This window comes from Psychrobium sp. MM17-31, from assembly GCF_022347785.1.
Classification (GTDB): Bacteria; Pseudomonadota; Gammaproteobacteria; order Enterobacterales; family Psychrobiaceae; genus Psychrobium.
Genome location: NZ_JAKRGA010000007.1, coordinates 57,672 through 115,342, shown reverse-complemented (window position 1 = coordinate 115,342; position 57,671 = coordinate 57,672). Strand labels below are relative to the sequence as shown.

Annotated in this window: 52 protein-coding genes (2 of these 52 cut by a window edge); 30 read left to right on the top strand and 22 right to left on the bottom strand. The window is 44.0% G+C overall.

Annotated features, from left to right (window positions below; all coding sequences use genetic code 11):
• Both MHM98_RS17900 and MHM98_RS17895 read left to right on the top strand, forming a co-directional pair.
• Nucleotides 1-1,249 carry the 3' portion of a TonB-dependent receptor gene (locus tag MHM98_RS17900; RefSeq protein WP_239440781.1) on the top strand. The gene continues 1,130 nt to the left of window position 1, outside the view, so the window shows 1,249 of its 2,379 coding nt (coding positions 1,131-2,379); its start codon lies beyond the left edge, outside the window; its stop codon occupies nt 1,247-1,249.
• Between the two features lie 35 nt (nt 1,250-1,284).
• The gene (locus MHM98_RS17895; RefSeq protein ID WP_239440768.1) at nt 1,285-2,655 is read left to right on the top strand and encodes a 5-methyltetrahydrofolate--homocysteine methyltransferase; all 1,371 of its coding nucleotides are present in this window, start codon (nt 1,285-1,287) and stop codon (nt 2,653-2,655) included.
• A gap of 24 nt (nt 2,656-2,679) precedes the next feature.
• On the opposite strand, the gene MHM98_RS17890 is transcribed toward MHM98_RS17895, so the two are convergent.
• The gene (locus MHM98_RS17890) at nt 2,680-5,187 is read right to left on the bottom strand and encodes an EAL domain-containing protein (protein WP_239440767.1); all 2,508 of its coding nucleotides are present in this window, start codon (nt 5,185-5,187) and stop codon (nt 2,680-2,682) included.
• Nucleotides 5,188-5,352: 165 nt separating this feature from the next.
• Complete coding sequence (locus tag MHM98_RS17885) at nt 5,353-6,201, bottom strand: LytTR family DNA-binding domain-containing protein (protein WP_239440766.1); 849 nt, start codon at nt 6,199-6,201, stop codon at nt 5,353-5,355.
• Nucleotides 6,202-6,367: 166 nt separating this feature from the next.
• Between MHM98_RS17885 and MHM98_RS17880 the strand changes: the two genes are divergently transcribed.
• Both MHM98_RS17880 and arsH read left to right on the top strand, forming a co-directional pair.
• Nucleotides 6,368-7,639 (top strand): acyltransferase family protein, encoded by a 1,272-nt coding sequence (locus MHM98_RS17880; protein ID WP_239440765.1) that lies wholly within the window; start codon nt 6,368-6,370, stop codon nt 7,637-7,639.
• Nucleotides 7,640-7,713: 74 nt separating this feature from the next.
• Nucleotides 7,714-8,421 (top strand): arsenical resistance protein ArsH, encoded by a 708-nt coding sequence (gene arsH / locus MHM98_RS17875; RefSeq protein ID WP_239440764.1) that lies wholly within the window; start codon nt 7,714-7,716, stop codon nt 8,419-8,421.
• A gap of 23 nt (nt 8,422-8,444) precedes the next feature.
• On the opposite strand, the gene MHM98_RS17870 is transcribed toward arsH, so the two are convergent.
• Complete coding sequence (locus MHM98_RS17870; RefSeq protein ID WP_343229222.1) at nt 8,445-9,347, bottom strand: LysR family transcriptional regulator; 903 nt, start codon at nt 9,345-9,347, stop codon at nt 8,445-8,447.
• A 123-nt stretch (nt 9,348-9,470) separates the two neighbouring features.
• On the opposite strand from MHM98_RS17870, the gene MHM98_RS17865 reads away from it, so the two are divergent.
• Together MHM98_RS17865 and MHM98_RS17860 are read left to right on the top strand one after the other, a co-directional pair.
• Entirely contained in the window at nt 9,471-10,520 is a 1,050-nt protein-coding gene (locus tag MHM98_RS17865) for an alpha/beta hydrolase (RefSeq protein WP_239440763.1), read from the top strand.
• A gap of 149 nt (nt 10,521-10,669) precedes the next feature.
• Nucleotides 10,670-11,629 carry a kelch repeat-containing protein gene (locus tag MHM98_RS17860; protein ID WP_239440762.1) on the top strand — a complete coding sequence of 320 codons (960 nt, stop codon included), beginning with the start codon at nt 10,670-10,672 and terminating at the stop codon, nt 11,627-11,629.
• Between the two features lie 58 nt (nt 11,630-11,687).
• On the opposite strand, the gene MHM98_RS17855 is transcribed toward MHM98_RS17860, so the two are convergent.
• Together MHM98_RS17855 and MHM98_RS17850 are read right to left on the bottom strand one after the other, a co-directional pair.
• Nucleotides 11,688-12,710 (bottom strand): cupin domain-containing protein, encoded by a 1,023-nt coding sequence (locus MHM98_RS17855; protein WP_239440761.1) that lies wholly within the window; start codon nt 12,708-12,710, stop codon nt 11,688-11,690.
• 39 nt (nt 12,711-12,749) lie between these two features.
• Entirely contained in the window at nt 12,750-13,469 is a 720-nt protein-coding gene (locus tag MHM98_RS17850; protein WP_239440760.1) for an SDR family NAD(P)-dependent oxidoreductase, read from the bottom strand.
• A 136-nt stretch (nt 13,470-13,605) separates the two neighbouring features.
• On the opposite strand from MHM98_RS17850, the gene hisD reads away from it, so the two are divergent.
• From hisD to MHM98_RS17830, 4 genes are read left to right on the top strand one after another with little or no spacing between them, the layout of a single operon-like run.
• On the top strand, nt 13,606-14,880 hold the full coding sequence (gene hisD, locus MHM98_RS17845; protein ID WP_239440759.1) for a histidinol dehydrogenase: 1,275 nt from the start codon (nt 13,606-13,608) through the stop codon (nt 14,878-14,880).
• 11 nt (nt 14,881-14,891) lie between these two features.
• Complete coding sequence (locus tag MHM98_RS17840; protein WP_239440758.1) at nt 14,892-15,911, top strand: LacI family DNA-binding transcriptional regulator; 1,020 nt, start codon at nt 14,892-14,894, stop codon at nt 15,909-15,911.
• Nucleotides 15,886-16,608 carry an alpha/beta hydrolase gene (locus MHM98_RS17835; RefSeq protein WP_239440757.1) on the top strand — a complete coding sequence of 241 codons (723 nt, stop codon included), beginning with the start codon at nt 15,886-15,888 and terminating at the stop codon, nt 16,606-16,608. Before MHM98_RS17840 ends, MHM98_RS17835 begins: the two co-directional genes overlap by 26 nt.
• A complete protein-coding gene (locus tag MHM98_RS17830; protein WP_239440756.1) occupies nt 16,595-17,359 on the top strand; it encodes an aldolase/citrate lyase family protein in 765 nt (254 codons plus the stop codon). Before MHM98_RS17835 ends, MHM98_RS17830 begins: the two co-directional genes overlap by 14 nt.
• A gap of 401 nt (nt 17,360-17,760) precedes the next feature.
• On the opposite strand, the gene MHM98_RS17825 is transcribed toward MHM98_RS17830, so the two are convergent.
• The 4 genes from MHM98_RS17825 to MHM98_RS17810 all read right to left on the bottom strand — a co-directional run bounded on the left by MHM98_RS17825 (nt 17,761) and on the right by MHM98_RS17810 (nt 23,804).
• Nucleotides 17,761-18,885: a cobalamin-independent methionine synthase II family protein gene (locus MHM98_RS17825; protein WP_239440755.1), complete on the bottom strand. Its 1,125-nt coding sequence runs from the start codon at nt 18,883-18,885 to the stop codon at nt 17,761-17,763.
• An 87-nt stretch (nt 18,886-18,972) separates the two neighbouring features.
• The gene (locus MHM98_RS17820; RefSeq protein ID WP_239440754.1) at nt 18,973-21,372 is read right to left on the bottom strand and encodes a TonB-dependent receptor; all 2,400 of its coding nucleotides are present in this window, start codon (nt 21,370-21,372) and stop codon (nt 18,973-18,975) included.
• 395 nt (nt 21,373-21,767) lie between these two features.
• On the bottom strand, nt 21,768-22,775 hold the full coding sequence (locus tag MHM98_RS17815) for an ester cyclase (RefSeq protein WP_239440753.1): 1,008 nt from the start codon (nt 22,773-22,775) through the stop codon (nt 21,768-21,770).
• Nucleotides 22,776-22,790: 15 nt separating this feature from the next.
• The gene (locus MHM98_RS17810) at nt 22,791-23,804 is read right to left on the bottom strand and encodes a nuclear transport factor 2 family protein (protein WP_239440752.1); all 1,014 of its coding nucleotides are present in this window, start codon (nt 23,802-23,804) and stop codon (nt 22,791-22,793) included.
• A gap of 124 nt (nt 23,805-23,928) precedes the next feature.
• Between MHM98_RS17810 and MHM98_RS17805 the strand changes: the two genes are divergently transcribed.
• Genes MHM98_RS17805 through MHM98_RS17785 form a run of 5 tightly spaced genes read left to right on the top strand, consistent with a single transcriptional unit; the run spans nt 23,929 to nt 29,376 of the window.
• Entirely contained in the window at nt 23,929-25,539 is a 1,611-nt protein-coding gene (locus MHM98_RS17805) for a sodium/solute symporter (protein WP_239440751.1), read from the top strand.
• A gap of 11 nt (nt 25,540-25,550) precedes the next feature.
• Nucleotides 25,551-26,507 carry an ester cyclase gene (locus tag MHM98_RS17800; protein WP_239440750.1) on the top strand — a complete coding sequence of 319 codons (957 nt, stop codon included), beginning with the start codon at nt 25,551-25,553 and terminating at the stop codon, nt 26,505-26,507.
• Nucleotides 26,508-26,566: 59 nt separating this feature from the next.
• Complete coding sequence (locus MHM98_RS17795) at nt 26,567-27,664, top strand: ester cyclase (protein ID WP_239440749.1); 1,098 nt, start codon at nt 26,567-26,569, stop codon at nt 27,662-27,664.
• The gene (locus tag MHM98_RS17790; RefSeq protein ID WP_239440748.1) at nt 27,658-28,506 is read left to right on the top strand and encodes a nuclear transport factor 2 family protein; all 849 of its coding nucleotides are present in this window, start codon (nt 27,658-27,660) and stop codon (nt 28,504-28,506) included. The genes MHM98_RS17795 and MHM98_RS17790 overlap by 7 nt, the downstream gene beginning before the upstream one ends.
• Nucleotides 28,507-28,509: 3 nt before the next feature.
• Entirely contained in the window at nt 28,510-29,376 is an 867-nt protein-coding gene (locus MHM98_RS17785) for an amidohydrolase family protein (protein WP_239440747.1), read from the top strand.
• A 50-nt stretch (nt 29,377-29,426) separates the two neighbouring features.
• Here MHM98_RS17785 and MHM98_RS17780 read toward each other — a convergent pair whose 3' ends face one another.
• The gene (locus MHM98_RS17780) at nt 29,427-29,855 is read right to left on the bottom strand and encodes an organic hydroperoxide resistance protein (protein WP_239440746.1); all 429 of its coding nucleotides are present in this window, start codon (nt 29,853-29,855) and stop codon (nt 29,427-29,429) included.
• Between the two features lie 156 nt (nt 29,856-30,011).
• Here MHM98_RS17780 and MHM98_RS17775 point away from each other — a divergent pair, with 156 nt between their 5' ends.
• Nucleotides 30,012-30,449, top strand: coding sequence for a MarR family transcriptional regulator (locus tag MHM98_RS17775; protein ID WP_239440745.1), 438 nt, complete (start codon nt 30,012-30,014; stop codon nt 30,447-30,449).
• Between the two features lie 65 nt (nt 30,450-30,514).
• Entirely contained in the window at nt 30,515-30,724 is a 210-nt protein-coding gene (locus tag MHM98_RS17770; protein ID WP_239440744.1) for an NF038104 family lipoprotein, read from the top strand.
• A gap of 38 nt (nt 30,725-30,762) precedes the next feature.
• On the opposite strand, the gene bla is transcribed toward MHM98_RS17770, so the two are convergent.
• From bla to MHM98_RS17745, 5 genes are all read right to left on the bottom strand, one after another.
• On the bottom strand, nt 30,763-31,503 hold the full coding sequence (gene bla / locus MHM98_RS17765) for a subclass B1 metallo-beta-lactamase (protein WP_239440743.1): 741 nt from the start codon (nt 31,501-31,503) through the stop codon (nt 30,763-30,765).
• Nucleotides 31,504-31,697: 194 nt separating this feature from the next.
• A complete protein-coding gene (locus MHM98_RS17760) occupies nt 31,698-32,738 on the bottom strand; it encodes a DUF6602 domain-containing protein (RefSeq protein WP_239440742.1) in 1,041 nt (346 codons plus the stop codon).
• Nucleotides 32,739-32,985: 247 nt separating this feature from the next.
• On the bottom strand, nt 32,986-33,636 hold the full coding sequence (locus MHM98_RS17755) for a single-stranded DNA-binding protein (RefSeq protein WP_239440741.1): 651 nt from the start codon (nt 33,634-33,636) through the stop codon (nt 32,986-32,988).
• A 74-nt stretch (nt 33,637-33,710) separates the two neighbouring features.
• Nucleotides 33,711-35,069, bottom strand: coding sequence for an MFS transporter (locus MHM98_RS17750; protein ID WP_239440740.1), 1,359 nt, complete (start codon nt 35,067-35,069; stop codon nt 33,711-33,713).
• Between the two features lie 81 nt (nt 35,070-35,150).
• On the bottom strand, nt 35,151-37,037 hold the full coding sequence (locus MHM98_RS17745) for a sulfite reductase flavoprotein subunit alpha (protein WP_239440739.1): 1,887 nt from the start codon (nt 37,035-37,037) through the stop codon (nt 35,151-35,153).
• Nucleotides 37,038-37,176: 139 nt separating this feature from the next.
• On the opposite strand from MHM98_RS17745, the gene MHM98_RS17740 reads away from it, so the two are divergent.
• Together MHM98_RS17740 and MHM98_RS17735 are read left to right on the top strand one after the other, a co-directional pair.
• Nucleotides 37,177-37,791, top strand: a complete 615-nt coding sequence (locus tag MHM98_RS17740; protein ID WP_239440738.1) for a PepSY-associated TM helix domain-containing protein — start codon at nt 37,177-37,179, stop codon at nt 37,789-37,791.
• Nucleotides 37,792-37,819: 28 nt separating this feature from the next.
• Nucleotides 37,820-38,308 (top strand): DUF2271 domain-containing protein, encoded by a 489-nt coding sequence (locus tag MHM98_RS17735; RefSeq protein ID WP_239440737.1) that lies wholly within the window; start codon nt 37,820-37,822, stop codon nt 38,306-38,308.
• Nucleotides 38,309-38,354: 46 nt separating this feature from the next.
• Here the strand turns inward: MHM98_RS17735 and MHM98_RS17730 are convergent, their stop codons facing one another.
• Nucleotides 38,355-38,897, bottom strand: coding sequence for a manganese efflux pump MntP family protein (locus MHM98_RS17730; protein ID WP_239440736.1), 543 nt, complete (start codon nt 38,895-38,897; stop codon nt 38,355-38,357).
• The gene (locus MHM98_RS17725; protein ID WP_239440735.1) at nt 38,894-39,289 is read right to left on the bottom strand and encodes a GNAT family N-acetyltransferase; all 396 of its coding nucleotides are present in this window, start codon (nt 39,287-39,289) and stop codon (nt 38,894-38,896) included. Before MHM98_RS17725 ends, MHM98_RS17730 begins: the two co-directional genes overlap by 4 nt.
• A gap of 72 nt (nt 39,290-39,361) precedes the next feature.
• On the opposite strand from MHM98_RS17725, the gene MHM98_RS17720 reads away from it, so the two are divergent.
• Nucleotides 39,362-40,813, top strand: coding sequence for an NAD-dependent succinate-semialdehyde dehydrogenase (locus tag MHM98_RS17720; RefSeq protein ID WP_239440734.1), 1,452 nt, complete (start codon nt 39,362-39,364; stop codon nt 40,811-40,813).
• Between the two features lie 41 nt (nt 40,814-40,854).
• On the opposite strand, the gene MHM98_RS17715 is transcribed toward MHM98_RS17720, so the two are convergent.
• Both MHM98_RS17715 and MHM98_RS17710 read right to left on the bottom strand, forming a co-directional pair.
• Nucleotides 40,855-42,438, bottom strand: coding sequence for a BCCT family transporter (locus MHM98_RS17715; protein WP_239440733.1), 1,584 nt, complete (start codon nt 42,436-42,438; stop codon nt 40,855-40,857).
• Between the two features lie 3 nt (nt 42,439-42,441).
• Nucleotides 42,442-43,551, bottom strand: coding sequence for a hypothetical protein (locus tag MHM98_RS17710; protein WP_239440732.1), 1,110 nt, complete (start codon nt 43,549-43,551; stop codon nt 42,442-42,444).
• A gap of 145 nt (nt 43,552-43,696) precedes the next feature.
• Between MHM98_RS17710 and MHM98_RS17705 the strand changes: the two genes are divergently transcribed.
• The 8 genes from MHM98_RS17705 (at nt 43,697) to MHM98_RS17670 (ending at nt 51,137) form a co-directional block, all read left to right on the top strand.
• The gene (locus MHM98_RS17705; protein ID WP_239440731.1) at nt 43,697-44,497 is read left to right on the top strand and encodes a DUF3450 family protein; all 801 of its coding nucleotides are present in this window, start codon (nt 43,697-43,699) and stop codon (nt 44,495-44,497) included.
• Between the two features lies 1 nt (nt 44,498).
• A complete protein-coding gene (locus MHM98_RS17700; protein WP_239440730.1) occupies nt 44,499-45,818 on the top strand; it encodes a MotA/TolQ/ExbB proton channel family protein in 1,320 nt (439 codons plus the stop codon).
• A complete protein-coding gene (locus MHM98_RS17695; RefSeq protein ID WP_239440729.1) occupies nt 45,819-46,202 on the top strand; it encodes a MotA/TolQ/ExbB proton channel family protein in 384 nt (127 codons plus the stop codon).
• On the top strand, nt 46,192-46,593 hold the full coding sequence (locus MHM98_RS17690) for a biopolymer transporter ExbD (protein WP_239440728.1): 402 nt from the start codon (nt 46,192-46,194) through the stop codon (nt 46,591-46,593). Before MHM98_RS17695 ends, MHM98_RS17690 begins: the two co-directional genes overlap by 11 nt.
• A gap of 21 nt (nt 46,594-46,614) precedes the next feature.
• Nucleotides 46,615-47,247: an energy transducer TonB gene (locus tag MHM98_RS17685; RefSeq protein WP_239440727.1), complete on the top strand. Its 633-nt coding sequence runs from the start codon at nt 46,615-46,617 to the stop codon at nt 47,245-47,247.
• Nucleotides 47,247-48,596 carry a tetratricopeptide repeat protein gene (locus tag MHM98_RS17680; RefSeq protein ID WP_239440726.1) on the top strand — a complete coding sequence of 450 codons (1,350 nt, stop codon included), beginning with the start codon at nt 47,247-47,249 and terminating at the stop codon, nt 48,594-48,596. Before MHM98_RS17685 ends, MHM98_RS17680 begins: the two co-directional genes overlap by 1 nt.
• Nucleotides 48,597-48,841: 245 nt before the next feature.
• Nucleotides 48,842-50,239 carry a tryptophanase gene (locus tag MHM98_RS17675; RefSeq protein ID WP_239440725.1) on the top strand — a complete coding sequence of 466 codons (1,398 nt, stop codon included), beginning with the start codon at nt 48,842-48,844 and terminating at the stop codon, nt 50,237-50,239.
• A 400-nt stretch (nt 50,240-50,639) separates the two neighbouring features.
• Nucleotides 50,640-51,137, top strand: a complete 498-nt coding sequence (locus MHM98_RS17670; RefSeq protein ID WP_239440724.1) for an energy transducer TonB — start codon at nt 50,640-50,642, stop codon at nt 51,135-51,137.
• Between the two features lie 125 nt (nt 51,138-51,262).
• Here the strand turns inward: MHM98_RS17670 and MHM98_RS17665 are convergent, their stop codons facing one another.
• Together MHM98_RS17665 and MHM98_RS17660 are read right to left on the bottom strand one after the other, a co-directional pair.
• Complete coding sequence (locus MHM98_RS17665; RefSeq protein ID WP_239440723.1) at nt 51,263-52,126, bottom strand: hypothetical protein; 864 nt, start codon at nt 52,124-52,126, stop codon at nt 51,263-51,265.
• Nucleotides 52,127-52,136: 10 nt separating this feature from the next.
• Nucleotides 52,137-52,508 (bottom strand): GntR family transcriptional regulator, encoded by a 372-nt coding sequence (locus MHM98_RS17660; RefSeq protein WP_239440722.1) that lies wholly within the window; start codon nt 52,506-52,508, stop codon nt 52,137-52,139.
• Between the two features lie 347 nt (nt 52,509-52,855).
• Between MHM98_RS17660 and uvrA the strand changes: the two genes are divergently transcribed.
• Complete coding sequence (gene uvrA, locus MHM98_RS17655; RefSeq protein ID WP_239440721.1) at nt 52,856-55,678, top strand: excinuclease ABC subunit UvrA; 2,823 nt, start codon at nt 52,856-52,858, stop codon at nt 55,676-55,678.
• A gap of 324 nt (nt 55,679-56,002) precedes the next feature.
• Here uvrA and MHM98_RS17650 read toward each other — a convergent pair whose 3' ends face one another.
• A complete protein-coding gene (locus MHM98_RS17650; RefSeq protein ID WP_239440720.1) occupies nt 56,003-56,680 on the bottom strand; it encodes a class I SAM-dependent methyltransferase in 678 nt (225 codons plus the stop codon).
• Nucleotides 56,681-56,871: 191 nt separating this feature from the next.
• Between MHM98_RS17650 and MHM98_RS17645 the strand changes: the two genes are divergently transcribed.
• On the top strand, nt 56,872-57,671 hold the 5' portion of the coding sequence (locus tag MHM98_RS17645) for a cysteine desulfurase (protein ID WP_239440719.1). It continues 409 nt past the right edge of the window; only the first 800 of its 1,209 coding nucleotides appear in the window; its start codon is at nt 56,872-56,874; its stop codon lies off the right edge, out of view.

The following is a 57,671-nucleotide window of genomic DNA, read 5'->3' as shown; positions in this document are numbered from 1 at the left end:
CAAACACGCTGAAATTGAAGCTGGCATGGTCGGTACAACTTTTGCTAATGAAACCAGCGAACTTAAAGTCGATTTACTCCATGCTCCATACAATGGCTGGCGCGGCGGTATTAGCGTTCATGCCAAAGATACCGATATTGAAGCCGTAGGTAGTGAAGCATTCACGCCGCCATCAAATCAAAAAATGATTGCAATTGCTGCTATGGAAGAACGCCATTTCGGTGACTTCTTAGTTCAGCTTGGCGCACGTGCAGAGCGCGTAACGCTAGATGCCAATAACGTGCGCTTGCCACATCTTGACGCTCACGGACATGACGAAGACGGTCACGCAGAAGATGAGCACGAGCATGACCACGGTCATGAGGAAGAATCTGAACTAACGCGCGTTTTTGCAGTAGAACAAACATTCACTCCAGTAACCTTGTCTGCTGGTGTAGTTTGGGATTTCACCGAAGGATATAACCTAGGTTTATCAGTTTCACGCTCACAACGCGCACCTTCAGCATCTGAGCTACTATCATTTGGCCCGCACATCGGCACGCGCAGCTACGAAGTTGGCGCATTATTCGCTTTAGATGACCACAATGAAATTGGCTTAAGCCAACAATCTATTGATTTAGAAACAGCTAACAATATCGACATCAGCTTCCGTAAAACTCACGGCGATGTCGCCATCATAGTCAACGCGTTTTACAACCAAGTCGACAATTACTACTACCAAGCGGCCACAGGGCTATTTGGCAGCGATGGTCACAACCACGGCCACGCTCACGGCGATGAACACGATCACAGCGGCGAGCTTCCTGTTTATATCTTCAAATCACAAGATGCCACCCTTCACGGCTTCGAGACGCAAATCAATTGGAATATCAACGAAGAGTTCTCTTCGCAATTCTTTGCCGATTACGTGCGTGCGCGCCTTAAAGACGGTGGCGATTTACCACGTACACCACCAATGCGCTTTGGTACTAAGTTGAAATACCAACTAGAAAACTTCAGTGCTCATTTAGATGTTGTTCGTTACCAAGAACAAGACAAAGTTGCAACGCTAGAAACAGCAACTGACGGCTACACCCTAGTGGACTTGGGCGTTAGTTATCAGTTACCTCTCGCCGATTACGATATCAGCGTCTATGCCAATGCCAAGAACCTCACCGACGAATATGCCCAAGTGCACAGCTCTTTTGTTAAAGATATAGCACCGCGTCAAGGTCGCAGTTTCGCACTAGGTTTGCGCGCCTATTTTTAGGATCGAATAAAAGAATTTATTAACAAGGAACTATCATGAAAAAAACAATGAAACTAAGCTTAATTGCAACTCTGTGCAGTAGCTTATTGTTAACTGGTTGTGGCGATGCTGAAACCAACATCGTCGAGAAAGAGCCTGAGAAACCTGCAGCTGATGATGATCACGGACACGGCGGTCACGGCGACATTACGATCGATAGCTTAGGTCGCTTAGCGATCAGCTCACCAGATAGCGATAACATTGCCATCTTCGATTTAGACGACAGCGAATTATTAGGCCAATTTGCAACAACCCACAGCGGCAGTCGTATCACTGCATCAGTCGGGTATCGCTACCTTGTTGTTACTAACCGCGACAACGGCCACACCGGATTTATCGATGGTGGCTTATGGCGTGAAGATCATGTAGCGCATTTACATGATTATGAGCAAGCACCAGCAGCAATCGATTTTCATATCGACAGCAGCCGTCCAACGCACGTGGTAAAACACGACGGCGCTATGGCGATTTTCAATGACGGCGCAGAAGACGGTAGCATTGCGGCGTCGGTAAATTTACTGACCGATGAAAACATTACCGCAGCTAAAACAGATAGCGAAGTCATTAGCTTTGATATGAACATGCACGGTGTTGCCGAGCCACGTGGTGATTTCATCTTAACAACGGTACGTCGCGACGATGCAAGCAGTACATCAACGGCGAAAATCTTGCCAGACCAAGTTGCGGTTTATCACAAGCACGGTGACGAATATGAGCAAGACGTTATCTTTGAACTCACTTGTCCTAATCTACACGGTGCAGCGCAATCTAAAGGCTATGTTGCCTTTGGTTGTGGTGACGGCGTGTTCTTAGCCAAAGATGACGGCCATGATTTTGATGTTAGCAAAATCGCTAATCTAGATAACTTTGACACTCGCCGCGTTGGCACCCTATATGGTCACCACGAGCACGACTCGCTAATCGGTGTGGCGTCAGCCCGTGGTACAACACCAATTTTAGTGACTGTTAATGCAGCGGGCGGTGAAATGGAAGCTATTGATTGGCAACCACAAACCGATGCAGCGCCAGTGTCTTACGGTTTCTCAGCCGAAGGTGATGTTTTCGTTATCCTAGATAACCAAGGTTACTTAACGCTACTAGAGCAACACGTACACGACGGTGCAATCGAATGGGAATTTAGCTCTCGCGTTGATTTCACCGAGCAAGATGTATCGACAATGCCTGATGGTCAAAACTTTAGCTTAGTGATTTCACAGCACACGCACCTTGCTTACATTAGCGATCCACTAGCTAAGTCTATCGTTGCGGTTGATTTAGAAGATGGCGATGTAACTACGGCGCTAAGTCTAGACTTCACGCCTGCTAACATCAGCTGGTTGGGAATAAAAGAAGAGCACGCTCACTAAGGTGCTCTGATATTGTCATTGCTCCTAATCGAGGTTAGGAGCAATGCCATGTGTGGCTAAATCGACGATATCCTTCGCATCAACGGGTTTGCTAAAGTAATAACCCTGAATATATTCACACGCCAAATCTTGTAAAAACTGTAGCTGTTCTAGCGTTTCTACCCCTTCTGCAACCACGCGTAAATTCAGGTTATGCGCCATAACAACGATTGTAGAAATTAACTCTTCGTTGCCGATATTGCCGGGAATGCCATCCATAAAGCTGCGATCGATTTTCAAGAAATCCAATGGCATTTTAGTCAGCATACTCAAACTTGAATAACCGGTACCAAAATCATCCATCGACACCGTCGCCCCCATATCGCGAATCGCAGTCAGACAACTGATCATAGTATCGATGCCGTTTAACGCACTGGTTTCTGTAACTTCAATATCCAGCAGATAAGGCTGAAATCCCGTTTCAGCAATACCATTCTTGATTTGGCTAACCAAGGATTCACTAATCAATTGCCGCGCTGAGACATTGACAGAAACACGCATCGAAATACCGTGTTCATCTTGCCATGCTTTGCCTTGGCGCATTGCTTCAACGAGCACCCAATGACCAATTTCTTCAATGAGCCCGAGTTCTTCAGCCAATGGAATGAATAAACTCGGTGGTACATCGCCATTGACGGGATCGCGCCAACGAATTAGCGCCTCAACCGATTCAATGTCGTAAGTTTGTGCATTAACTTTTGGTTGATAGACCAAGCTAAATTCATTGTTTTTCAATGCTTGACGCAAACGCGATTCCATTGCTAATTGACGTTGCGATTGTTCATTCATTTGTGCCGAGAATAAACAAAAGCGATTGCGCCCTTCAGCTTTAGCGCGATACATCGCACTATCAGCGTGTTTAAGCAGCTCTTCGCGAGTGTCGCCATCTTGCGGATAAATGGCACAGCCAACACTGGTAGTCATCATCAGCTCACGACCGACAATAGACAACGGCTTATTCAAACTATCGACGATACGCTGTGCAGAACGATAAACATCTGCTTGTTCTTCGATATCGTTGAGCATCACCACAAGCTCATCACCACCAATACGAGCGATGGTATCGACCTCAGACAAGCAATCGGCAAAACGATCTGCCACTTCGCACAACACCTGATCACCTACCGAATGACCTAACGAATCATTAATGCGTTTAAAGTGATCTAAATCGACAAATAACACCGCCAATTGATTCTTGTGGGCGTTAGCTTGCAATAATGCGGCATCTAAGCGATCGTAAAATAACTGACGATTGGGCAACTTTGTTAGCGGATCGTAATACGCTAAATGTTCGATCATCGTCTCGGAATTTTTACGCTCGGTAATATCGTTAAAAATTCCAGCGTACAAAACGGTTTGTTTAATCGGCTCTTTGATGCGCGTGATGGTTAACCATTCAGGGTAAACCTCGCCGTTTTTACGACGATTCCAAATCTCTCCCTGCCAACGACCATGTTGGCTAATCGTTGCCCACATTTCATCGTAAAAACTCTTATCGTGTTGACCTGAGCTTAATAAACTCGCCGGCTTACCCACCGCTTCCTCTTCGGTATAGCCAGTAAGAATGCTAAAAGCAGGGTTTACCGATTGAATGATCGCATTTTCATCCGCCACCATGATGCCATCATCAGAGGCTTCAATAAGGGCATGAGCCATGTGCAAATTGAATTCTTTTTCTTTAAGTGATGCTTCGCTACTCGCCAGCGCGCTGCGGAGCCGAGAAACATAACTTTGCTCGATGCGATTGAGAATGTCAGAAAATGAAATAATACCGATAAGGGTGCCATCATCATCGTCAACGCCGAGGTGACGGATGTGGCGCTTTTCCATAAATGAGCGAATAGATAACAAACTCATGCCTTTAGGCACGGTAATTAACGGCTTACTAATGGCATCGATAAGCGGTAGTTGCAGTTGGTTAAGCGCCATTAAACGCACCACATCGCGTTCGGTCAGCAAACCAATTGGTTTATCGTCTTCAACAATGACTAATGCATCACATTGATGAATTCCCATATGGCGAATTGCTTCGATAAGAGTGCCGCTAATATCGAAATTAAGTTGGGTATGTTCCGGTAAGACAGTTTGTACCTGAGTCATACTCAAGAAATGCGTTGCATCTTGATGGATCACGATGTCACTTTGTGACAGTACGCCAACAAGTTGCTCTTCGTCGTTCACAACCACAAGATGACGTACATTGTTGCGTTTTAGCTCCAATGTTGCGTCATTTAATGACATTTCAATGCCTATGGTATGGATGCGCGTCGACATAAACTGTGAAATTTCGCAGTCAAAAACGCTTGGCTGATGAATGTTAACCTTTAACGCATCAGCTTCTGTCCAAATACCAATTGGAATATTTTGTTGAGTAATAATGATCGAGCTGCAATGTCGCTGATGCATCAACTTAGTTGCTTCTCGCAATGAAGTTTCTTTGCTGCACGTAACGACTCTGCGCTCTATAACATTATCTAGAGCACTATCATTCATAGTTGACCGACGACCGCCTCACCATCTGTCTATTTTTCACGTAAGTTGAGCGATGCTACCACATCGCAACCGCGCATTTTGACAAAGCCGAAGCATAATTGACTTAAATCAAAAAGGGCTAATTTTTAGTTCTAAATTGTAAGAAAGTCTTATTGATAATAACATTTAAATCGTCAATTTGAATTCGTCTTTAAAACGCCGAGATAGACTGAGTTTTTTGCCGGATAGCAAGGTGATTTCACTATCGCCATTGCCTGTCGGTTCAATAGATTCAATATTACTCATATTGACAGCAGCACTGCGGTGAACGCGACAAAACCCTTGTGCTTCCAATTGCGAAATTAACTTGGTCAATGTTGCTCGCATCGGATAAATACGCCCTTTAATATGCAAGTTGACATAGTTTCCCGATGATTCTAACCATTCGATATCTTTAACGTTTACGATAAATTCTTTGCCGAGCTTTTTAACTAATAGTCGTTCAAGCATTTTCACTTCGGGTTCATCTTCACTGTCAGCGACAGCAGTTGCCTCTCCCTGCAATCTGCTAAAGATAAAATCATACCCTTGAATAAAAACGACAAAGCCTATAAAGCTCCATAAATCTTTGCGATATTCATAAAGCAATTCGAACCAGATATCACCGAAGTCATAATCTTTCCCAACCAGCCAGTAAACGCCCTCTCTCAACGCCACCATAATGGCAACATGTAAAAGCGAAAAAGCGATTGAACCTATGAAAATCATTTTCAAAGTATGAGCCATTCGCCCCCAACCAATCGGCCATCGCTTAAAAGCAACAATGATCAATGGAAATAGTAGTAATGCACTGATAGCACTAGAGAACTCCCATACAAACGGCTCCCACACGCTAAAAGATAAGTCTTTTGAATTTCTAGCGGCTTCCATAATTGTCGAGGTCGCTAAAAGCACACTATTAATGAAAAACAGCAAACAGATAGCCCCAACTTCGTAGGCCGTTTTGAAACGTTGAAAATGTTTTAATTTACTCATGGCATCAGCTTAAATGATTCGACGTGAAATTGAAGAATCTTCAAAAATATTTCATCACACTATATTGCCGCTTATCCCTACTCATTGTAAATACGACACTTTTTATAAATATCTCCAATGTATTTCCGGCAGGATACTCACCACTGAATCCTAGCCGGCGCGACCAATGTCACCATTAAAATCGAAATTTAGAGACACTATCCAACAATTATTTGTACCAGATGTCACCGAATTACCTCCCCGTCGCCACGATCTCGATTGGTTAAGAGTCTTAGCATTCGGCTTACTCATCTTGTTTCACAGCGGCATGTTCTATGTCGAGAACTGGGGCTTCCACGCTAAAAGCCAATATCGCAGCGAAACACTAGAAAGCGTCATGCTACTCATACAGCCATGGCGTATGGCAATACTCTGGGTTATCGCTGGCATCGCCATTAAATTTATCTTGGCTAAGATCACGGCAGCCAGATTTATCTATCAACGTTCTTTACGTATCTTAATTCCACTGCTCTTTGGCATCTTGGTAGTTGTGCCACCGCAACTTTATGTCGAAATGACGCAAAATAACGACTTATCTATGGATTTTTGGACTTTTATGCAGGAGTTCTATAATCCTAACACTCAGGTTTTCGATAAGTATTCATCTGGGATCTGGCCGCATGTCGACGTTAATCACCTTTGGTTTTTACGTTCCCTATGGAAATACTCACTCGTCATTTTATTGCTAGCGCCATTGCTCAATACGACATTGGTAACACGAGCGACCAACTGGTTAATGAACAGACATATTACAGTGATTGTTCTAACATTTTCGCTGCCATTATTTACTTTTAGTCTTACCTTGGAAGGCGATGATACTCGTTACGCCGTCGGATTCACTTGCATGCTTTATGGCTACCTCATTGGCTGGCATGCTAATTTCTGGCATCGTGTTACAGCGCTGCGAATTCCATTACTTATCACTCTTATTGCATGTGCTAGCATCGTTATCACTTTCTACAACATGGTATGGCTTAACCCTGAAGGCAAGCCAGAATGGATCAGCGCTATTGGATTAATGATATACAACATCATGCGCATCACGGGCATCTTTTGCGCCTTTGGTTTTGGCTATCATTATTTAAACAAGCCATCAGCACGTTTAAATTATCTCAATGAAGCCGTGTACCCCTTTTACATGCTCCACCAAACCTTAATTATTGTTATTGGCTACCATTTAACAGCGCACTCTTTAGGGCCAATCGTAGAACCGACACTAGTCATATTTCTAACGACGATTGGCTGTTTCGCCTTATTTGAGTTGATTAAACGTATCGATGTCTTGCGCTTTCTATTCGGACTAAAGATGAAAAAGCGCTACAGAAAATCAATTACCTTTATTGGAAGGTTTATAAGTGCAGTGGCCATGTTGGTTATCGGCTTAGAGATTATTTTCTAACTTTTTACGTAAAGAATGTCGTCTTTTTCAATCTTGCCTCGTCTTAGTTAGGAAGCTAACTAACAGAGACTCCAATGAAAGACTTATCCAATATTGTAAAAGACGTATTCCAAGCACCGACAATAGGTGCGCTGAATAACAAAGATGAACAAGCTCATCCGCCGCGTATCTTGTTGTTATACGGTTCATTACGAAAACGCTCGTTTAGCCGACTCGTCGTTGAAGAATCAGCGCGAATCTTACAAGCCTTGGGGTGTGAAACACGCATTTTTAACCCACAAGAACTACCCATTGCCGATAGTCGGTATGAGAGTCACCCGAAGGTGCAAGAGCTGCGAGAGTTAATGGCGTGGTCAGAGGGGCAAGTCTGGTGCTCTCCAGAAAAGCACGGCAATATGTCGAGCATCATCAAAAACCAACTCGACTGGGTGCCTCTATCAATGGGAGCGATTCGTCCGACGCAGGGAAAAACACTGGCCGTAATGCAAGTAGAAGGTGGCTCGCAATCTTTTAACACCGTTAATCAGTTGCGAATTCTAGGCCGTTGGATGCGTATGCTGACCATTCCCAATCAATCATCAGTTGCTAAAGCGTGGCAAGAATTTGATGATAACGATCGCATGAAACCCTCGGCCTTTTACGATCGCATCGTCGATGTCTGTGAAGAGTTAGTGAAATTTACGCTGCTGACACGTGATAAAAGTGACTATCTTGTCGATCGATACTCTGAGCGAAAAGCGCTGTGTCGCGAGCGCTGCTCTTCTGAAGCCACATGTTGTTAGTGCTAACCAATGGAGAACCTCAATCACAAAAAGCGCTGAAAATTCTCCATTACAAACTCTTTAAAGGCACGTAGACGCATCGGTTGATGTTTATCTTGCGCGTAAACCAAATAGAAAGGCGTCGATTTTACGTGCCACTCATCGAGCAGCGGTAACAACAAACCCTGCTCGATTTCTTGCTGACAATAAAGCTTAGGCACTCGAATAATGCCATTGCCCGCCAGCGCATTCGACACCATGATGCGGCCATTTTTACAGGTGAGATTACCGTCAATCGTCACTTCAACTGCTTGCTGACTATCGTTGTTTATAAAGCTCCAATTACGCAAAGATCCTGTGATACAACGATGATGCGCTAATCCTTTAGGATCGTTAGGGTGACCATGTTCATTTATGTAAGCAGGACTAGCGTAAACTCCCACCTCAATGTCAGTAAGCTTGCGGCCAATTAGCGAAGAGTCCACCAGCTCTCCCATCCGAAATACAAAGTCGAACTCGCCAGAGATCAAATCGACACGGCGACTAGAAAAATCTAAATCCACGCTAATATTCGGATGCTGCGCCATAAACTCACTCACCATAGGCGCGATAATTTCTTCACCAATCTGCCCACCGACAGAGTTGATTTTAATAGTCCCCGCCAGCGCATCGGCGCCTTCTAGCGCTCGGTCAATGGCGTGATAAATACCGTCGAGAGATTTCTTACAACGCTCGAAAAATGCTTCGCCTTGCGGCGTTAAATGCTGCGTTCGCGTGGTGCGTACCAATAAGGTCACGCCTAAATCGCTTTCTAGTTGTGCCAATTGCTTAGAGACATTAGCGCGTGAACAGTTAAGCCGCTCGGCAGCCTTGGTAAAACTACCCGCTTGCGCTAATTCAACAAAGGTTTTGATATCTGACAGGCTCACTTGCTTCAACATCGGCATGATTTAAACGTCCTATTGGAAACTTTTAGTTAACAGTTATGTAAACTATACCCTATATATTAACAATTACGAGATTAATACAATGTTTTCCGACTTATTAATCACCTCAAATCGGAGAACACAATGAACAAAGTCAAACTATTAAGCTTGTCATTAATTACCTCGGCCATGCTAAGCACTGCTCCTGTATTTGCAGACTCGTTTCTAGGCGCTGACTATCACAGCGGTAAAAACAAAGTTAGCTTCATGAGTGAGCAAACACGCATCGCGGGCAATGTATTCCTACCGCCGCATTACGATGCTAAGAAAAGCTATCCAGCGATTGTCGTAATTACACCAGCCAGCGGCATCAAAGAACAAACAGCGGGTATCTACGCTGAAAAATTAGCGAAAAAAGGCTTTATCACCCTGGCCTTCGACCACCGCACTTACGGCGAAAGTGGCGGCTATCCACGCGGTATGGAAAATGCGCCAATGAAAGTCGAAGATATTAAAAACGCCATTAGCTTCATTCGCACCTTCCCTGGTGTAGATGCTAATCGTATTGGTGAACTTGGCGTATGTTCTGGTGCAGGTTACAGCCTACAAACCGCCATGCAAGACACTCGTCTAGATTCTGTAGCAACCGTCAGTGGTTTTGTTGATTTCACCGACTACGGCATGGGCGGCGCAACGCAATACATGGATACGCTAACGGGTAATCCAGTGGAACAATATCGCCAGCAAATTAAAATGGCGAGTGACGCTCGCCAGAAGTACTTTGAAACGGGTGAAGTGGTGCTAGTTGATGGCATTCCATCGATGGAAAAAGCTAAAACCATGAACAAGTTCTGGGAACGTGCCGCTGATTATTACCGCAATCCACAACGCGGTGGTGGTGCACCAAACTACACACCTTTGCGCGCTGCAATGTCATTAGACACGCGTTATGCATTTAATCCATCTGAGCACATGGAGTTACTAGGCGATACACCATTCTTAGCAGTGATTGGTACAGATGCTCTATCTGCATACTTCAGCGAAATAGCAGTAAAGAAAGGATTAGACAAAGGCGGTAATGCACAACTATTTAAGATCAAAGGCGCTAACCACTTCGATCTTTACGATCAAGACAAATACGTAGATCAAGCTGTTAATCGCTTAACCAAGTTCTACAACAAGACATTGAAATAGTCGATAGAACACAGCGATTCCCCTAAGCCGTAACAACTTGTTACGGCCTAACTATGCATCAACTTACGTGTCATTCCTTACTGTTATTCTTTGCCTTAGTCACTTTAATTGATTATGCTAGTTCACTGAAATAGAAAGGGAAATCCACAATGGCAAATTTCAAATCACTATTAATGATCACTTCGCTCATCGCCTTAACACTCTCAGGATGTGAGAGTACTCCTAAGCAACACCGTGAAACCATAGTCACCACGCCAAATAAACTGGAGTTAAACGGCAGACGCTATGCTCATGCCATGGTAAATGATGGCGAAAAGCTCTACGTTATTGGCGGCGCATCGGGTAATAGACTGCTGTCTTCGATTGAGATCATCGATCCAAAAACTAATAAATCCACCAAACTTACGCAGAAAGTCATCGCAAGACGCTATTTCTCGGCGGTATGGGATGGCAAAGAGTCAATCTACATTCTCGGTGGTATTAGCACGCATGGCGACAAGTATCAGCATGAAAAAACGGTAGAGGTATTTAACACGCGAACACATCAAGTGACGCAAGTTAAAAAACTACCGGCACCAACGCGCACAAATACCGCCGTTTATAAAGACGGAAAGATATTCGTATTCGGTGGTAGTTTTCCTCGTGCAGGGACCACTAAATATCAACGTTTAGTTTCTGTATACGACATCGCAAGCAATAAATGGATGCGTGGCCAAGACATGCCAATAGCCAAAGCGAGCGAAGCGTTTGTAAAAGGTGATTACGTCTACCTCGTCGGCGGCTACAACGGTAAACAAAGTCTCAACACATTCGAGCGCTACAACACCAAGCTCAACCGCTGGCAAACACTGCCAAACATGCCTTATCGCATTAGCGCACATTCACTAGCATTATCAGGTGATAAGCTTTACGTCTTTGGTAACTACCTAGATACCACAGCCACTTACAGCTTTGATTTTAAAACTAAACAATGGGCTAAAGCTAACCTGGATTACGTTCCCGCACGTCATACAGCGGCAACTATGATGGATGGTACGATTTACGTATCAGGAGGCACCGCCGATGTAAGGGGTCCTAATCTAGATAATATTCAAGTGTTTAAGTTATAGAATGGCCTGATCTCAGGCTAGAATGCTGCGGTAAAATTACCGCAGCATTGAATGGAGATTAAAGATCGAATTGTGGTGCCGCAGGTTGATCGCCACCGCGAGTCACGTAGTAAATAGATTCATCACTGGCAGTATTTTCAAATGAACGCACCGAACCAATTGGTGTAGTGAAGTTATCTCCTTCGCCTAGCTCAATCGTTTCACCGTCGACAACCAGTTTAATTACTCCTTGGTGAACAAAAATAACTTCTTCTTCAGCACGTTTATGAGCAGGTACACTCGCGCCACTTTGCAATTTCAATCCGCGAACAACAAAACCGTGTTTCCAGCCGAGTTTTGATGCAGTGATTCCCTCTTCTGGGCTATCTCCGCCTACTAAAGACACCTCTTGTACGCCTTCAAATTGCGACAACACAGTGTCTTGACCCCAATCGAAATCACTGGTGCGGATAACAATAGATTCCAAAGCTTCGCTTGAAACAACGCGGTGTTCATCGATTTGAGCTTGTGACGTTACAGGCATTGGCTTTTTACCTTCAGGGACTTCTTCGCCCAAGGTTGTATCTACTAGCGAGCCATCTTCCATTAGAATTAAACCAAACTCTTTTGCCATCTCAAATACTTTCGGCGCCCATAATACGCGGCCAGGATCATCGCCACCTAATACAGCATGTAAATAACCTAAGTTATCTCTATCACCTTCAGTCACACCTTCTAAACACTCAAAGCCACGGAAAACATCCATTGGAATAGAAATGATATCGCCGTGGTCTAGTGTCACGCGTCCATCATCAGCATTAACACCAGATATGAAGTCCCATTTACCCGTGTGAACCACAAAAACTTCTTCGGTTAAATGGCTATGTTGCGAGTTAAGACAGCCAGCTGGTTGACGCGCACCACCGATGTTAAAGCCGTGGGCAATGCTAATATGCACATGTTGGTCAGGGTTTTCAGCAACACCTGGGCCAATAACGGTAAAGTTTTCTTTCTTATCTGAACCCGGACTGCGGGTGTCAATAAATGCATTGGTACATGGTTTTAAATCTTGATATCTAACGGCTCTATTTTCTAATGACATGTGTTTTTTCCTCGTGTGACTCTATTGTGTTTTTATCTGTTATTGGGCTGTCCAACCGCCGTCAACCTTGATACAAGTACCAGTGACCATAGCTGCAAGGTCACTTAACAAGAACAAGCAGGCATTAGCGACATCGTCGGTTGTGGCAAGTTTTTTCATGGGGATCATGTCGAAGACAAATGACTTAAATGCTTCATCTTCAAACATTGGTTCGGTAAGTGGGGTTAATACAAAAGTGGGTGCGACTGAATTAACGCGAATTCCTTGTGGCGCAAGTTCAACCCCCATTGCCTTACTTAAGCCTTCAACACCGTGTTTAGACATACAATACAAAGTACGTCCGGGCGACCCGACATAAGCCATTTGTGAAGACATATTAACGATTGAACCACCACCAGCGTTGAGCATAGGTGTTAATGCCGCTTTTGCGGTACGGTACAAACTCTTTAGATTAAGATCGATAACCGCATCTAAATCTTCATCGGCTTGCTCTAACATCGATGACACGCGATTAGTACCAACGTTATTAATTAAGCCATGTAGCTGAGGCAAGGCTTTCACTTTAGCCGCAAAACTCGCCGCCGAGACATCATCAACCCACACCTCTATCTGATCAGGTGCTTCTGCTTGTAACGATTCCAAGTCTGATTGAGTACGTGCTACAGCAATAACATTTGCACCACATTTGGCAGCCATTAAAGCGCAGGCACGACCGATTCCTTTACCAGCACCTGTAATAAGCACTGTTTTATCTTTCAAAAGCGTTTCATTAAAACCGAACATAATTCACCCAAAGTTTATTTTGCATTCGAAGTCATTATTCAGTACGATGAATTTACAATCAAGAAAATATTGTTATTTTAGATCAATAAAACTACAAAAACTGGAGCAAGAAATGATCAATTACCTCAAGAAAGGCCCCACGCAGGAAGAAAAAGTCGAATCTAACAAGAAGGTTCAATCTATCGTAGAAGACATCATTGCCGATATCGAGAAGAATGGTGACCAAGCAGTAAGAAATTACTCAGAAAACTTTGACAAATGGACTCCGGAGTCATTCAGGCTTTCGAAAGAAGAAATTGCTGCTTGTTATGAAGAAGTAAGTGAGCAAACCATTGAAGATATCAAATGGGCACAAACACAAGTTCGTAACTTCGCACAAATTCAACGTGATTCAATGAAAGACGTTGAAGTAGAGACCATTCCGGGTGTGACACTAGGTCATAAGCACATTGCCATGGAATCTGTTGGTTGTTACGTTCCGGGTGGTAAATATCCGCTAGTAGCTTCTGCTCACATGAGTGTAGTCACGGCTAAAGTCGCTGGTGTTAAACGCGTTATTGCCTGTGCTCCTCCTTTCGACGGCAAACCATCTCCAGCTATCGTTGTAGCAATGGACATGGCTGGCGCTGATGAAATTTACTGTTTTGGTGGTGTTCAAGCCGTTGCTGCTATGGCAATTGGTACTGAAACTATCGCACCTGTAGACATGATTGTTGGTCCAGGTAACGCATTCGTTGCTGAAGCTAAACGTCAACTGTTTGGTCGTGTCGGTATCGATTTATTCGCTGGCCCAACTGAAACGCTAGTTATTGCCGACGAGTCAGTTGACGGTGAATTATGTGCCGCTGACTTATTAGGTCAAGCCGAGCACGGTATTAACTCACCGGCAGTACTACTAACCAACAGCGAAAAACTTGCTAAAGACACCATGGCAGAGGTTGAGCGTCAGCTAACTATCTTGCCAACTGCAGATGTAGCAGGCCAAGCATGGCGTGATTTTGGTGAAGTGATTGTCTGTGACACTTACGAAGAAATGCTTGATGTTGCTAACGATCTAGCCTTTGAACACGTACAAGTAATGACAGAAAACGTCGACTACTTCAAAGACAATATGCAAAACTTCGGTGCGTTATTCCTAGGTCCTGAGACAAACGTGTCTTACGGCGATAAATGTATCGGTACTAACCACACTCTTCCAACTAAAAAAGCAGCGCGTTATACTGGCGGACTTTGGGTAGGTAAGTTCATTAAAACCTGTACTTTCCAAAAGGTTACTGAAGAAGCATCTGTCGTTGTTGGCAACTACTGTTCTCGCTTGTGTGCGGTCGAAGGTTTTGCTGGTCACAAAGAGCAAGCAGATATCCGCTTGAGAAGATACGAGAAATAGAGAAATTTGCATTGGATAAGAAAAAACGCGTTACCTCTTATGACGTCGCAGAAGCAGCTGGAGTCTCTCAGTCAGCTGTTTCACGAGTCTTTTTAAAAGGACGAAGTGTCTCTAAAAAAACTAGAGACAAGGTATTAACGACTGCCAAAGAGCTGGGATATAAACCTAATGCCATTGCGCGTATGTTAATAACCAAGCGTTCTGGCATGGTAGCCGTTATCTTATCCTCGCGTGCAAACCTCAATTTCCCTGAGGTATTATCTATGTTAAACAAGCATTTGGCGGATAAAGACGAACGAGTGCTATTGTTTAATCTAGATGATGCCGAAGGATTAGACGAAATTTTAGAGCAAATTTGGACCTTCCAAGTCGATGGAGTTATTGCCCTTGCAGCTCATTTCGACAACGAAAGTATCGAACAATTTAAAGATCACAATATCCCTGTCGTTTTATTTAATCGCGTGGTGCCGAGTCAAACTGCAAGCTCAGTTTGTGTTAATCACCAGCAGGGAATTCTGCAATTAGTTACCCTACTTCACGAACATCAACATCGCGACTACCTAATCATTGGTGGTTATCAAGCGTCTGACGTTGCCCAAGAACGTTTAACCTGTGCTGTCAACGCATTGTCGTCATACGGTCATAACGACGTCCCCATATTGCATGGTGATTACAGTTACCAATCCGGACGTGACGCTTTTGCCCAGTGGATGCAAAATAACCCTGCCCCCACAGCAGTCATTTGTAGTAACGATACTATGGCAATTGGTGTTATCGACGAAGCGCGTAGCAACTGGAATCTCAGAGTACCAGAAGATCTGTCTGTCGTAGGTTTCGATGGTGTCGCTGCCGTAGCTTGGCACAGTTATCAGTTAACGACCATCAAGCAGCCGCTTGAGCAAATGACAAAAGCGGCGGTGGAAATACTGCTCGAACAGATAGAATCACCTGACGATCCAGCGCAGTTAAGAGTGTGGTCCGGCTCCTTATTAGAAGGACAAACCGTTGGCCCAGCAAAAACAGTCAAATAAACCGACACTAGTCTTTCTCCCTGGTACGCTTTGCACTAGGGATGTGTTCACACCCATCATCAATAGTGAACACTTTAATAGTGTTAGCGTTGATGTAACTACTGAAAGCTCGCTATCGCAAACTACCGAGCTCATAAAACAACACATTGGCGAACAACCAGTGATACTGGTTGGTTTCTCGATGGGTGGCATGATCGCATTCGACTTTATTCGCACCTATCCACACCTCGTCGCTGGTCTGTGTTTAATCAACAGCAATTGTCACGCAGATCTACCAGGACGAAAACAGACAAGAGACCTTCACCTCGCCAAATCGAAGAGCCATGGTCTGGAATCTGTTTTACGAGAGCACTATCTCGCTAATTACTTTAGCGATGTCAATAATATCAATGCCGAGATAGTTGTCAGCATGGCTAATCAACTCGGTGTTGAGGTTTTTGAATCTCAACTATCGATCCTAGCTAATCGACCTGATTCGACAGAAGAATTGTCTAAATTTGATCGTCCAACACTGATAATAGGCAGTCAAGATGACGTTCCTTGTCCACCACTGCATCAGATTTTCATGGCAGGCATAGTCAAGCACAGTGAGTTGCATATACTCAACAATTCAGGCCATTTCGCATTGTTAGAACAGCCACAACAAATCAAAGCCATCATCGAACAATGGCTGGAGCAAACACATGAGTCAGTTTAATCAAGCACTCGCCGACAAAGCACCTCTGCTCGGCACCTTTATCAAAACGCCACATCCGCATAACACGGAGGTGTTATCACAACTAGGCTTTAACACATTGTGCCTAGATGCCGAACACGCACCATTTGGCCGTGCAGATCTCGACAGCTGCATTTTAGCCGCTCGCGCTAATCAGCAACACGTGATAGTACGCATCCCTAACGATCATCACGATACAATACTCAACGCCTTAGATTTAGGTGCCGATGGCATAGTCGTACCTCACGTTAAAACACCACAACAGTTAGAAAAAGTTATCGCTAATAGCTACTACGGCCACAACGGTAGGGGCTATGCCGGCTCAACTAGAATGGCTAGTTACACCACCAGCGCCATAGACAAAAACCTTGCCCACAACAAAGCGAATACCACAATCATTGCGCAGATCGAAGATTTAGACGCGTTAGACTGTCTCGATGAAATTTGCGAAGTGGAAGGATTGCACTGTTTGTTCATAGGCCGCATGGACTTAACTGTTGCCCTCGGCGAAACCAATCCCAACGCCCCTATCGTTATAGAAACCGTGGAAAAAATTGTCGCAACAGCGAATAAATACGGAGTGACGACAGGCATGTTTATCGCCAATTTAGATGAATTAGAGCAATGGCTAGAACAGAAGGTGTCACTATTCCTATTAGGCTCAGATCACAGCTTTATGCTCGCAGGCGCCCGCAATTTACAAGCGCGTTTTGAACAAGCTAAAAATGGTTAATCTCTTTAACATCAGAAAATATCTAATTATCGTAACGCTAAACAGTTAAGGTTTTTCTAGGCTTATAGCGCGGCCAGCTCCCGCCATTTAGCGTCTTAAATTAGAAATTGACCAATGCAAAAATCAGGGATGATTTTTGAGTATTTGCCGCAGGGATGCGGATCAAATACGGTATTGAATAGGCAATTTATCATTTAAGAATCAACGCTAAATCACGGGTCGCCTTTCTTTTGGTTACTTTTCTTTGGCGACGCAAAGAAAAGTAACTGGTGTGCTTTCGAAAGGCTTCAATTAACCAAAGGAATCTCACAAGCACACCAAATTATGCTCCAATATAGAAGTTTTCGCGTAACTATCTAACACATTAAGAGTTACGACGAGCATTTGACTTTAAGAAATTATTAAACCAACTTCGCGCCATCCACCAAACTTTGTAACTTAGCATAGGCAATATCAGGCGCTACTGAGCCAAAGCCAGCAAAAGTACCAAAACCACAGTCAGTGCTCGCCACAACGCGATCACGACCAACAATATCAACAAACTGCTTCACGCGCTGCGCTACTAATTGCGGATGTTCGACAAAGTTACTTGTGCTATCGATAACCCCAGGCATCAGAATTTTTGATTCAGGGATTTCGAGTTTTCGCTCAGCAAACACCTGCCACTCATGGCCGTGACGCGGATTCGCTGTTTCAAATAACAACTGATCGGCATTAACACTCATCAAGGTGTTAAACATTTTGTCCATAGAAATATCACATACATGCGGACCTTCATAATTCCCCCAACAGATGTGGACACGCACTTTCTCTGCCGGAATGCCTTCCAGAGCGAAATTAAGTGCTTCAACATGCTGTGCTGCAATCTTAAGAAACTCATCATCACTTAAATCGTTAAACAACATATGACGAGATAACGCCAAATCAGGACAATCTAATTGCAGATCTAGTCCCGCATCGATAATCGCTTGATATTCCTGACGCATAACCTTGGCTAGTTGCTCGAGATAGGCTTCACGCGACGGATAATATTGATTAGGTAAGAACAACGCAATAACACCCGGCGAAGCGGCATTCATAAATCCTTTAGCCGCTTTGTGCTCATTTAGCGCACTCGTCACATGCTTAATATCAGCATGCAAATCATGAGTATCTTTCACCGCAACTTCACCAGTACACATCGGACGCGCATACGTCGGTGTGCCGCCTTGTTTAGCTAAGCGTTCTAAAAACTGTGGAAACAGTTTTAAATCAGCAGGGGCATTGCGCTGACTATCACCACTAAAGCCACTATAACGATCTTTAACATAGGTCGCATAAGAAATTTTTGAAGTTTCACCATCAGAGACAATATCAATGCCCAAGTCGACCTGTTTCTTAACCACATCACTAACGTGACGCTGCATTGTTTCGTCAAATTCCGACTGACTAAACGCTTCACCGTTTTCCTTGGCAAAAATAAAATCGACAACCTCTTGATCACGAGGCAAAGACCCAACATGGGTGGTGCGAATAGGTTTAGACATAACTCTCTTCTCTATATGCTATAAACAAAAAAAGCCAAGTAGCTGACACGGCTACTCGGCTAAAGTCTTTACGGAATTAAGACAAATTTATTCAAATGAATATTTTAAACTCAAGCCCCAAGTGCGTGGATTATTCCAGTTCGCTTGTACCGAGTTAGCTGGCGCGCCATTCACAATTTGTGAATGAACAACACCACGGGTTAACACTTCTTCATCTGTTAAGTTCTGAACGAAGAAATCAACCTGAACATTTTCACTCATAATGTATGATACACGAGCGTTCACCATTGCATGAGCATCCACTTTCACTTCATCGATATTAGTATCAAACGCATAGTAATCGTCTGAATAGTTAATCGAGATATGTGGAATTAGATAAGCGCCATCGCCTAAATCATGCTCATAAGTAGCCGTTAAGCCCAAGGTAAATTCAGGAGACATCGCAGGACTCCAACCTTTAAAGCTAAACTGACTATTGTTGTCATTAACGTCTTGGCGACCATTTAAGTTACCCAAGCCAAGTAACGGACGTAGTTCAGAGTTACCTACAGCGTAATCATCTGTAAATGAAGAATCTAGGTAAGCGAATGAACCCGCAATAGTTAACTCATCTGTTGGGTACCATTGTAATTCAAACTCTGCACCAACAGATTCAATACCACCGCCATTTTCATAATATTCGAAAGTCGTTTGGCTGCCTTCAGCAACACACTCAAGAATGGTTTGACCTGAAGTTGTATCATTACAAGCTACTGCGAATAACTGTGCTTTAACATCGTCATATTCATTAATAAATGCAGCAGCATTAAAGCGCATAGCACCATCTAACAACATGGTTTTAGCACCGAATTCATACGAGATAACTTCTTCGTTATCGTATAGCGCATTTGCGCCGCGAGAAACTACACGCGCGTCATTTGCACCACCAGTACGGTAACCAGTTGCAGCACTTGCATATAACATAGTGTCATCGCTGTAATCGTACTCAATCGCTAGTTTCCAAAGCACAGCGTCATCATCCCAGTCTGGAATACTATCGCCAGTAAAGGTTTTCTCGTCTTTGTTATAACGCAGACCACCGACTAAGCGCAGGTCGTCAGACACTTCATAGCGCAATTGACCAAATACCGCAATAGAATCAACCGTGTGCGGATCGTAATCAGGGTTACCCCAGCTTGGAACTACGATACTATCGGCCGTGCCATCACCCGTCGTATCTTCACGCCACAACCAAGACCAATCAGCTTCTTGATCGTAATAGTACAAACCAGCGATCCACTGCAGTGGGCCTTCGTGATTTGAAGACAGTTGTAATTCTGTCGATAGATTTTTCTGATCATCTTTACGACCAAAACCACCAACGAAATCTAAACCGCCATCACTATAATCGTTATCGTAAAATTGAGAACCAGAGAGCTCTGAATAGTTGGTTGTCCATTTTACTTCGATGCCATCGCCGTAATAATCAAGTACGGTTGTTGCTGAAAACGTTTCCTGTTTGTCTAACGAGAACGCGTTGCGATAAACATCGTAAGGTCCTTTATCGTCGCGTTGAGCATTGCCAGGCTGATAAATATGACCGCTGCTCACTGTGGCATCTGGATTAAATACGCCTGAGCCAGGTGACGTTTCTGAGATTTGATAACCGGCGATTTGTTGATAACCCCAGATTGCTTCTGAGTTTGCATCTTTCTTTGAGTAATCTAAACGCACGGTAAAGTTAACGTCTTCGCTCGCTTCGTAACGGGTTACAGAGCGTGCATAAAATTGATTCTTTTCACGTAAATCATCAGACGGACCAGGTAAAACGTGGTTTTCGATAATGCCGTCGTGACGATCTGAAGCAACAACTACACGCGTTGCTACTTTATCGCTCATTGGAATATTTAAAATACCCTCGTAGGCACTGCGATTATATGAACCCGTGGTGACTTTAACGTTACCTTCAAATGAATCCATAACAGGTTGCTTGGTAATAACATTAATACTGCCTGCAAAAGTATTACGACCGTATAAAGTACCTTGAGGACCACGTAAAACTTCAATTCGCTCAACATCAACAAAGGCGCCTAAACCGGCTGTTGTCGTCGGCACATAGATGCCATCTTGGAAAATACCAACAACCTGCTCAGCGATACCAGTACCTGCAACACCAACCTCGTTAGTACGAGCACCACGCATTGCCGGACGAACTTCACCGCCTGAACTACCTACTTTTAGACCAGGAACAACACTGTCCAAGCCAGTCAGATCAACAATACCGGCGCGCTCAATGTCTTCATCACCCATGGCAGTGATCGACGATGATACTTCTTGCAAACTTTGCGCTTGACGGTTAGCTGTAACCATAATGGTTTCAACTTCTTTCTTCTTTTTCGCCGCGTCTTTCTTTGCATCTTCAGCCATTGCTGAAGGAAGAATCATCGCATTAGCGACGGCCAATGCAACAACCGACTTGGTTAACGTTTTATACGCATTTGACTTCATTTGTGGTTCCCCTTACTTGCGGCACTGCCTACAAGCTCTTTGCTGTGAATTTCTCTTATTGTTGTAAATAGTGTTTATTTTGTAATCACAATATATTTGTACTTCGGATTCACAAACAAGTCAATTAAATTTAAAAATCAATTAACAAACAACTAACCAAAATCGACAAGAAACCTTAACAAAAACACACTAACCATTGATTTGTATACATAATATTTTTTAACAATTTCCAATATCAATTTTAGTACTGCGAAGTCATAATTGTATATCTTTATACAATTACCTTCACAAAATTTGATTGAGTATTCATATTATGTGATTAGCTATTCAATAAAAAAGGCGCCGAAGCGCCTTTAATATAAATTGATAGCAGAACACTGCTAGAGAAAACCTAACTAGACCCTAGCTTTATTAAACTCACGCATTCGGGCTAATACATCGACTCCCAACTGATCGTAAACCGACAACAAATCGATAAGCACCCAGTTTTCGCGAATTAAATCGCCTTCAACACGCCAAAAATCAAGACTACGCATCGAAATCTTCTGATTCCCTGGGGCAATTCCTAGCCAACCACTGCCATTGACTGTCATAAACATCCCCGGCCATGCGGTATAACCAACATAACTGTCATCTGCAAAGGCATGCCCCAAATGGGGGTCGCCAACACGATCTGGTAAGCCATTGAGAAATGGAATTTGATGCCAGTTTCTAAAACCAGTTAAGGTACGAGCTGTACCAATCCCCGATGGCCCATACCACGAACAACGAGGATGCCAATAATCGGTCAGTCGCATTGCCTCGACACCACCTGTCGCGTGATTCCCCAAGGCATCACACATATCAACGACTACTTGCAAGGATTTAGCAGTCACTGCACTATCCTGTGTCTTTAAACTAATACCATCGAGAGTAGCAGGTCCAGGCACATGCCATTCACGTCCTAAGCTGGGTACCATTGGCCAAGCATTAGCTTGCATCATCAGCTCGGGGATGTCCCAAATAGCTTGGTATTCCACCACCTTGCCATCGACAAATTTGTAAAATTCATGAAAGCGCATTGCCGCCATATGGCCTGTCGGTGGAATATCTAACCAAGCGTTAGCAAAGGTTCCGCAATAATAGCCGCAGCATCCAACCCAATCATCGCCACGTTCCGTAGTACCAGACATAATAATGGTATCGCGCCGTTCCAAATCAGGGAAAGCTCGTTGCAAACTAGCAATCGCTTCATCATATAGCGCTTGAGCATTGGCTAAAGTTTCAAATGGATAACACAGTTGCACTAAGGCATCATCTGCAAACAAGTCGCTAAGTTGTTGCTGAACTTCAGTGGCGTCAAAGTTATATAACGCCTTACTTAACTCAACTACCCGTTGTTTATTACTCAACAGAGAACTCATATCCTACTCCTGCTTTTAGCGCTTCGGGTTAACGATATTAGCGGTGCGCTCTAAGATATCGACGCCCTGCTGTTTAAGCCAATAAGGAATATCTATAAGTACCCAGTTCTCGAGTAGTTTGTCACCCTCGCGATAATAAACATCAACCACTCGCATATCGGCTCTCACATCACCACTAGGCAATCCTAAGAAACCACCTTTAGCTTTGTTTGATAAATTTGGCCAACCAAAGAAACAGGCAAAATTGCCCTCGGCGAAACGACATACATGACCATTGAATACCTTATCGTGTAAACCTTCTCTAAATGGATACATGTGCTGCTCTTGATAACGACCAATAGTATAGGTTGCGCCTATTCCCGCAGGGCCATACCACACCATATCGTTATGCCAGTTCTTTTCCATTACCTCAGGTCCCGCGCGATCATTAGCGGTTTGGTTTAGCTTGCTCAAATCTTCAATCATGGTATTGAGCACGGTTAGAGTTTTTTCAGCTTGCGCTGGCTCATGTTCATCAAATAACAAACCGTTGTGATGGCGAGGTCCCGGATAGACAAAAGACGCACCAGTTTGCGGCGGCAATGGGTTAATTCCAACTTGATGCATTAGACCAATAATATCTAGCCATAAGCCCGTCTTGGTAATCTTACCGTTTTCAACACAGTTAAATTCAGCATACCGCACCATAGCTACCTTGCGATTTGCGGGAATTCCCAACCAATCATTATCAAACAAGCCCATGAAGTGTCCCATGCTCATAACCCAGTTTTCACCGCTTACTTCATTTTTTCCTGCCATGAATACGTCTTGGCGGCGCTGAATGTTGCTAAAAGAATGGTATAGCGGTTGCCACACTTGCTGGGTCACATCACTCAAATTGTTAATTTTGTTAAAGGGATAAACGCCAAAAAATTCATATTCATCATTTATGTAGCGCTGTTGTACTTGCGAAAGCGTATCGACTGACGCCTGCTCTAACTCATCAAAATACTTGATAACTAGAGACTTTTCTTGTTGAAAATTACTCATTTTGTTTATCCGTTGTTCAGTTTTTTGTCATTATGGGTTAAGAATGTATTTACTATTGACTTCGAAGTCAATATGATAAAAACCACACGCTAAGAAAAATAATTCAATAAACCGAGGCGACCCCATGATCGAATTTGGCGCAATCAACTGGAGCATCTTGATAGTTTACATCGTTGCTAACCTGCTTTTAGGTGTAGTAATCGGTAAAAAGATCGAGACTGATCAAGACTTTTATATTGGAAGAAAAACAACCCCTTGGTGGGCAATAGGTATTTCCGTTATTGCTACTTATGTAAGTGCTTTAACTTTCTTAGGCGCTCCAGCTTGGGCCTATAATGAAGGTCTAAGCGTTATTGCAATCCACCTTAACTACCCGCTCGTTATCATGGCGGTGATCATTTTCTTCTTCCCGTTCTTTTATAATGCCGGCGTTGCCTCAATATATGAGTATCAAGAAAAGCGTTTTGGTAAACGTGCTCGTGCATTGATCTCAAGTATTTGGTTAGTTTCTCAAACCATGTCCTCCGCTGCAGTACTCTATGCTACTTCAGTGGTATTGAGTTTCATCACTGGTATGGATGTTATTCTAGCCATTGTCATAGTAACCATTATTGCCTTAGTTTACACCGTGTTAGGCGGTATTACGGCGGTAATTTGGACCGATGTTATTCAATCCGTCATTCTATTTGCAAGTGCAGGCATTATCTTCTACGCCCTTACAACTGAGAGCAATTTCTCGGTTATGGATTCATTAGGCCAATTAAAAGAACAAGGTAAACTCAATCCACTACTGACTGACTGGGACTTGTCATTAACCAGTACCGTGTGGAGTGGTGTTATTGCAATGGCCCTATACCACACCACGGTATACGGTACTAACCAGATGATGGTTCAACGTACCCTAGCTGCTAAGAATATCGGCGATGCGAAAAAATCGTATCTTCTTATGGGATTCGTAGCCTTCTTTATCTACTTCTTCTTTATCGTATTAGGTGTGCTGTTCTACAGCTACTACCAAGGCAAAACCTTTGAAGATGAAAACACCATCATTTTACAATTCGCTGCCGACTACGGTATGCCGGGCTTGATGGGTATTATTGCAGCCGCTGTTATGGCCGCTTCTATGTCGAGTCTAGACTCCGCCTTTAACTCGCTATCAACCATAGCCACGCTTGATTTCTACAAGAAGTACTTTAAGAAAAACGAATCAGATGCTCACTATCTGAAAGCATCGCGTTACTTCACCGTATTTTGGGCGCTGATTATTATCTTCCCAGCCATTATGTACCACCTCCATAGCTCCGGCTCGATCTTAGAAGTACTGAGTCAAGTGGGGTCTTACTTTGTCGGTGCACAACTCGGTATGTTCGCCCTTGGCTTTTTCTCAAAACAAGCCACCGAAAACGGCTTATTGGTGGGGACAGGTGTTGGCTTTATTGTCGTTGCAGCAGTGGCACTTAGCACCGACATCGCATGGCCTTGGTACTGTCTAATCGGCGCAGCAACTAACGTCATTATTACAATTATCGCTAGCCGTTTAATCGACGGTAAGCAGACAGAAGTATCTGAATACACTGTCAAAGGCCAAATGGCTAAATTTGCACGCGAAGGCTTACCAGAAAAAGAAAATGGTTGGTATCGCATTCCGGGTAAAGTTGACCCGATTAACTACTGGTTATTCGCCTTCTTTATCGGCACCTTAATTTTCCTTGCATCACTGCAATACATTGTTTAACGGGGAACACTATGTCAATTATCAATAATTTTTATCAAGCATTACGCCACAACGGCGACGTAGCGCAATTCGCACAAAGTGATATGAAACTGCACGTTTCACATCCGTTAAATGACATCGAAGGTCTAGATAACGTCAAAACCGATTACTGGAGCGTATTAAGCCAATCATTACCAGATATCGAGCGTAAAGCCTTTATCGAATTTGATAGCGAATACCAAGGACAGCAATGGGTTGCTGCAACAGGTTACTTCACAGGTACTTTTAGCCAAAGCTTGTTGGATATCCCAGCAACGGGTAAATCGCTGTACCTGCGCTTTACTGAGTTGGTTCAATTAACTGACGGAAAGATTGCCGATTACTACATCATTCTAGATTTCTTAGATGTAATGAACCAAGCAGGCGTTAACCCGCTGCGTAAGAGCTTAGGTCACGACGGCTTAATCATGCCACCAACAACCATGGATGGCTTAGCACCGTTAGAACAAGACGCAAGTGAAGCTGATGTTACCGAAAAACTTGTCATGGATATGCTCGACGAACTTGGTCGTTTCGATGGTAAATCTCTCACGAGTATGAAACTAGAAGATTACTGGCACAGTGACTTCATGTGGTACGGCCCTGCAGGTGTTGGTACTACACGTGGTATCGACGGTTTCAGAAAACATCACCAAGGCCCATTCGTATTTAGCTTCCCTGATCGCGTGGTTGATCACAAGGCCACCATCATCAAGAAAGGTAACTATGTATCAACAGGCGGTTGGCCACACATGCACGGTTCACACCTAGTAGGCGGCTGGTTAGGCCTACCTCCATGTGGCAAAGAGCTAGAACTTCGCGTGATGGATATCTGGCGTCGCGAAGGTGACAAACTAAAAGAAAACTGGGTTGGCATCGACATTATTCACATGTGTAAGCAAATGGGCTTAGACGTGTTCGAAATGATGAAATTAGCTCACAACCTCTAATACCAATAACAAAGTACGCCGTGTTTTATTGCGGCGTCACAATAAAAAAACGGTAGCTTATGCAAACAGATAAAGTCACCCAGCTATATTGGCAGAACTTGCCGCAACTGCTCGAACCGAGTGGTGAAAAAGTACAGCAATTGAAAGGCTTCGACGACGAGTTTAACGATATCGTCGATTACATTATTCGCATTACCCATCGCATTTGGGAGCAAAAGAACGTCGGTCTTTGCCTCGATTACTATGGCAAAATCTGCCCAGTTCACACCCTAGGTAGCTACAGCGAAGAAGTAGAAACAGTGGTTTCTGCTACTTTGAAAACTATCGGTGCTTTTCCAGATCGTTCGTTAATTGGCGAAAACGTTGTATGGCGCGATCTTGGTGAAGAAGCTGGCTATTACTCGTCACATCGCATCACCAGCATCATGACCAACAAAGGCCCGTCAGAATTTGGCCCTGCGACAGGCAAAACTGGCCGTGTAACCACCATCGCCGATTGTGTGTGTTATGAAAATAAAATCGTGTACGAATGGCTAATGCGTGACAACAGTTTCTTAATTAAGCAACTGGGTATCGATTTATACGATGCCGCAAATCACTTTGCACAATTTACCGCACCACCAGAATTTTACGACTGGAAAGCCAAAGAGATTGCCCGCGTTAAAGCCGGACAAGCAACTGAACATCAATGGCCAACCGCAATCAACAGCGAGTGTGAAAAACTGGCGCAAGATTGGATAGCCACCTTCTTTAATCGCAAAGATTACGGCCCATTAAAAGACTTCTATCACCTCAATGCCAAAGCACAATGGCCGGGTGGCGTTGAAGCAACCGGATTACCGGGAATTCGCGGCGTATTTATTCAATGGTTAGCGCAATGTCCTGATGCCAAAGCAACTTGCGATCACATCGCCGTAACGCGTTTTGAAGATGTTGGCTACGACATTGCAATTCGCTGGTCAGTGGCAGGCACCTTTGCCGCCCGCAACGAGCAACTAGCACAATACTCAGGTCAAGATTTCTTTGTCTTAGGCTCAACTCATTTACGCGTTATCGACGGCAAGATTAGTGAAGAATGGACAGTTTTCGACGAGATCGCTGCCTACGCTAATCTCATTCGCGATTACAACAATCAACAAGGAGAGGACGCATGCTAACAACACTTGTTGATGCTTTTACCCAAGGCGACATCGCCGGATTGAAAGCGAAACTACTGCATTCAACTTGTTGGAATCAACACAACCACAAAGCCTATGGCGAAGACAAGCTGCAAGCTGTTGTCCTCGATTGGCTAAAATTAGCTGGTCAATGTGAAGTGATTAGCAGTGTTGAAATCAAAGATGGCCAACAACAGGTCATCAACTTAAGCCTGAAAACAGCCAACAGTGAACAGCCTATTAGCTACACACTATGGCTTGAAACGAATGGCGAAGTTATCAAGCGCGTCGATGCCATTGTCGATACAGCACAGTTAGCTATTGCGACAGCGCAATCGCCAAAAGCAATTGCCAAAGCGATTCCAACACCAGACGCTTTTGTATTACTCGATTACGATCAACAGGATCACCTACAAGACGAACTCGCCACGCCATCAATGTTAGCTGATATGCCATCAGCAATTGCTCAAGCAGCAGATACATGGTGGAGCATTTGGAGCAACGCACAACTTAGTGCGGTAAACGCTATTTACAACGATGACACTGACGTGCAGCTGGCGGGTTCTACGGGCTCTCAAAGCAACTCTGCAGTGTTTGAATCTGTATTAGGCCTCAATACCAAACTAACTCGCGTTTTCGCGCAAATTCAACAAGTTGCAGTAGCTGGCGAACAGGTTGCAGTTAAGTGGTATTTAGACGGTGATGAAAAAGGCAACCGCATTCGCATTCCGTTTATTAGTTTACTAACCATTAAAGACGGTAAGATCGCTCAAGACATTACCACCTGTGATGCAATTGCCCACAAAAAGCGTTTTACTAAATCTGATATTTTCAGCGAGTAAACAATGATAGACGCACATCATCATTTATGGGATCTCTCAAAAATTCACTACCCGTGGCTTGAAGCCAAGGGTAGTGAACGCTTTTTTGGTCAACCGGATCCTATTCGCAAAAACTATAGCCCTAACGATTATGCCTCCGATCACAATGGTGTCATCAAGCGCAGTGTCCATATCCAAGTGGGCTGTGTGCCAGAAGATAATGTGAAAGAAACAGAACTTATCGAAGACTATATCGCCAATGGCGCTCCTATTGCAGCGATAGTTCCGGCAGTCGATGTTACCGCGAAAGATCTTGCCCAACAGCTAACAGCGCAACAAGCGTTTAGCCATGTTAAAGGCGTGCGCCATATGATTGGTAAAAGCCCCGAAGAAAACCATCAATTACCGCCCTTTGTTGCCGAAAAATGGATACCCGGCTGGCAGCTCATTAGCGACCGTGAACTGACCTTCGATTTGCAACTCACCAGTGAACAATACGAAGATGTTTACACCGCATTGTGCCAAGTACCGCAGCTAAAATTTGTGATTTGTCATTTCGCATCACCTTGGGAACAAGATTACGCGGGATTCGCCAATTGGCGATATTGGATGGAAAAATTTGCCAATTTACCAAATTGCCATTTCAAACTGTCAGGCTTTTCGATGTTTACCCACAACTTTGATTTAGCCATGTTTATCAAATACAGCACAGCCGCTATCGAGATATTCGGCTATCAGCGCTGTATGCTTGGTTCAAACTTTCCAGTCGATAAACTACACATGGACTATCAAACATTAGTGAGTGCATGGCACAGTTTGCTGGAGAACTACACTAGCGAACAACAGCATTGGCTGAGTGAAAAGGCAGCACAGAGTTTTTATAACTTCTAATAACTAAAAACGATGGCTAAGCCATCGTTTTTTTATTGCTGCTCTAGCTATTACGCCAACTCAATAACAACTTCGATATTATCGCGCGTCGCATTTGAATATGGACACACTTGATGTGCTTTCTCAACCAATGATTGAGCAACATCACCATCAACATTAGGTAGTGACACAGTGAGTTTGACAGCAATAGCAAAACCTACTTCGATAGGGCCAATAGCTACTTCACCTGTAACAGCAACATCACTCCCTAGATTAACTTTTTCAGCCGCAGCAACGTGCTTAAGTGCACCAATGAAACATGCCGAATAGCCAGCCGCAAACATTTGCTCAGGGTTGGTTCCATCACCACCCGCACCGCCTAGCTCTTTAGGCGTAGACAGTTTAGTGTCTAAGTTGCCATCATCTGATTTTGCAACACCTTCACGACCGCCTGTTGCTGTTGCCACACCGGTATAAATAACTTGTTGTAACTTATGCATTGTATTCTCCAATCAATTTACTTTGTACGCAAACTAAATTACACAACGAACTAACCACTGTCAAATACTTTGCGCGCAAAGTTTATTTATTTTACATCTTGATGTCGTAATGCTTTGCATGCAAAATAGCCTTAAATCACCTTCGACGCCTCAACTATGTCAGATCATCTAAAACTCGAAAATCAGCTTTGTCATCGCTTTTATTTGTTATCAAATGCTTTCACTAGAGCCTATCGACCGCTATTAGACCAATTAGATATCACCTATCCGCAATACATAGTGCTAATGGCACTTTGGGAAAAAGACAATATCACGCTATCTAGCCTTACTGAAAAAACTGGAATCGACGCAGGAGCACTGACTCAAATCCTTAAGAAGCTTAGCAGCAAGTCATTACTCGCTATTGAAAAAAGTGACAGTGATAAGCGCGTAAAGTATGTGCAATTAACACCAAAAGGAAATGCCTTAAAATCTGATGCAGCGACTATTCCACCACAAATGTTTTGTAAATTTAACGATATGTCACCAACTGAAATCGATACTCTAATGCAGCTACTGGACAAGCTGAATTCATCATTACAAGCAGAAAGTTAAAAGCTATCAATTGTGAATAAATAGCGTATGCTAAGTTTCACTGGCTAATTTATTGAGAAATCATCATGTCGAAGCTTGTCGCACAAGTTACTGTCATCATCCTCCTACTATTAACACTATCAGGCTGTATTGCCGCAACAATAGTCTCCACGGCAGTAGATGTCACCACAACGGCTGTCGGTGCTGCCGTCGATGTTGTAGACGCTGTCACGCCGGATATTATCGACGATGATGAAGATGACGAAGACGAAGAAGACAAAAAGAAGGCCGATTAAATCGGCCTACATGAGATAATTTTCTAGAGAGTTCGCGACTATTTCGCCGTTTTTGCAGTAACCGCAAGCTTTTTAGTATGGGTTAGCAAGCTAGCATCACCCACCTTGCCGTGCCCCGGCACAACTCGCTCAATGGCGGGATAACGCTTAAGCACTTTATCAACCGAACTCGGCCAATCGGCAATTACTGCATCGCCGGTGTAGCCCAAATGTTTACTGCCCAAGCTTTTAACGAAACAGCCGCCAAATAACATCTTCTCTTTAGGTAACCACACCACTACGTTGTCTTTGGTGTGCCCTGCCCCCGGATAAAACACTTCCATCACACCATCGATTAACGTGAATTCACTATTAGTAATTTCGTGAGTTGATACTTGTTTGCTATCGAGCTTCAACAGCTTATTGGTTAGCGTTGTCGCATAAGTAGGAATCTTCAGTTCATTTAGCAAAGGTAAATCACCGCTGGCATCGTCGTGAAAATGTGTGACGGTAGCGCTTTTTACCGTCAGCTCTTTGGCATCAATCCACGCCAATAACTCTTTAGTGGCGTCAGTCGTCCACGGCGTGTCGATAAGATGCGCATCAGCACCGTTAACAACGACTAAGCCAGAGGCAGCAACCAAACCCCACGGCTTAACTTCTTTATAAGAAATGTGCTGATAAACATTGTCGCTTAACTGTTTAATCTTAATGTTTTTTGCTTGCTGTGGATTGACGCCTTGGCTATAGGCAAATACAAGGCTAGGAATGAGGAGTAAACCCAGTAGAACTGATTTCATGATAACTCTCGCGGCTATTTAATGTTGTTGGTTAAGTGAATAACTCTGCAATCAATATGCAGCGTTGAGAGTGTATGGTAGTTGGATGAATTGTGGCTAAACGACACCCCGGGAATATAGTGCCGAACTATAAGTAACTAGTTAGACATCATTACGCTTTTTATCCAGTCTCGATAACGAGAAACTTTCACTTGTTAGGCCTTCATATCATCGGGCTGCTTGACTACTAAATATGAACCATCTTCCGGAAAATCACTATCTTTCTTCTTTGGAATTCTGTCAAAAACTTGGCCAAATATATACTTAGACGACTGCCCTGACATAGGATTTATACCTTCAAATCGACCTATTAGGTCGATTGCAAATGTTACAAAACTATCAGTAGACCACTGAAGCGATATTGTTCGAGTATTCGAAACAGAGTATGCACTATAAGTTTTATTAAAGTGGTACCCACTACCCCGGTTGGGAGCTGTAGCCTTTACAGAGAACCCTTTTCCAACATAAATAGAATCAGAGGGTGTACCTTGAAAAACATCCATTCTTTTTCCGGCAATAATTAGGGGTTTCTTGGGCATATTTTCAACATCAGAGCTATCCTTCGGATTGTCGTAGTAGCTGATGTAGCCAATTAGATCAGGATCGATTTTCGAGTACATAACCAATCCACCGAAAAAACCATGAGGCAATGTGTCTACATTAAGCTTCTCTAGCGACGCAGCTTTGTTTATATTATTCTCGTCTAATTCAATAAATATAGCTCCACAAGAGAAATTCTTGGGTAGAAATTTTTTCATCGGAGTTAATTCATGCAATTTATCTATAACATCTTTAGATGTATTTGGCTTGAAGCTAGACTTTATCTCCAGTACACAAATAACGTATTGAGCAGGTATTGCTCTAGACTTACCCTGATCACTCTTATCACTATTTTCGTCGACCCATAAAATAGGGGACTCAAAGGAATCGTAAATAATTACGTCGAAGTGACCTAGATTATAAGGATCATTGATTTCAACAAAGTCCGGAATGATATATCCGGATGTCACAGAGTATTTTTTTGGTAGATAACTTTCCAGCCATTCTCGTATCGAAGCTTCAGCTACATTACCATGCTCAACCTTAACTTTTTTGGATCGTCCTTTTATTTTCGCTTGATTGAATTTTTGCAGTATCTCTAATCTATTTGTTGAGAATTCCTCCCAGCCAACCATTCCATATGTTTTATCTGACATCTAGATACTCTCTCCAAGCTTCATTTGTGCCTAACAGTTTAATACACGAAAAGTAGCACGATTAATGTTCATGCTATTTCACATTAAAAATTCACAATAGATGAAGTTTATAATATTTACAATGACTTAAATTAACTTTTAGGCATTAAGCGTGTTAAGCGCAAAATGACTTTGAGACCAAACAATAGTAATTCAGACACAAAAAAACCCGCTTTCGCGGGTTTTTAAAATCAACTGAAAATTCAGCTTAGAACGGGATATCGTCGTCCCAGCCTTCGTCCAAATCAGGGGCTTTAGCTTGTTGCTGTTGACCTTGCTGCTGGAAACCACCTTGTTGTGTTGGTGCAGGTGAAGCCGCTTGGTTGAAACCACCCTGTTGCTGTGCAGGTGCTTGCTGTTGGAAACCGCCTTGCTGCTGTGGAGCAGATTGTTGTGGCGCTTGGTTAAAGCCGCCTTGAGGAGCTGCTGCAGGCGCTTGCTGCTGGAAACCACCTTGTGGCTGACCGCCTTGTTGGAAACCGCCTGATTGACCTTGACCGCCACCTTGACGACCGCCAAGCATTTGCATTACGCCGTTGAAGCCTTGAACAACAACTTCAGTAGTGTAGCGATCTTGACCATTTTGATCTTGCCATTTACGTGTTTGTAATTGACCTTCGATGTAAACCTGTGAACCTTTGCGTAAGTACTCACCTGCAACTTCAGCTAACTTGCCAAAAATTGCGATGCGGTGCCACTCAGTTTTTTCCTTTTGCTCACCGGTGTTTTTGTCACGCCATGAGTCAGAGGTCGCCACAGTAATATTGGCAACTGCACCACCGCTTGGCATGTAGCGGATCTCAGGATCTTGCCCTAAATTACCCACTATAATTACTTTATTCACGCCTCTGCTGGCCATGCTGTTCTCCTAAAATTTGATCAATATTTTTACTGGAGCGAAAGAGTATCACAGCACCAGATAATTACAATTTATTATGCGTGCAGTATGTCACGTGCATTGGCTAAATTAAAGCGCTTTGCATCCACCTTTAAATAGGCGGCTTTATCGTCAACAATCACCACCGCTTCCTCGACGCCAGACAGCTCTAACAGCTTATCCACCATGCTTTGCGCCGATTCTTGGTCAGCGGCGTTAGCGTCTAAAGTATAGGTTTTTAATACTCGTGGATTCACCATTCCAGCGCTGTATACCCACCAGCCCAACACCAAAATTGTCGATGATGCGAACACGCCAATTAGCCCGAAATATTCATAGCAAACACCGCCTAAAATACCGCCCCAGAAGGCGCCGAAAAACTGGCTCGATGAATAAATTCCCATCGCCGTTCCCTTTTGTCCCGACGGCGCAAATTTTGCGATAAGTGATGGCAATGATGCTTCTAAATAATTAAAGGCCGTGAAGAATAAAACCACCGCTACAAACAAACCGATAAATGAGTGTTGCAGTAGATAAATTAGTACTAACGCGCCCGCTAACATCAGCAACGATAAACGATACATCTGCTTCATCGACTCTCGCTTAGCGCCGATAATAATCAGCGGCACCATCAAGAAAAACGACAGCATTAAGGTCGGAAAATACAGTTGCCAATGATCGTGACTGACAAAGTCTAACTCAAGCAGCATTAGCGGTAATACCACAAATACTGATGTTAGCACCAAATGCAGTACGAAAATCCCCACATCGAGACGCAGTAACTGACCGTCTTTTAGCATGTCTTTAATCAGCTCTGGCGCGGCACGCGTATCGCCTTTCGGCGCTTTAGTCACGGCATTAGGTACGATGAATAGCACCACCAGCATACCCAGTAGCGACAAACCACTGGTCAGTTTAAACAGACCAGAAAGACCAATGCTTTCAACTAATAAGGGGCCAACAATCAAGGACACCGCGAATGACAAGCCTATACACATACCGATAACTGCCATGACCTTAGGACGCTGATCATCACGAGTTACATCCGCTGCTAGCGCTAAAATAGTACTGGCGATAGCCCCCATGCCTTGAATAGCCCGGCCAATCGTCACACCAAGCACAGAATCGGAATAAGCCGCGACTAAAGAACCGATACAGAATATCACCAGACCAATGAGAATAATGAGTTTGCGACCGTAGCGATCGGAAAGCATGCCGAATGGAATTTGTAAGCAGGCTTGAGTTAAACCATAAGCACCGATTGCGATGCCGACCCACAGAGGTGAATATCCTTCTAAATCTTGTCCGAAAATGGCGAATACTGGCATGATCATAAAAAGGCCCAGCATTCGTAAACCAAATACTAAGGCGAGGGAAATTGCCGCACGCTTTTCAATAGAATTTAAACCGCTCATTGCTCGCGCTGTTGTCTCACTTACAAAAAACGCGATTGTAGCATGAAATAATTTAGGGTGTTTGATCCAAATCCAGCTTCGCTAATATAGATCGAAATGCAAACGGCATTCTTGTTTAAATCGCAAATAATCTTGCTTTAATAGCAATCGAAGCGCTTCTTTCACTGACTCGCCCATGCCTGCTTTATTGCCACACACGAAAATGTGTGCGCCTTTATCATAAAGCCAATGCTGGATTTGGGTGCCCTGCGAACTGATCACATCGTTAACATAGCGCGGCTTGCCATAAGACAGCCATTGAGCATCACGGGAAAATGCGTAATCCATGCGGCTTAAGAAGCCATCTTCTAAATAACGGTCTAGGTCGTCGTTAAAGTAGTTATCGTGACTAGAATATTGCTCACCAAAAATTAGCCAATTTTCGGTGATATTACTTTGCTGACGTTGGGCGAGAAAACTCATAAAGGGCGCGATCCCGGTGCCAGCGCCAATCATAATGATAGGTGCGTTGTCGCTCGGCAATCTAAAGCTGTCATGAGGACGAATCGCCACATCATACTCGCTATTCACTTGTGCATTACACAACAATGACGAGCAATAGCCATCGCTGCCATCATCTTTCTTAAGGTGACGTACCAACAAGCGAACCGTGCTGTCGTTTGGCGCGCTGGCAATTGAGTAAACCCGTGGTCGCAATTGGCTTAATTTATCCACCAGCGCCTGTGCACTATTGGCGACTTGATTGGTCCATTCCAACTGCGTAAGCGCATGGTTCAGTGCACACGCTTGGCCGTTAAAGCGAACGATGGTTTGCGGATCTAAGCCATATTCCAATAATCGGTCGTCGATAAGCGTTATTGGTGTCGGAGTTAAGATTTCTAATAAATCCCCTGCTTGATATTGCGCGCCATCGAGCTCAATTGAAATGGCGTGAGCAGGTCGTTGCGGCTGTTGTGAATTAAGACAGGTATTTTCTACCATTACGCCCCGTTGCCACGTTTTATTGAGACTTTGAGATTGCCAACCAAACTCTTCACAGATGGCATTCCACCAGCTAGCAACAACTGAACTGTCGGCGCAATCAACTTCTTCGACGGCCCGTAAAGCGCGTGCCCCTTTGTTATTTAACAAATGCGCCATGCGATGGCCAAAGGCACAAAATTGTGGATAGGCGCGATCGCCTAACGCCAATACGGCATAGCGCAAGTGCGATAATGATGTTTTACTCTGCGATAACTGAGCCGGAAAATCTAACGCCTTTTCAGGCGCCTCGCCATCGCCATAGGTTGCTGCCACCACTAACAAGCGTTGGTATTCTCGCAAACAATCTACTGACACATCAGAAAATGCACGAACATCAGCTTGTTTATGAACAGACTTAGCCATGTTCAACGCAATACTTTTAGCTGTACCACTTTGACTGGCATAGGCAATTAAAGTTTGGCTTTTCGGGGCTAATGCCAGCTGTTTACGCAGCGCCTTTAATCGATAAAACGCCGCTGTGCTAGCCAATAAGATAAGAGCTAACAAACCAACATATTGCCCAGTAATTTCAGAGGGTAATGCGGGTAATGACAATGCCAAAACAGCAATACAACCACCAATAACAATCAGCATGGTGCTAGTGAACAAACGTTTGGCTAACATCGCTACACACAAAGCGATAATGACAAAAAGATTTAACTTCCACAGGCCCATCAAAGCTATCAAAGCACTCGAATCGCGCGTCGAAAAGGTCATTAACAATGCGTTGTCTGATGATTTGAGTGAAATCACCACCTGCGAAAATTCTGTTAGTCTTTCAGTCGTCAGATACAACGGCGTTGCGAATTCAAACCACATGCCCCACATCAATAAAGCGATAGCGCCTACGAGTAAAACGTTACTCAATAATGCCCAGCGCAAACAACTAATTAGTTGGGCAGACAGAGAAAAACGGCGAAGAAATTGTTTATTGATGGTCGACATAAGGCTTGTGAGTTTTCTCGCATAACAACGAGAACGCTAAATGTAAATGGAAACTATTCTCATATGGTATTGCAATCTAACCGAGAAGACTAGTATTATATCGCCTCATTTTTTAAGCGGTACCACTTTCGACATCGGCATGTTCAAGTCTTTTAATCAGCAATCAGTCAACGCTTTAATGCGTGACATTCACATTTTTAGCGCCATGTTGGTGTTATTGCTGATGCTGTTTTTCGCCGTATCTGGATTTTTCTTAGCCCATCCGAATTTAAGTGGTAACAATACGCCAAGCACTAAACAGGAATTTGTAGGCCCAACGTGGCTGCAGCAATCCGAGCAATGGCCAGAGCAATACGCCAAGCACGGTTTAAAACTAATGTTGTGGCTTGATGATCAACACGGCATTCGCGGTGTCGACTTTGAGTTTGAATGGGACGAATTCGAAAACCTCCTCATCATTAGCCTGCAAGGCCCAGGTGGCAATACCATCGTCGAGTACTTTATCGCGGACAATCAAATTGCCGTTGAGCACAGCGAATTTAGCTTTTTGGACATGCTCAACAACGTTCATCGCGCCAAACACACCAGCACCTTGTGGCAATACTTATCCGATGCCAGCGCAATAATCATGGTGCTGTTTTGTTTAACAGGTCTATGGCTAGCACTTATTCACAAAAACACTCGCCGAGCTAGCAGCCAATGGTTTGCAGCAGGCTCGGCGGTATTTGTCATTACAGTTTATTTAATGCACTAACACTCTTTATCTTTTAACCGAGGAACTTATGAAAAAACTCATCGCGACAATTGCACTGCTCATTAGCAGTGTTGCGGCATTTTCCGCGCAAGCCACTAGCTTAAATGTCGATTTTTCGCTGCCAAAGATCGACGATAAAAACTATCGAAAACCTTATGTTGCCATTTGGGCAGAGCCAAAGGGTGAAAGCGAAAACTTATTACTTTGGCATTTTAAAAAGCACAAAGGGAAGAAAGATAAGTGGTTACCAGATATTCGTCGTTGGTGGCGTAAAGAAGGTCGCTACAGCGATGGCAAATTCGATGGTATTACTGGCGCAACAAAAGGCGCGGGCCAATACAACGTTGATTTAGACATTGCGCATTTACCGAAGAAATTCACCTTGTTTATCGAAGTAATACGTGAAAAAGGCGGCCGTTCAATCGTGCGCCAAAAAATCGATTTAAACAGCGATAAAAAACAATTCAAGCTAGCCGCTAGCGAAGAATTAGGTGAAGTGACTATCAAAGTAAAATAGTCCCAAAAGCCTTTTTGATTGTGCAGTTAATTACTATGCATAAGTTTTACTGCACAATCACAAATTTTATTCCGATCAGAATCAATACCAAACCGCCGATAAACTCCGCTTTATTCTCAAGCCATACGCCGCTTTTCATGCCAATAGAAACACCTGCAATACTCAATAACCATGTCGTAATACCAATAATGCCGCAAGCAACAAAAGGATTAATGGCAAGTAAATTAAGGGAAAATCCAGCTGCCATAGCATCGATACTGGTAGCTATCGCCAACATCATCAAAATGCGATGGGTAATCTTAGCAATGGCTTCCTCAACGCCATCATCGAAGGCTTCGAATATCATCTTGCCACCGATAAGCAGCAATAAACCAAAGGCAACCCAAGGTGTGTAATCGCCAATCCAGCCGAGTAGCGACAAACCACCTAAATAACCAATAACTGGCATTAGCCCCTGAAAAACGCCGAAATACAAACCGATAGTAATACCCAAATCTTTTGAATCTCGTCCGTGTTTTGCGCCAAGGCCGACAGCTACTGCAAACGCATCCATACTTAGTGCCAGCGCTAAAATAACAACTTCAATCATTTGACGATATACATGCCTTCGCTATGGGGACGTGATAACTTAAATCCGAATTTTTCATACAGCTGCGGCACATCAGCCATCAAGGTGATGTAGGCCAATGGCTCTGCCGTTTCATCGAGATAGTCCATAATAGCTTGCATGATTTGACTGCCCAATCCCTGCCCCTGATGCTCGGGATCCACAGCAACATCAACAATATCAAAATTAAGTGCACCATCACCGACAACGCGCCCCATCCCAACAACACGACCTTCAAAAGTAATCACAGCGCCAAACAAAGAATTAGGCAGCGCTTTTTCCGCGCCTTGACGACTGCGCGGTGATAATCCCGAAATATCGCGCAGGCGCAAAAAGTCATCAACACTCGCTACTTGTTTTATTAATTGATACATCGCTTTCTCTTTTGGGCTAGGTCTGTGTATTATCTTCCAATAGCGATTAAGTGCAAATTTTTCGAGGCTCCCATGCTGCAACTCACTGACAACACTTTACTTAAAACTCACTCATACATCGATGGCCAATGGCATACGAGTGGCTCCACGCTAGCCGTTATCAATCCAGCAACGGGTGAAACCTTACAGCAAGTGTCCAATGCTTCAGCAGAAGATGCCGAAAAAGCCGTGAATGCAGCACATAACGCTTTTCAGAGCTGGGCGGCTACACCCGCCAATCAACGCAGTAAGCTGTTGCGTAAGTGGTTTGAATTAATGATGGCGCACCAAGAAGATTTGGCAAAAATTCTTACGTTAGAGCAAGGTAAGCCATTAGCCGAAGCGAGCGGTGAAATCGCCTATGGCGCATCGTTTTTAGAATGGTTTAGTGAAGAAGCTAAGCGCGTGTGTGGCGATACTATGCCAATGCCATCATCAGACAAGCGCATGCTAGTGATCAAACAACCCGTTGGTATGGTTGCCGCGATTACGCCGTGGAACTTCCCCAATGCGATGATTGCCCGTAAAGCAGCAGCGGCCTTAGCTGCAGGTTGCAGTTTTGTCGTGCGCCCCGATGCACAAACGCCATTATCAGCCCTTGCCATGGCAGAATTGGCGCACCGCGCTGGCATTCCAGCAGGTGTGTTTAATGTGGTAGTCGGCGACGATGCCGATAGCATTGGTAAAGTATTAACCCAGCATCCCAAGGTCGCTAAATTTACCTTCACTGGCTCAACGCGTGTTGGCAAATTACTCACCGCCCAATGTGCTTCAACTGTAAAAAAAGTGTCGATGGAACTAGGCGGCAATGCGCCGTTTATCGTATTTGAAGATGCGGATATCGACGCAGCAGTAGCCGGACTAATGGCATCAAAATATCGCAATGGCGGCCAAACCTGCGTTAGTGCTAATCGCATTTTAGTTCACAGCAGCATCGAGCAACTCTTTATAGAAAAACTCACTGTGGCCGTGCAACAACTCAAACTAGGTAGCGGCTTAGAGAAAGGCGTAACCATGGGCCCGATGATCAACTCTCGCGCTGTAGCCAATATTCGTCACTTAGTTGATGAGTCAATCACTATGGGCGCTAGCAAAGTAATTGATGTCAATGACGAATCCCTTAGCGATAATTTTTTAGCGCCAATCATTTTAGGAAATGTGACTAACGACATGCCAATAGCGCGCAACGAAATATTTGGTCCTATTTGCCCGATTATTACGTTCGACACCGAAGATGAGGCCATTAGCATCGCCAATGATACCGAATTCGGACTAGCCGCCTATTTTTATGCCAGAGACATCGGCCGAGTGTGGCGGGTAAGTGAAGCTTTACAATTTGGCATGGTTGGCATCAACGAAGGTGCAATCTCCAACGCCGCAGCACCTTTTGGCGGTGTAAAACAATCGGGCAACGGCCGAGAAGGCTCACAATATGGCTTGGATGATTACTTAGAAATTAAGTATCTGTGCATGGGTGGTATTTAAAACCACCACAGCCAATACCGAGATATTGGCTGTGGTGAATTCTATAACTGACGATGTTCTTTAGTTAAACCAATAAACAAACTTACACACATCAACAGCAATACAATAGTAAAGGGCAAACCAACCGAAATAGCCGCTGCCTGTAATGCCCCTAGTGCATCAGCGCCGCCACCAAACAGTAATGCCGCAGCGATAACGCCTTCTAACACAGCCCAAAATACGCGCTGCACGACAGGTACATCAACTTTACCACCAGCCGTGATGCTGTCGATAACTAAAGAGCCAGAGTCAGAAGAAGTAATAAAAAACACCAGCACTAAAACTACCGCCAAGAATGATGTTACAGAGCTTAATGGCAGATTCTCTAACATTTGAAACAGTGCAAGTGAACTGTCAGTAATTCCCCCCGCGAGTTGGCCGACACCATTTTTCACCTGCTCTAGCCCGACACCGCCAAAGGTAGCCATCCAGATACTGGTAATGATTGTTGGTACCAGTAACACAGCCACCATAAATTCACGCACCGTGCGGCCACGTGAAATACGCGCTATAAACATCCCCACAAAAGGCGACCATGAAATCCACCACGCCCAGTAAAATACTGTCCAACCGTGATAAAAGGTTTCGTCATCACGGCCAATCCAATTACTCAGCGGAATAATATTTTCAATATACGACAACCAAATGGTGCCAATACCATTGATAATTACCGACGTTGATCCCGCGATCATTACAAAGATCATCAAGGCGACGGCAAGCGACATATTGATGTTACTTAACACCTTAACGCCGCCATCAAGGCCGCGCATTAACGACACAATAGCAACGCCAGTCACCCCAATAATAATGATGATTTGTGTTGTGATGGTATTTGGAATATCGAATAGAAAATTAAGGCCGCCAGCAGCTTGCTGGGCGCCAAAACCAAGAGAGGTCGCCAAGCCAAAAATTGTTGCTAATACCGCAAGAACATCGATGATATGGCCAGCAACGCCCCATGTTTTCTCACCTAGTAAAGGATAAAACGTCGAACGAATAGTCAGTGGCATATTACAGTTGAACGCAAAATATGCCAGTGATAAACCGACAACAGCGTAGATTGCCCATGGGTGTAATCCCCAATGAAACATCGTTGCTCCGAGCGCCATATCAGCGGCTTCGGTAGTTCTATCGGCAATATTAAGCGGCGTACCAAACCAATTGGTAAAATAACCAATGGGCTCTGCGACGCTCCAAAACATTAAACCAATCCCCATGCCTGCTGCGAACAACATCGCAAACCAAGAGACGTTACTAAAATCAGGCTTAGCATCTGCGCCCCCTAAGCGTATTTTGCCCAATGGCAAGGCGATTAGCGCTAAGCACACCACGACAAATACATTGCCAGCCACCATAAACAACCAGTCAAAATTGTTAATGGACCATGCTTTTGTCGCGTCAAATACTTGCTTAGCGTCGGTAGGAAAAATTAAGGTCGCAATGACAAACAATATGGTCAGTAATGCAGAGAAGAAAAAGACCGGATTGTGCAAATCCAATCCCATAACATCGACATTGTTTTCGCCAAGTTGATGCTCTGTTTCGTATGTAGGGCTATCAACCTCAGGTGAATTATTCATAGTCATTTCCTAAAAGTAGTAGCCAATATTAATATTTAGACGAGAATGCCAACCGACATCACCGTTATCAACACCAACGCCCGAACCACCAGCAAACCACATATTTTTGCCTGCGATCCAATCGATATAGGTGTAAATGCCTCCTTTGGTCAAAGAACATCCTGTCACGTTTTGAATAGAGTCGGCTAAGCCACTGCGATTAGCCGCAGCCAAGTAAGAATGATCGTTATAACAAGTCACCGTATCGACAAATTCGTTTTTAATGGTGAAGGTTTTAGCGATATTTAAGCTCAGCATTTGAGCTTGTGATGCAATATCAAATGGATATTCAAATGCCGCAAGGGCAATGCGGTTATCTTGCGTGCCTAGTGTGTCTTTAGCTTCGAAACGATAGTGAATATATTGCGCTTGAACATTCCAATCGTTATCGAAGTAGCCGTTAAAGTGCATACCAAATGCCCAGCGTTCGCCACTGTCCAAACTGGTGGTATTGGTAAAACGTCCTATTTCAGCAGATGTACCAATGGTGTGTTTACCCCATTGATATTGAACGCGAGCATTTAGCTGGCCATCTTCCTTATTACTACGTTCATTGTCATAGCTCGATGCAATATCAAACGAATAACGCCCCCAACGGCTATTGGCATCGTACTCACTATTAAAAAAATACGCTGCATCGAAAGTCCAGTCGCCGCTCGTTTTGCGCCACTTGATGCCAGTGTCATAATCATCTTCAAAGCCAAGATAATAAGCGCCGCTAAACCAAAAACTGTGAAAGCCGTAAGGATCAATGCCAAATGGTACCTGAGTCACCCCAACGCTAATAACGTTTTTGTTGTCGAATTTATAGCCGACTTCACCATGATGAATTGCTTCAAAACCTTGATACCAACGAAACTGTGCATCTAAAAACCAGTTGCCCTGTGTGGCATCGACATCGAGTCTAAATAATTCGAAGTCAAAGCTTCCGTTGGAGTCATTACCATAGTCTTTCCATGCATAATTCAATCTTACCGCGCCAGATACTTTTACATCAGTTTCTGCTGTCCCCGCCTGTGTGTAGAAACTGCTTATGAATAAAACGGGAATAACTGCGCAATAAAGAAAAATTTTCAGCACAAAAAGCTCCAAATTGTTAAATGTATATTCATCATACGCTGTTTGCTTAAGATTTATCGGAAAGTTATCGAAAACCTGAGAATTAATGCACACAAACACCAATTGCGCACGCAAATGATAATTGTTACTATTACGATAAATTCATTTGAGTCACTTGCTGTATATGATCCGCTTTTTCCAACGTCCATCATTAGTATTCGCCCTGCTATTTGCTAGCAGCGCTATTGCGAATAACACCTCGCCTACACAGCGTGCTGACGCCTTGATGGAACAATGGATCCAGTTGGAAAAACAAAATACACAATTAAAAAGTCAGTGGCAGGAAAACAAACAACTATTGGAACAGCGCATTAGCTTGCTACAGCGCGAGAAAAAACAGCTGCAAGCATTAGACAAAGATCATCACAAGCAAGTCGATGAAGTGAGCGCACAGCGACAAAAGCTAATTACCTTACAAACATCGATGGAATCGACGCAACAGGATTTAACACGATGGTTAGATCGCGAATTTTCGCAGATCAATAATGTGCTACCACAGCTGCCACCACCACTGGCTAATACATGGCAACTAGCGCTGACTGAACTCGATACTAAAAATCCCTCAAACCGTTTAGAAACCTTACTCAGTCTCTATCAAAGCTTTGATGAATTTAATAAGCGCATTAGCACTAACCAAGCCACCATTATCGATGCTCAAGGAAACGAAAAAGTCGTTAAGCAACTTTATCTTGGTGTCGCTCGCGGCTGGTACCTAACCTTAGATAGCGCAACAGCAGTGGCAGGCATGCCAACAGCACAAGGCTGGCAATGGCAGCACGAATCGCCATTATCACCAACTCAAATCAACGCTGCGCTAGCAATGATTGCACATAAAAAAGAAGCGGCACTCATTAAGCTGCCAATGCGTTTAGGTGCGAATAACGCATCGCTCGCTGGAGAACAATAAGATGATTAAGTCAATCTCCACTGTTATCGCCTTGCTATCTTTCATCTGTGCAATGTTGTTTGCGACACCAAGTTACGGCGCGACAGCATCGCTAATTAGCGATATTAAAAAGGCGCAACAACGATTAAACGCAACACAAGCAAACATTAGCAAACAAAGCGCTGCGTTAAACAAAAAGACTCAACAAACTAGCCAGCAAGTCGCTGACTTACGCCGTGCCACCAGCAATGCAAGAAGATTGTTCGACGAGCAAACGTTAAGCCTTAACAGCTTAAAAAAGCGTTTAGATTCATGGCAACAACAAGATACTTATCAGCGCAATTTATTGGCGCGCTTTTATCAGCAACAATCGCTAACGCCTCACGACGATAATATCACCGCGCCAAAAAACCTAGCGCAGTTGAGTAACACCTTTGCCAGTTTCAGAAGCCAATTAACGCCGACATGGCAAACCCAAAAGGTCGTTGCTCAAGATGGCGTGATTAACCCGCTAAGTACGCTGAAAATAGGGCCTGTTACTTGGTATCTCGATGAAAGCAAACAGCAGGCAGGTTTTGCCATCGACCAACAGCCATTTATGCAACAAGGACTGACGCTAGCCGATGATGATTACTCGGCACTTCATACATTAAAAGCGGGAGAAATAGCCGAGATAAGCTTTGATCCAACACTCACCCGAGCGTTAAAAATTGCCCAAGCGCAGGAGTCTGTAGCCGATCACGTGGAAAAAGGCGGCGTGTGGGTGATTCCAATTATCGCCTTTGGCGTATTCGCACTGCTGATCTCCATCGCCAAAGCCGTCCAGCTCATGCGTTTACCAGCCATTATGCCAGCGCTTGCTGAGCGCCTAAATAACATCGCCAGCGATGATCAAACTGGCCTTGATAAATTCACTCAGCAAACCAAAGGCATGCAGCGAGAGCTTATCGAGATAGCGCTAAACACCGAACAGGGACAAAGCCGCGACGACAAGCTTTTCGCCGCCCTGCTGCGCCAAAAACACAAATTAGAATACTGGCTCGGCGCCGTTGCTATAACCGCAGCAGTTTCACCCTTATTAGGTTTATTAGGCACAGTTAGCGGCATGATCGAAACATTTAAGCTGATGACACTCTTTGGTGCTGGCGATGCATCAGCCGTATCAGGCGGTATTTCAGAAGCGCTTGTAACCACTGAATTAGGGCTAGTCGTCGCGATTCCAGCGCTGCTCATGCATGCCCTGTTATCACGCAAAGTTAAAACCTATTACGGCTTATTAGAAGATTGCGGTATCGGCCTTAGCCAAGCGCAAGCCTCACAACCTTTAAAGCAGGCGGCATAAATGACTATTCAAACCTTTGACAGTGCGATTGTGTGGGCAATTCTCGGCCTTGGATTCTTCGTTTATTACCAGATTATTTTCTTTATTGTCCGTGCCAAATCAGGCCTTTATGAAAACTCTCATCAAACGTGGAGTGAAACCATTGCCATTGCTGTCGGCGCACTGCCATTGCTAGGTTTACTCGGTACCATCATGGGGTTATTAGATGCCTTTACCGCAATGTCGGTTGGCGAAGGATTAAATGAAAGTAGTGTCCTAACTCAAGGCATCGCCAGCGCGTTATGGACTACCCAACTCGGTTTAGTGATGGCAGTACCGGCTTGGCTGCTACTAAGTTACTACAAAAAACTGCAAACGCTTGAGGAGCTAAGCCATGCGGGCTAGCTTGCAACAACGCCTTGAGCAGCAGCAACAAGGCATCGACTTGTCGCCTTTGCTCGATGTCGTGTTCATTTTGCTTATTTTCTTCATTGTCACAACGGTTTTTGTCAAAGAAACTGGGGTTGAAGTCGATAAACCGCAAGCGCTATCGACGCAAAAACTCGAACGCAATGTCATTATGCTAGCCATCACCAATGGCGGTGATGTGATGTATGATGGCAATAACGTTGGTGTTGCTGGCGTGCGAAACACCGTAAAGGGCTTGATTGGTGAGCGCTCGCGCCCTGTGGTCATTCAGGCTGACAAGTTAGTCACAACAGAGTTGTTAGTACAAGTAATTGATGAAGCTAAACTCGCCGGCGCGGCTAGTGTCAATTTGGCGACATTGCGCTAGTACGTGATGAAATAGTACGTTATGAAAATTAAGCGCCATCACTTCGTTACTTTAATTCTCACCGCTGGCACTATGGCGCTGGCATTAGCACTGCTTTTTCTCAACCAGTGGTTCGCTAAACGAGTCGAACCGCAAGTAGATGTCCGAAAAATTGAAGTGGCAACTTTACCGCCACCTCCGCCACCGCCACCAGCACAGCAGCAGGAAGTGCAAGATACCCGCTTAACGCTGAGTCTCGAAGGCGATGGCGCAGCGATAGAAGTTGCACCGCTAACCATTGAAAAACCGAAACTGACTTTAAAGCAGCCGCCAATTAAGATGAATATGGCGGTGGATTTTAGTAATGCCCTAACCATAGATTGGCAAGGTTTTGGCCTCGATCAATTAGACAGCATTCCGCGTTTACTCACGCGCATCAAAACACAATATCCAGCCCAGTTACTGCGCCAAGGGATCACTCGCACAACCGTTAAACTCGATGTCTATATCAATGAAACGGGAAAAATTAAGCTTATTGGCGCGAGCGGCCAACATCACAATGCCTTAAAAAACGCGATAACGACGCTCGTTAAACGCTCGCGTTTTTCGCCTCCTCAAAAGAATGGCCAAAGCGTGGCTGCGCGCTTCATATGGCCAGTGGAATTTAGTAAATAATGAAACTTTTTATCTCAGCTTGTTACCTATTTACCATCATTGCCTTTGGCTGTGTTGCACAGCAATCCCATGCCATCAATGTTGAGTTGCCAACACCAAGATTTCATTTTGAGTTATCAAACATCGATACAGGCGAGCCAAACACCAAATTGGCCCCCGACGAATATGAGTTATCCCTCAAGTTAAAGCCGCTGTTAGACAATAAAGATTATTTAGCGGCAATTGACGTGTTAACAGCAAATACCAATCCACAAAAAAGTACTGGCCTATTGCTGATCGAAGGACAAATTTATCTTGCAGCTAAAAAATCACAGCTCGCCGAACAAGCCTTGTTAGCTGTAGCTAAAAAAGCACCAGAAATTGTTCGCGTCCACAAGACACTCGCCGCACTGTACCTTGGGCAAAAACGCATCAAGCAAGCACAAACACATTTGATCAAAGCCATTGAGTTAGGCGTGCAAGATCCACAGTTTTTTGGACAACTAGCCTATATCAATCTAAACCAAAACGAACCATGGTCAGCCATTGCTGGTTATCAGCAAGCACTACTGCTAGAGCCACACAATGCACAGTGGCGCCACGGTTTACTTTTTGCACTGCAACAAGCAGGAAATAATCAGGCAGCACTTAACATGGTTGATGAACTACTCTCCCGTGAACCGAAAAACAAAGATCTCTGGCTGCAACGAGCGCAAATAAACCTCGCCCTTGAGCAATCGGAAAAAGCCTTAACCAGCATGGAAATGGCACTGCGACTCGGTGAAAAAAGCGCGAGTAATTTATTAAGCACGGCACAGCTTCACCTGACATCTGGCAGCAAACCACGCGCCGCCGATCTGCTAATTAATATTGGTAACCAGGGCGCTTCACAATTCAATCAAATATACAGCGCCGTCAATTGGCTAATTAACGAAGATGAACTTAAGCAAGCAAACCGTGTACTCAGTGGTATAAAGGGTGTTAACAAATTACCCAAACCACAACAAAGCCAATACTACGCCGCCCTTGGTTCTGTGTCTCATCACAGTGATATCAAGCGCGCCGTAAAACATTATCAGCGCGCTCTTAAACTCGATCCCAATAGCGCTAGCGTATTGCTGAAACTAGCGGAATATTATCAAGGAGTTGAGCAATACAGCCGCGCCGAACTCTACTATCAGCGCGCGCAAGTATTTAAACAAACCATTAAACCCGCCCTTGCAGGCCTCGCTCAAATTGCCCTGAATCAAGCGCAATATGACAAAGCATTGGCTTATTTACAAAAGCTAAAACCGCTAAGTAGCAATCCGTTAAATATCGATAAAAACATTGCCATTCTCAAGCGAATGCAGACACAACAAGCGCAATAAAAATTCTGGTAACTAGCGATGCTGATTTTGGATACAACGAATGTTGATGATTGACAAACAAAGAAAATTCTTTGCATACTCATTGCATGACTCAGTTTATTTTTATCCTTTCAATCAGCAAATGGTACAACCTAGACTTTAGGTTGGCGCACTCCTTATTTCTATTTAACTAACTCCCTCTTGTTATCCAATAATTTTCCTTAATCGAGTCTTCTCGACTCTCTATTATGCAAGAGAACAAATTTATGAAACGCATTCCAGAGCCTTTTCGCATCAAGATGGTTGAGCCCATCAAGATGACTACCGAAGCCGACCGTATCGCGGCATTATCAGAGGCTGGCAACAACCCATTTTTACTCAAAAGTGAAGATGTATATATCGACTTGCTTACCGACTCTGGCACTGGCGCCATGAGCGCCAATCAATGGGCGGCTTTAATGGTGGGCGATGAGGCCTATGCAGGTAGCCGAAGTTTCGTCAAATTAGAGAAAAGCGTGCAAACACTATTTCGCTATCAACACGTAATCCCCGTTCACCAAGGGCGCGGCGCCGAACAAATTTTGTTTCCTAACATGGTGAAACACAAAGGGGCAGAAAGCCCAGTTTTTATCTCCAATTATCATTTCGACACCACTGCTGCCCACGTCGAACTAGCAGGCGCCAAGGCAATTAATGTGTTAACGCCTGAAGCCTTAGATACGACTAAGTGGCATGATTTTAAGGGAAATTTCGATCTCACCGCCCTTGAGAAGACCATTAGCGATCATGGCGCCAACAATGTGGTAGGCATTATCGTCACCATCACCTGTAACTCAGCAGGCGGCCAACCGGTGTCTTTAGAAAACATTCGCGCAGTGCGAGAAATTGCCAACAAACACGGCATTACCATGGTAATCGATTCTGCTAGGTTCGCCGAAAATGCGTATTTTATTAAACAACGTGAAGACAACTGCCGTGATATTGCCATAGGCGATATTATTCGCAGCATGTTCGACTGCGCCGATATCTTTACCATGTCAGCGAAAAAAGATCCCATGGTTAACATGGGGGGCTTGTGTTGTTTTAAAGACGATTCATTGTTGTCGTTATTTCGCGATGTGCAGATTAGCTGTGTACCTATGGAAGGTTTTATCACTTACGGCGGACTTAACGGTCGTGACATGGAAGCGCTCAATGTCGGCTTATGGGAATGTGCCGATGAAGACTATCTAGAATATCGCATCGGCCAAGTGGCCTATTTAGGCGAGTTGTTGCGTGAAGCAGGGATTCCTATTCAATACCCCACTGGCGGCCACGCGGTATTTGTCGATGCGGGAAAGATGCTACCGCATATTCCAGCACATCAATTTCCCGCGCATGCCCTAGCCAACCACTTATACATCGAAGGCGGTATTCGCGGCGTAGAAATCGGTTCATTACTTTTGGGACGCGATCCAGAAACAGGCCACCAAAAAGAATCACCGCTAGAGCTGTTACGCCTTACCATTCCACGCCGTGTTTATACCAACGATCACATGAAATACATCGCCGATTGTTTTATTAACCTCAAGGCCAATGCTCACAACATTAAAGGATTAGATTTCGAGTACGAACCACCAATATTGAGGCATTTCACCGCGCGATTAAAGGAAGTTAATAATTAATCACTAGTAAAGCTGCAATAAATAGCTAAACAGTTGATTTTAATAGCCATAGAATATCGAATTCAGTTTCTATTCATATACTGGGGCTAATAGTCATACCCAAGCCACCTCAAGATGCTAGTCTTCAGCAAGTCGAGAAGCGTGCCAAGAGCAAGGCATAAGATACGCGGTTAGGTTGTTCCTAATAAGTAGCTTATAACGCCGCTATTGGTCGCTTATCGCCTTGCCCTACGGGAGCTTGGGTAGAAAGCGATTACTGCATTATGATTCAAAATCAGGGAATAACCATTAATTGTGAATCATGCCTTGTACTCGCACCCTACCCAAGCTCTGAAACCTGCATCTTGAAGTAGCTTGGGTATATCCCCCCGAATAAGACTTTCTAAAGAAGGATTTTGATATGAAAAAAGCAATTGTTATCGCATTAGCCGCACTTACCGCAAGTGCCTGTTCATCTACCTCGCAACAATCACTGCTACAGCAATACAGCAACTACCTCGATATTACCCCTGAATACAATGAAGACTCCGCATCCAAAAGTAACTCCTATTGGAAGCTGGAAAAACAAAGTGTGCGACCTCAGTTTCCACTAACCGCCGCACAAAGTGGCAAATCAGGTTGTGTCGTACTAGATGTAGCGATCAATCAAGACGGTAAAACCGAAGGCTACCAAATCGTTGACTCTTTCCCTGCTAAAGTCTTCGATAAATCAGCCATTCGCTTAGTAAAAACATGGCAGTGGCAAGCAACGCCACAGAACACCGAGAAACAACAGGTCATTTCAAGAGTAAAAATTGACTACAAACTTAACAATGCGACAACGAATAAAGAACTAGCAGCAGACCCAAGAGCGGCATCGATATGTAAACGAAAAGACATGCTTATAGCTAGAAAATAAAATCAAAAACGCCCGAACAACATTCGGGCGTTTTTCTTCATAACCACGCTAAGACAGCTTAATTGCCAATCCCCAAGTCAATGCTGTAATTGCTACTACAGCAACGCATAATCCGATAATAAACATTAGATCACTCCCTCATTAGTCGTTTGATTTTTATAAACTTCAAAATTCGAATCATCATTAAGTACAGCCAAAACCACCACCAACATCAGACCTTGGAAATACACGCTAGATACCACGTCATTGAGATAACGAAGATCCATCGCCGATAATACAAAGTGGATGGAAATATTCACCGTTGCTGCAATACTGCCAAACAGCATTAGCTTAACGACGCGGCTGGCTTGCTTAAAACGATCTTCGTCTGTTTGATGGGGATCTTTTTTCACGCCATAAACGGCGCGATAAGCAACAAATCCAAAAAATACGTTAAGGCCAGTTACTCCGAGAATATTAGTCAAACCACCAGCAAAACCGTCAAACGGATTTTGCGCGACATAAGCTACTAAGCCGATATAAAACAGGTAGACAGCTGCTGCGCAAGCAATTAGCCACATCGGTGCATAATTAGCGAATTTACGAGGAGATAACGACGCACGACGTACGGTTTCGCTATTTAACGCACGCATTTTCTTAAAATAACGTTCACTAAACATAGCCAGCATCACTAATGGCGCTATTTGCAGAATGTAATAAATCATAATTACCGACTGACTATCCCAACCCAGCATTTCAGCGCTTTGCGAATATAATCCGTGAACAATTATCCCCACGCCAATACCTAACACGATTTGGCCAAATAATACGAGATTACAGATCTTGCGCTTAATCTCTTCAACACTAATGGGATATAACTTGGCGTACTCATCGACTGGATATTTCGCCATAATGTTCTTAGCGCGATTGTGCAGCTTGGTTGGCAACAGATAAGAAATTACAAAAATCTGACTGGCAAATACCGCGTACAGTAAAAAATTAGCAGACATAACACACTCCTTATTGATTCATTAAACGAGAGAAAGCGATGCGGATTTCCGAATCCGTCGCTCCCAACGCTTTTAAATTGGTTAATGCTTGTTGCAAGACTTCAGTCACCGCTTCGTTGATATCCACTTGGCTGTTTTGTGCCGCATTGGGATGAACGAAAGTACCGCGATAGCCCTTAGTTTCAATGACGTTATCTCGCTCTAACAAGCGATAGGCTTTAGCAACAGTTTTGTTGTTAATGGCTAAATCGTTAGCCAGTTGTCGAATCGATGGCAGCGGATCGCCTGCCCCCAAATGCCCCGTCATTACTGCTTGCTTGATTTGCTCCACAAGCTGACTGAACAATGGTGTTTCATCGTCGACGTTAATAATAATTTCCACAGTGTTCTCCTTGTTGCGGGCATCGATTAGTCAATCTAAACTTGTACCAATCAATGTACCCCATGAACCAAGGGTACAACTAGATCAAAAATCATGCAACAAAAAAGTGTATTTTTTAAACTCCTTTCGATTGGCACTTTCATAAAATTGGCGGTCGCTGCGGAGTAAATCTTATTTTTCAGGGAAGAAAAATAGAGCGTACAAGGATGTATTCACCGCGTATTTACGCAATAGTTACCGCCATTTAAAGTGGTGGAACACTTCAAGACTGATTGAATAAATCACGGCACGTATAAAAAAATTATGCGATAATCGCGTGTTCGGTAATCAGTAGAGAAAAGCGTTAGATGGATCAAATTGAAGTTCGCGGTGCCCGCACCCACAACCTAAAAGACATTAGCCTCACCATGCCACGAGACAAGCTCATCGTGATTACGGGTTTGTCGGGATCAGGAAAATCATCATTAGCATTCGATACCTTATATGCAGAAGGTCAGCGTCGTTACGTTGAATCACTGTCAGCCTATGCTCGTCAGTTTTTATCATTGATGGAAAAACCCGATGTCGACGCCATCGAAGGTCTAAGCCCTGCAATTTCAATCGAGCAAAAATCAACATCTCACAATCCGCGTTCTACCGTAGGTACCATTACCGAAATTCACGATTACCTGCGTCTACTCTTTGCCCGCGTTGGTGAGCCACGTTGTCCAACTCATGATTTGCCGTTAGCAGCCCAAACTATTAGCCAGATGGTGGACAAAGTATTGTCATTACCAGAAGGCAGCAAATTAATGCTATTAGCGCCTGTGGTACAACAGCGTAAAGGTGAACACGCCAAACTACTCGATAACTTAGCGGCACAAGGCTTTATCCGCGCCCGTATCGATGGTGAGGTGTGTGATTTATCCGATCCACCAGCGCTAGATTTACACAAAAAACACGACATCGAAGTCGTTGTTGATCGCTTTAAAGTGCGTGACGATTTACAACAACGTCTGGCTGAATCATTCGAAACAGCACTCGATTTATCAGGCGGCATCGCCAACATCGTACCGATGGACAGTGATAGCGTCCTAGAATCGCTACTATTCTCAGCCAACTTCGCCTGTAGCAAATGTGGCTATTCGATGGCTGAACTAGAGCCACGTCTGTTTTCATTTAACAACCCAGCAGGTGCTTGTGGCAGCTGTGACGGCTTAGGCGTAAAACAGTTTTTCGATCCAGCCCGTATTATCGTTAACGACGAGCTAAGCCTTGCTGGCGGCGCTATTCGCGGTTGGGATCGTCGTAATTTCTATTACTTCCAGATGCTGACTTCACTCAGTGAGCACTATGGTTTTGATTTAGAAGCGCCATTTTCAAGCCTCAGCAAAGAGCACGTTAAACGCATTTTCTTTGGCAGTGGTAAGCAATCGCTTGAATTCAAATACATGAACGATCGCGGCGATGTCGTAGTGCGCAACCATCCTTTCGAAGGCATTATCAACAATATGGATCGCCGTTATCGCGAGACAGAATCCAATGCCGTTCGTGAAGAGTTGACCAAATACCTCAACCAACAAGCGTGTCCTGCTTGTAGTGGTAGCCGCCTTCGCGAAGAAGCCCGTCATGTATTTATCGACCAAACTAACCTGCCGACAGTCGCCGAATATTCGATTGGCGAATGTATGAAGTTCTTCGAAGAGTTAGAATTTAGCGGTCAAAAGGCGCAAATTGCCGAGAAAATCTTAAAAGAGATCCGCGATCGTCTTGGATTCCTCGTCAATGTTGGCCTTAACTATTTAAGCCTTTCACGCTCAGCTGATACGCTATCAGGCGGTGAAGCACAACGTATTCGCCTTGCTAGTCAGATTGGCGCAGGCCTTGTGGGTGTTATGTACGTACTCGATGAACCATCAATTGGTTTGCATCAGCGTGATAACGAACGTCTGCTTAAAACCCTAACCCACCTGCGCGATCTTGGTAACACAGTAATCGTGGTAGAGCACGACGAAGATGCGATCCGCGAAGCCGACCACATCATCGACATCGGCCCCGGCGCTGGTGTTCACGGTGGTCAGGTGATTGCGCAAGGTAACTACCAGCAAATCATCGACAACGAACAATCTATTACAGGTCAGTACCTATCTGGCGCGAAGAAAATTGAATACCCAGCCGAGCGCACTAAGCCGGGTAAAGACTGGATCAAGCTCTTTGGCGCCCGCGGTAACAACCTGAAAAATGTCGATTTAGAAATTCCATGTGGCCTACTGACCTGTGTTACTGGTGTATCTGGCTCCGGAAAATCGACGCTAATTAACAACACCTTCTACCCATTAGCGCACATCGCGTTAAACAAGGCAGTGAACGACGAGCCAGCGGAGCACGATCGCATCGAAGGCCTTGAGCATTGCGACAAGGTAGTGGATATTGATCAAAGCCCAATCGGCCGTACGCCGCGCTCAAACCCAGCGACTTACACAGGAATTTTCACGCCAATTCGTGAATTGTTTGCAGCAACTCAAGAGTCACGTTCACGCGGTTACAAAGCTGGACGCTTTAGCTTCAACGTTAAAGGCGGCCGCTGTGAAGCCTGTCAGGGCGACGGTGTAACCAAAGTAGAGATGCACTTCTTACCAGACGTTTACGTGCCTTGTGATGTGTGTAACTCGAAACGCTACAATCGCGAAACACTAGAAGTGTTATACAAAGGCAAGAACATCAGCCAAGTGCTAGATATGACGGTTGAAGACGCTAACGAATTCTTCAAACCAGTGCCAGCCATCGCCCGTAAGCTACAAACACTGATGGATGTTGGTCTGTCGTACATCACGCTAGGTCAATCAGCGACAACCCTCTCTGGTGGTGAGGCCCAACGCGTGAAACTGGCCAAAGAGCTGTCGAAGCGCGATACAGGCAAGACACTTTACATCTTGGATGAGCCAACTACGGGTCTGCACTTCAAAGATATCCAAATGCTGTTAGATGTACTACATCGCTTGCGCGATCACGGCAACACCATCGTTGTTATCGAACATAACTTAGATGTCGTGAAAACAGCGGATTGGATAGTCGACTTGGGCCCAGAAGGCGGCTCAGGCGGCGGCCAAATCTTAGTAACAGGTACACCAGAAGAAGTAGCAGTACACCCAGTATCGCATACAGCGCGGTTCTTGAAGCCGTTGATTTAACTATGAAGGAAAGGTATGTCTAAGTTGCTGTTGATACTTGGAGTATTACTACTAACAGCTGGAATATTATTTTATTTCAGCGACCTTTTACCCGTAGATTTCCTACCAAAAGCTGATCCAGAATCTGATATAGGATATTACAGAGTCGCTCCGACTGATGGTTTTAGTGTTTTTTCACTGCGTCTACCATTAGTGTTTATCGGCGCAGTGCTAATTCTCATGAATAGATACGTTTCGAAAACTAAAAGCGCAACGTATACTTGTTAAATGATTATGCTTTTCAAAGGGGCTGTACATATCTTCATACAAGCCCCTAATCGTATATCACAGTTTCTTTAAAACCAAAATTGAGTCGCGATACTTAGCTTCTTCATCACCATATTTTATATCTGCAAGGATAATTTTATACCGCTGCCTATGGTTGCTTAAAATATAAAATATTAGGTCATCAAAGCTTCCGATTATATCAGTGCCATACTTTTGATCTTTTAGAAAGAACGTCGAAATTATTAAATGTCCATCTTGTTTAAGCATTTTTTCTAAATTGAAAAACACCTTATCTAGCCCCTCGAGTAAATACCACAATATTTGATTCAAAATCACAACATCGTATGATTTGTTCCAGCTAAAGTTGGAAGAGGCTATATCGCCTTGAATAAAGTCAATACTAGGGAACAGCTTTTGAGCTTTTTTTACAGCAGTATTTGATATATCTATCCCATCCCACGAGATATCTTTAAAATAACAATTTAGATCATTTGTAACATGCCCTAAACCACAACCAATCTCACAACCAGATATTGCTCCTTTAAATTCAGAAATAGTATTCTTTAATGTTTGTCTTGATTGTTTATAAAGTTGATCTAAGTAATCTCCTTTCGCAGATTGCCCCCAAGGATCTTCAACAGATTGATATAAGCCCTCAAAATCACCAACAAACTCAAGCTCACCATTTTTATTAAATGAAAATACAAAATCCTTTGATGTTACATCTGATGCCATATTACATTTCCTTAATCCTATAATTTTTCTTTGACCACCTTTATAACATTCAAGATTCTCTTGCCAGATATCAATCAATGATTCCACATATGAAGATATGAAGTTACAGGCCAATTATATATAATTATCAGAGTATAACGTTTCATTCATTAACATTAGAATCATTTTTTATTTTTCAGAAACTCCCGATAATGACATTCGATAACCAACAATTCCGCCAACAATTTCCATTAATCACCACCAGTGATCAATGTTATTTCGACAGTGCTGCCACCAGCCAAAAGCCGCAGGCGGTTATCGATGTTATTAACGAGTATTACACCAGCCAAAACGCTAATGTTCATCGTGCTGCGCATAAACTGAGTGCTGTCGCAACGGCTAAATTCGAATTGGCGCGTACTAATATCGGCAAGTTTATCGGCTGCCACAATAGTAAAGAAATCATCTTTACTAAAGGCACAACTGAGGCCATTAACCTGATTGCCCAAACCTATGGTCGTGCCAACGTGAAAGCACATCACAACATTGTAGTTAGTGTGAGTGAACATCACGCCAATATAGTACCGTGGCAGCAGTTATGCTTGGCGACAGGTGCCGAGCTACGCCCAATTCCATTAACAGAAGATCATCAATTGGATTTACTCGCCGCTAACGAGTTAATCGATGACAACACAGCCATCGTCGCTATCGCTCATGCCTCTAACGTCACTGGCGTGATTAACCCCATTGGTCATTTGATAAAACTTGCCAAGGAAGTGGGTGCAGTGAGTGTGATCGACGGCGCGCAAACAGTGGCACACTTACCTATCGATGTGACTGCACTAGATTGTGACTTTTTCGCTTTTTCAGGTCATAAAATGTATGGCCCAACGGGCATTGGTGTGCTGTACGGTAAAGAAGGACTACTCGATGCTATGCCTGTATGGCAATGTGGCGGTGAGATGATTAAAAAGGTTAGCTTTAGCGGCACCACCTTCAATCAACTGCCATT

Coding starts and splice junctions, on each gene's coding strand:
- MHM98_RS17895 (WP_239440768.1), top strand. CDS start 1,285: ATGAAAAAAACAATGAAACTAAGCTTAATTGCAACTCTGTGCAGTAGC.
- MHM98_RS17890 (WP_239440767.1), bottom strand. CDS start 5,187: ATGAATGATAGTGCTCTAGATAATGTTATAGAGCGCAGAGTCGTTACG.
- MHM98_RS17885 (WP_239440766.1), bottom strand. CDS start 6,201: ATGAGTAAATTAAAACATTTTCAACGTTTCAAAACGGCCTACGAAGTT.
- MHM98_RS17880 (WP_239440765.1), top strand. CDS start 6,368: ATGTCACCATTAAAATCGAAATTTAGAGACACTATCCAACAATTATTT.
- arsH (WP_239440764.1), top strand. CDS start 7,714: ATGAAAGACTTATCCAATATTGTAAAAGACGTATTCCAAGCACCGACA.
- MHM98_RS17870 (WP_343229222.1), bottom strand. CDS start 9,347: ATGCCGATGTTGAAGCAAGTGAGCCTGTCAGATATCAAAACCTTTGTT.
- MHM98_RS17865 (WP_239440763.1), top strand. CDS start 9,471: ATGAACAAAGTCAAACTATTAAGCTTGTCATTAATTACCTCGGCCATG.
- MHM98_RS17860 (WP_239440762.1), top strand. CDS start 10,670: ATGGCAAATTTCAAATCACTATTAATGATCACTTCGCTCATCGCCTTA.
- MHM98_RS17855 (WP_239440761.1), bottom strand. CDS start 12,710: ATGTCATTAGAAAATAGAGCCGTTAGATATCAAGATTTAAAACCATGT.
- hisD (WP_239440759.1), top strand. CDS start 13,606: ATGATCAATTACCTCAAGAAAGGCCCCACGCAGGAAGAAAAAGTCGAA.
- MHM98_RS17830 (WP_239440756.1), top strand. CDS start 16,595: ATGAGTCAGTTTAATCAAGCACTCGCCGACAAAGCACCTCTGCTCGGC.
- MHM98_RS17825 (WP_239440755.1), bottom strand. CDS start 18,885: ATGTCTAAACCTATTCGCACCACCCATGTTGGGTCTTTGCCTCGTGAT.
- MHM98_RS17820 (WP_239440754.1), bottom strand. CDS start 21,372: ATGAAGTCAAATGCGTATAAAACGTTAACCAAGTCGGTTGTTGCATTG.
- MHM98_RS17815 (WP_239440753.1), bottom strand. CDS start 22,775: ATGAGTTCTCTGTTGAGTAATAAACAACGGGTAGTTGAGTTAAGTAAG.
- MHM98_RS17810 (WP_239440752.1), bottom strand. CDS start 23,804: ATGAGTAATTTTCAACAAGAAAAGTCTCTAGTTATCAAGTATTTTGAT.
- MHM98_RS17805 (WP_239440751.1), top strand. CDS start 23,929: ATGATCGAATTTGGCGCAATCAACTGGAGCATCTTGATAGTTTACATC.
- MHM98_RS17800 (WP_239440750.1), top strand. CDS start 25,551: ATGTCAATTATCAATAATTTTTATCAAGCATTACGCCACAACGGCGAC.
- MHM98_RS17795 (WP_239440749.1), top strand. CDS start 26,567: ATGCAAACAGATAAAGTCACCCAGCTATATTGGCAGAACTTGCCGCAA.
- MHM98_RS17790 (WP_239440748.1), top strand. CDS start 27,658: ATGCTAACAACACTTGTTGATGCTTTTACCCAAGGCGACATCGCCGGA.
- MHM98_RS17785 (WP_239440747.1), top strand. CDS start 28,510: ATGATAGACGCACATCATCATTTATGGGATCTCTCAAAAATTCACTAC.
- MHM98_RS17780 (WP_239440746.1), bottom strand. CDS start 29,855: ATGCATAAGTTACAACAAGTTATTTATACCGGTGTGGCAACAGCAACA.
- MHM98_RS17775 (WP_239440745.1), top strand. CDS start 30,012: ATGTCAGATCATCTAAAACTCGAAAATCAGCTTTGTCATCGCTTTTAT.
- MHM98_RS17770 (WP_239440744.1), top strand. CDS start 30,515: ATGTCGAAGCTTGTCGCACAAGTTACTGTCATCATCCTCCTACTATTA.
- bla (WP_239440743.1), bottom strand. CDS start 31,503: ATGAAATCAGTTCTACTGGGTTTACTCCTCATTCCTAGCCTTGTATTT.
- MHM98_RS17760 (WP_239440742.1), bottom strand. CDS start 32,738: ATGTCAGATAAAACATATGGAATGGTTGGCTGGGAGGAATTCTCAACA.
- MHM98_RS17755 (WP_239440741.1), bottom strand. CDS start 33,636: ATGGCCAGCAGAGGCGTGAATAAAGTAATTATAGTGGGTAATTTAGGG.
- MHM98_RS17750 (WP_239440740.1), bottom strand. CDS start 35,069: ATGAGCGGTTTAAATTCTATTGAAAAGCGTGCGGCAATTTCCCTCGCC.
- MHM98_RS17745 (WP_239440739.1), bottom strand. CDS start 37,037: ATGTCGACCATCAATAAACAATTTCTTCGCCGTTTTTCTCTGTCTGCC.
- MHM98_RS17740 (WP_239440738.1), top strand. CDS start 37,177: ATGTTCAAGTCTTTTAATCAGCAATCAGTCAACGCTTTAATGCGTGAC.
- MHM98_RS17735 (WP_239440737.1), top strand. CDS start 37,820: ATGAAAAAACTCATCGCGACAATTGCACTGCTCATTAGCAGTGTTGCG.
- MHM98_RS17730 (WP_239440736.1), bottom strand. CDS start 38,897: ATGATTGAAGTTGTTATTTTAGCGCTGGCACTAAGTATGGATGCGTTT.
- MHM98_RS17725 (WP_239440735.1), bottom strand. CDS start 39,289: ATGTATCAATTAATAAAACAAGTAGCGAGTGTTGATGACTTTTTGCGC.
- MHM98_RS17720 (WP_239440734.1), top strand. CDS start 39,362: ATGCTGCAACTCACTGACAACACTTTACTTAAAACTCACTCATACATC.
- MHM98_RS17715 (WP_239440733.1), bottom strand. CDS start 42,438: ATGACTATGAATAATTCACCTGAGGTTGATAGCCCTACATACGAAACA.
- MHM98_RS17700 (WP_239440730.1), top strand. CDS start 44,499: ATGATTAAGTCAATCTCCACTGTTATCGCCTTGCTATCTTTCATCTGT.
- MHM98_RS17695 (WP_239440729.1), top strand. CDS start 45,819: ATGACTATTCAAACCTTTGACAGTGCGATTGTGTGGGCAATTCTCGGC.
- MHM98_RS17690 (WP_239440728.1), top strand. CDS start 46,192: ATGCGGGCTAGCTTGCAACAACGCCTTGAGCAGCAGCAACAAGGCATC.
- MHM98_RS17685 (WP_239440727.1), top strand. CDS start 46,615: ATGAAAATTAAGCGCCATCACTTCGTTACTTTAATTCTCACCGCTGGC.
- MHM98_RS17680 (WP_239440726.1), top strand. CDS start 47,247: ATGAAACTTTTTATCTCAGCTTGTTACCTATTTACCATCATTGCCTTT.
- MHM98_RS17675 (WP_239440725.1), top strand. CDS start 48,842: ATGAAACGCATTCCAGAGCCTTTTCGCATCAAGATGGTTGAGCCCATC.
- MHM98_RS17670 (WP_239440724.1), top strand. CDS start 50,640: ATGAAAAAAGCAATTGTTATCGCATTAGCCGCACTTACCGCAAGTGCC.
- MHM98_RS17665 (WP_239440723.1), bottom strand. CDS start 52,126: ATGTCTGCTAATTTTTTACTGTACGCGGTATTTGCCAGTCAGATTTTT.
- uvrA (WP_239440721.1), top strand. CDS start 52,856: ATGGATCAAATTGAAGTTCGCGGTGCCCGCACCCACAACCTAAAAGAC.
- MHM98_RS17650 (WP_239440720.1), bottom strand. CDS start 56,680: ATGGCATCAGATGTAACATCAAAGGATTTTGTATTTTCATTTAATAAA.